This is a genomic window from Archangium sp., from assembly GCF_036277355.1.
Taxonomy (GTDB): domain Bacteria; phylum Myxococcota; class Myxococcia; order Myxococcales; family Myxococcaceae; genus Archangium.
Genome location: NZ_DASUNC010000154.1, coordinates 1 through 57516 on the forward strand (window position 1 = coordinate 1; position 57516 = coordinate 57516).

Consider the following 57516-nt stretch of genomic DNA (forward strand, 5'->3'; position numbering starts at 1 on the left):
TTGACCTGAGAAGTTGCGAGCCAGGGGCGACGCCGTTACTCCTATGAATGACGAGGTCTGCCTGCCTCAAGGTGCGGTTCCTCTATTGCCCCCGGCCAGCGCGACGGTTCTCAATCTGTTTTGGAAGTCCAACTGTAGTAAGGCGGGCCAGCGCCGCCCCCAGGCAGAAGTGGATGCCCCGGCCAAAGGCCAGGTGCGACTCGGCGTTGGGGCGGTTCAGCTCGAGGCGTTCGGGCCGGGGGAAGACGGCCTCGTCCCGGCTGCCCGAGGCGTAGAGCACCTGCAGCCGTGCCCCCCGCGGCAGCGTTACCCCGCCCAGTTCCACCTGCTCGGTGGTGATACGGAAGAGGCCCTGCACGGGGGACTCCAGCCGCAGTGTCTCCTCCACGAAGGGCTGCAGCAGGCTCCCGTCCTCACGTACGGCACGCAGCTGCTCCGGGTGCTCGAGCAACAGCACGAGCGCGGCGGTGATGAGGTTGGTGGTCGTCTCGTGGCCGGCGTTGAGCAGCTGGATGATCACGCTGACCAGCTCCGAGGGGCTGAGTGCCGAACCGTCCTCGAGCCGGGCGTGGACGAGCGCCGACAGCAGGTCTTCCCGAGGCTGCGCCTGGCGTTCCTCCACGTGCGCCAGCAGGTAGCGCGTCAGCCGCACCTGGCCGCGGGCGAGGGCCGCCTGCTGCTCCACTGGCAGGTGGGCGCCTCCGAACAGCGCCATCATCTCGTCGCCCCAGCGCTTGCAATCCTCCATGTCCTGACGCGGCAGGCCCAGGATGTCCGCGATCACCCATGCGGGCAGTGGGTAGGCCAACCGCCAGACCAGGTCCGCCTGGCCCTGCTGGATGAAGGCGTCGACGAGCTCATGGGCAATCTGGCGGATGCGCGGCTCCATGCTGGCCATGCGGCGCGGAGTGAAGGCTCGGCTGACAAGGCCGCGCAGCCGGGTGTGCGCGGGCGGATCGCTATCCACCAGACCGGCCGCGGGGGGCACCCCCTCCGCGAGGACCGCCAGCACCTCGGGAGCGAACTCCTTGGCCACCTGGATGGAGCTGACGGAGGAGAAACGCACCGGATCCTTGAGCACGGTGCTGATGTCCTCGTAGCGGGTGACGATCCACATGCCTGTGCGCGCGCTGAAGAACACCGGCTGATGGGCGCGGGCGGCGGCGTAGACAGCGTAGGGATTCTCGAGCTGCTGGGCTGAGAGCGGGTCGTAGTCGATCATTCCGCGGCAGTCTCCCCTGACTTCACCCGGCGTCGCTTCTTTTTTGGCCAGGCGCGCCGCTCGGCCAGGGCGAGCTCGCGGATGTGTCAACGAATACAACCTGGTGACAGCAGTCACCCCATGGAGACAGCAGTCACCACCTGGAAGCACGGTGGACGGCCCACGGGCCCGCCGCCTCCAGAGGGAAGAAGCGCCAGACCCGGGTCCCGGGACCGAGCCCAGGAGCCGCGGAGAACAGCAAGGAGAAGAAGACACGGCGGACGGAAGTGAGTGGCCGTGAAGGCGCCCTGTGCATGAAACAGGTTTCCACGAAAAGCACGCATTACCTCTAAAACTTGACATTGCATAATAATCCGTCCAATATGGAACAGTCGCCCCGTGTCGTTGGGTGGGCGTACAGGCCTGAAGGCAGCTTCACGAGAAGGGGTGGCCCGCATGACGAGGATGATGAAGAAGCTGAGCTGGGCGGCCCTGCTGCTCACGGTGTCATGTGGAGGGCCCGAGGCCCCGCTCGAGCCCGGAGACTGGATGTCGGCCCTCCGGGCCACGTACCGCGACTTCGACGAGCAGCACGAGCGGGTGGAGATCCACGAGGTGACGCCGGAGACCGGGCTGCTGGATTTGCGCCGGCTCGGCGAGGACGAGCTGGCCCGGGCGCTGCGCTTCCGCCCCATTCCTGGCAAGCTGGTGGAGAGGGAGGGCCAGAAGGTCATGGACTGGGAGCCCGAGCGCCCCGACTGGCCTCCGCCCGTGGACAAGCTCGCCGCGATGGCCCCCGAGAAGCGCCCGCTCGCCGCGGTCGTCCACGTCAAGGCGACGCTCGAGGGCAAGGCGGTGGACTACCAGGCGGTCCTCTACCGTTACGCGAATCAGGAGCAGTGGCTGGTGCATGACGCCGTGCTCGGACTGGACGGCGTGCGTGCGGAGCTGTCGCCCGCCTCCATCTCCATCGACAAACACATCGAGGGCATGAGCCTCTCCGCCCTCGACGCGGCCAACCAGTGCGTGGCCCCGGCGATCAACATCCCGCCCATCACGGGACAGGTCATCTACAACTGCTACTCGGTGACGGACGACCACAGCATCAAGGTCGACTACACGCTGGAGATCAACGCCAGCATGGCCTGCGGCTGGGCGAACGTGGACGCCACGACCGAGAAGTGCGTCCGGACCCAGCACTCGGCCTCGGGGAAATCGAGCTGGAAGGGCGTCCAGTGCCCGGACCTGAACGGCGAGGGGACGTGCTCGACCGGCGCGAACCCGCTCTACTGCGACTTCCAGTGGCCGCACGAGAACTGGTACTTCCACGCGAACATCGGAGCGGACGTCAGGTACGACGGCACCAAGGACGCCGATGGCCAGCCCCGTGGCCTGCACATCGGGGCCGTGATGAAAGGACTGCTCGAGTACAAGTACAGCTCCAGGCTCAACGCCGGGTGGGCGGTGTGGATCATCCGGCTGATCATTGGCGGCGCGGTGACGTACACCGCGCATGAGCTCGCCGACTCACACTGGGGCGTCGAGGTGGAGCAGAACCTCGAGCATGTGAGTGGCGACACCGGCCCCCAGACCTATGACGGCATCTTCGATTGCCCCAACATCATGAGGACGGATGCGGGCACCGACGCGGGGACAGACACGGATGCGGGTTGCGGCTGCCTCTGCGGCTCGTGCTCTGACGCGGGCACCGACGGGGACGCGGGCACGGGCACCGACGGGGACGCGGGCACGGGCACCGACTGGGACGCGAGCACGGACTGGGACGCGGGCACGGACTGGGACGCGAGCACGGACTGGGACGCGAGCACGGACTGGGACGCGAGCACGGACTGGGACGCGAGCACGGACTGGGACGCGGGCACCGACTGGGACGCGGGCACGGGCACGGACTGGGACGCGGGCACGAGCACCGACTGGGACGCGAGCACCGACTGGGACGCGGGCACGGGTACGGGCTGGGACGCGGGCTTCGGCTTCTGAGTGAGCGGATGGCCCGGCCATCCCCGGTGCCGAGCAAGGAGCATGATGCGCACCCTGGCACGAGTCCTCCTTGGCATCCTGCTGCTGGGGTGGCTCCCCGCGGAGGCCTCGCCCGAGCGCCGGGCCCTCATCCGGAACGGAACGCTCGACACCCGGCGCGACGCCATCGTCGCGCTCCTCAGTCCCCACGCCGGGGTCACCTGCAGCGGGACACTCATCGCCCCCCGGGTCGTGGTGACCGCCGCGCACTGTCTGCGCAACGAGCCGTTGCACGTCATCGTGGGGCCCGATCCCTCGGACTGGAGGGAATACCTGGTGGCCATCGAGCAGGTGGCCCACCCCGCGTGGAATCCACTCACGAGCCAGAATGACGTAGCGGTGCTGCTGCTCGGCCAGCCGGTGGCCACCGCGCGGCCCGTACCGCTGGGGCCATTGCCGCCCGGAGCTGGCGAGCAGGGGGCAAGCGTCACCGTCGTCGGCTATGGCCATACCCACTTCGGAGAGGGAGACCCCCTGCGGCGCGAGGGGAGCGCGCGCGTCGTCCACGCCGGCGACACCCGCTTCCGGACGGAGCCGGCCCCGGCCCAGGTGTGTCAGGGAGACTCCGGGGGCGCGGCCCTGAGCGGCGTGGAGGGAGGCGAGGTGCTCGTCGGCATCACCTCCACCGGGGAGCCGACGTGCTCCGACTGGGCGGTGTTCATGCGCATCGACGCGTACGCACCGGACTTCCTGGAGCCCTTCGTGCGAGGAGTCGACGGCGCCACCACGGGTGAGCGCTGCTTCCCCGGAACCGTCTGCCTCGAGGGCCCGTGCCGTCCGGCGCCGGATGAGCCGGCCCTCTCGTTCTGCTCCCGGCGGTGCGCCGCGGACGGGGATTGCCCCGGCGGGCTGGTCTGCGAGGCGCAGGGGTGGTGCGTCCACGCCGCGCCCTCGCCCGGGGCACTCGGGGCCCGGTGCGGGCACGACGCGCAGTGCGCCTCGGGCTGGTGCGCACGCCGCGAGCAGGCCCCCGAAGGCACGTGCACGCGCCACTGCTCCCCGGAAGATGCCACCTCGTGTCCCGCGGGCTTCTCGTGCCAGGAGGAGGACTTCGGCCAGGCCCGCTTCGAGCTCTGCCGGGCGGCCGGGCCGGGCGGGTGCGCGGCACACGGGACCACCTCCCCCGGCGGGCTCGCGCTGGCCCTCCTGTCGCTGGTGAGGGTGACCCGGACGCGCCGGGGACGGGGCTGCATGGATGTGACAACGAATACAACCTGGTGACAGCAGTCACCACATGGAGACAGCAGTCACCACCTGGAAGCACGGTGGACGGCCCACGGGCCCGCCGCCTCCAGAGGGAAGAAGCGCCAGACCCGGGCTGGCACGGTGACTGCACCAGGGCCTCGGCAACCCCAGGAGGCCCACCATGAAGACGTCCGCCCCACTGCAGCGCACCAACGCCCAGTACTTCTCCCGCACTCCGTCGACCCCGCCGGCCCAGGGCACCCCCCCGCCTCCGCTGCAGCGCACCAACGCCCAGTACTTCTCCCGCACTCCGCCGGCCCCGCCGGCCCAGGGCACCCCCCCGCCGCCGCCCGCCGCCCCCCCCGCGAAGCCGCCCTCCGCCCACACGCTGACGCAGCCCCTGGATGCCTTCACGCACTCCGAGGCAGGCAAGGTGTCCTTGGGCTCGACGGACCTGACCTTCGGCGGCGTGGGAGCCAACTACACGTTCCCGGCCAGGCCCACGGGCGCCCCGGGGACGACGAAGTTCGAGCAGAAGCTCGAGCGGGAGTTCGGCAAGCCCCAGGTCTTCGGCGGCGGCACGGCGCTCGAGGTGAAGGCCGGACCGCATGGGAAGGCGGAGGCCTCGGCGTACGTGCACAGCGAGCCCGGCCACCACCAGGCCCACGGCAAGGCGGAACTGGAAGCCCACCTGCTGTCCGCGGAGGGCAAGAAGCAGTGGAAGAACAAGCTCGGCGAGGGCCGTGTGGAGGGCACCCTCACCGTGGGCACCAAGGCCGAGGCCGAGGCGGGTGCCCTGTTGCACCGGAAGAACAAGCAGGCGGTGCTGCACGCCAATGGCGAGGTGCTGACGGGAGCGGCGGCGGAGCTGGAGCTGCACCAGCAGCTCGGCCGGCATGGCCACGCGGCGGGCAAGGCCGAGGGCAAGGCGGGCGTCTGGGCCGGGGCGACGGGCACGGCGGCGTTCGATCCGAAGCACGGCACGGCCCTGGTGAAGGCCGGCTACGAGGCCAAGGCGGGGGCCGAGGCCAAGGCACAGGGACAGGTGGCGATGGGCCCGGTGACGGTGACGGGCGGCGCGGGCGTGATGACGGGGGTGGGCACGGAGTTCAAGTTCGGCGCGGGCATGCAGAGCGGGCGCTTCGAGCTCGATGCGGACGTGGGGTGCGCGGTCGGCTGCGGCCCCACGCTCGGCCTGGGCGCGGTGATCGACTTCAAGCGGATGGGCAAGGGCCTCAAGAAGCTGTTCCACCACCCGGGCACGGCTCAGCCCCAGCCCTCCACGCCCTGAGAGGATGGCGGCAGGCCGGCTCAATCAGGGGAGAGGTGCTCTGGCCTGAGCGTCTCCCCCCTCGCCGTCTCGGGCGCCAACCGGGAGGGGCAGGCCACCGCCCGCGAGTGGCGGCCCGCCCTCCCGTGGGACTAACGGGTGAAGTTGAGGGTGTAGTCGCCGGTGAAGGTCGAGTACCCACCCACCGTCACGTAGTAGGTACCGGGCGCGAGCGTCTGGGTGAGCTTGGACTGGCGCGTGCCGTCGCTGTCATCGTTGCACGCCAGGGGCGCCTGGCCGCAGCTCTGGGTGATTCCCACGTACGTGTCGTAGCCGGAGCCGAAGGTGTCGAGCGTCACCGTCCTCGAGGAAGTGAGGGTGAACTTGTAGAACACGTCGCTGGCGGCCGAGCACGAGGGGAGCCCATCCTGGGAGGCGCGCTCCGTGGAGCCCGTCAGCGACAGCGTCCCCGGCTGCACCGGGAGCTCGATGGCGTTGGCGCACGGGTCGTTGCTGGGGACGGTGCCGTAGCACAGATAGTTGTCGTCCCAGCCCTCCGCCACGTCCGAGCCTTCGTACCACCTCACGCACTGCTCACCATTGCCGGGCGGTGCGCCCACGCTCGTCCAGCTCAGCCGCAGGTTGCTGCGGTTCGTCCGGCACAGGTAGTTGTTGTCCCAGCCGTCCGGATCGCTCGGCTCGCGGATGAGGGTGCAGGTCTGCTGCGTGAGGTCCAGGCCGCTCACGCCGGAGGTGAACCAGCGCAGCGGGTAGTCCACGGAGCTGTCCCCGCACAGGTAGTTGTTGCTCCACACGGCATCGCCCGGCTCGTTCACGGACAGGCACATCCGGTCCGGGACGGCTCCCGAGGCGCTGAAGGACAGGGAGGGCCGCTGCCACACGGCGGCGAAGGTCGGGGTGCCGCCGTTCGAGTACCCGGTGAGGACGGTGGCGGCGAAGCCGTCGTCGTCGTACTGGCGCATGTCGAGCCGCAGCCACGGGGCCGTCAGGTTGTGGCGGGCCACCAGGGCGGTGGGGATGGGCGCGAAGATGGCGGACAGCCGCGCCACGCCTCCGTCGACATAGCCGTCCAGGTAGACGGGGGCGCGGCCCAGCGCCATCTGGGCATTGAACATCGTCTGGTACTCGCTCTGGGTGAGGTGGTTGTCCGCGGCCCACGCGACGCCCGGCTCGTACTGGTAGACCGAGGCGTAGTAGCGCGTCCCGTTCACGGTGGCGCCCGACACGATGACCGGCCTCCACCCCGTGGCCAGGCCGCTCTGGGTCGCCGCCTGCTGGGCGTCCGTCCGCTGGTGCTCCGCGAACCAGGCCGGGCCCGGCTCGTCGGTGAAGAGCGAGGCGTAGCGCAGGACGCCGCCGCTCACGTAGCTGTCCAGCGACACCGGCCGGCGCTGGTAGGTGCCCACCTGGAGATCGAACTCGCTCTGGTACTGGCTGCCATCCAGGCCCGTCTTCGCCGACCACTTCACGCCATCCGCGGACTTGAAGAGCAGGTTGAAATAGACGGAGCCGTTGACGTCGTACGCGTCCAGGCGCACCGGCCGGCGGCCGAGCGTGGACATCTCGCCGAGGACGTTCTGGACGGAGGCCTCGGGGAGCCGGCTGATGAGCACCTGGTCCCCCAGCCGGGAGGTGTGCTGCTCCGCGTCGGCGACGGTGAAGTAGCGCACGCGGTACAGCACGCCGTTGACACTCGCCTCCACGCGCCAGCGGCCGGGGAGGTCCGGCAGCGTCCAGCTCCCCCAGGACGTGTACTTGTGGCTGTAGCGGCTGCCGGAGCCGGGGCTCCACGTCACCGGGCCGGCGAAGACGGTGCCATCCGGCCGTTTGATGACGAAGCTGAGCGTATCGGCGCCGCGGGGCGGTGCCGTCACGCCCGGGCCGTTGATGTTGGAGCCGAGCGCCGACAGCCCGATGCCCACGTAGAAGGGGCTGCCGGGCTTGAAGACGCCGACGTCGTAGCGGGGCTCGTTGATCCGCCACCAGTCGGGGTAGCTGTCCTGGGCGAGGCGGATGGCGAGCACGCCGGGCGGCCCGTAGTAGGCGGGGGCGTTGGTCCAGGGATCATCGGGCACGCCCTGGACCCAGGTGTTGGAGGTCCTGCGCATCGTGTCGACGATGCGGTTGTTGCAGTCGCGCACCTCGAAGTGCAGGTGCTGGTTCGTCGAGCAGCCCGAGCTGGCCACGGTGGCCAGCAGGGTGCCCGTCTGCACCGTGTCCCCCACCTTGACGCGCGCCGAGCCGCGCTTGATGTGGCCGTACATGAGCAGGAAGCCGTTGGCGTGCCGCACGGTGACGGCGTTCCAGCCGCCGTCGAGGCACGCGTCGTTGCGGTCGTACCGGCTGTCCACGACGCTCTCCACCACGCCGGGGGAGGCCGAGTACACCAGGGCCGAGTCGTTGTCCGTCTCGGCGAAGGACGCGGTGTCGATGTCGATGCCGCCGTGGTTGTCGTAGGTGGCGGCCAGACCGCCCGTGTTCCCCATGAAGTCCTGGATGGTGCCGGCGGTCTGGTTGTCATCCACCCAGTTGTTCACCACCCAGGACGTCCCGCCGGAGTTGCGCAGGGGCCACGTGAGGGAGAGCGCGTTGGGATCACAGGTGGCCAGCGCACGCACTCCACCCGGGCGGGAGGGGGGCTCCAGCGGTGCGTCATTGAAGAAGGGGCCCGTGGGCGTCACCTCATGGCCCGTCACCTCATGGCCCGTCACCTCCGCCGGCCACTGCGCCTCGCCCTCATCGAGCGGCTGCGCCGGCCCGCAGGCCCCCAGGGTGAGTGCCAGCACGGCCAGGGCCTGCCGCCCCTTCCTCTTCCAGGACTGCCCTCGCATCTCGTTCATCGCCTCCTCCAGTATTCCCGGTATAGCACACCTTTCCGGTTATACCGCTCCTGATCTTCACGCACAGTCCTCAGGCCCACGCCTCCGAAGTGCCGGGCCGGCACCGCGCGCTCGAAGCGCCCGAAGATGCGCTTCCGCTCCTCCTCGCGGATGCGGATGACGGGCCCAAACGACTCCGCGCTCCGGCCTCGGGAGGCCAGGAGCGCGGAGGAGAAGAGCCCCGGAACCGTCAGAGGTACGGCGTGGTGCTCACCGGGCTGCCGAGCGTGCTCTGGAGGTAGCTCTGCGCGGTGCTGCTCACCGGCCACTTCCAGGTGGTGCTGAAGAGATTGTACAGGTTGGCGTTGGCGGCCTGGCTGGCGGCGATGACGAAGTTGTCCACCGCATCCTGGGTGGTGGCGGCGTTCCCCCGGAGGGCCGCCTTCTGCCAGAGCTGGTTGATGAAGTTGGAGCCATGCACGCGGTGCAGGCGCAGCACGAAGGAAGCGAAGAAGTCCGTGCCCTTCAGGCCATAGGAATTGGACGGCGCCGTGCCGAGCTTGAGCGTGTTGCTCCAGGTGAGGGACGAGTTGGTGCGGTAGGTGTCCACCAGCCCCGTGATGGCCGAGCGCATGGTGGAGAAGGACGTCGAGCCGAACGGGGCCCCCTTCGCGCTCACTCCCGCGTAGTCCATGGCCAGGAAGCGCATCGCCACCGCGTACCCGGTCGTGATGGAGCCCGTGTCATCCGTCCCCTTGTACTCGAGCTTGTCGCCGTAGAACCAGAAGTTGCGGCCCAGCTCGTAGTACGGCGTCTGATCGTACTGATCGCCGTTGGCGGCGTTGCAGAGGGTGTTGAAGGTGGTGTCGCGGAACTCGACACCGGTGAAGCCGATATAACCGCAGGCGCTGAAGTTGGTACCGCAGGCGCTCAGGGTGCCCGAGGGCAGCCCGGCCATGACGTTCCGCCCCTGGTAGACGGTGGGAGTCCAGGTCTGGGGATCCCGGTTGGTGGCGTTCCGGTAGAAGGTGTACCCGAGGTCCACCCCGTCGACGATCTTCATCAGCGAGGGCGTGGAACAGGCACGATCCGTCGTCATCAGCGCGATCTTCGTTCCCCTCCACACGTACTGGGTGAGGCTGCTGCCGTTCATGCTGCTGTACGTCGTGCGCAGCGTGCAGTACCAGGAGTAGGGGTCGGAATAGTTGAGATAGTCCGCCGAGTACCCGCCCGTGTGCTGCTGCTGGCACGCGGCGTTGAGGTTCATGGAGTAGTCAGAGCCGTTGAGGCGGCAGGTCCAACCAAAAGCGTTGTTCTGCGTCAGCGTCGCATACGCGGAGGAGCCGTAGGTCTGCTTGCAATAGCCGTCCATGTTGAGGCCGGGCAGCGTCATCGCGGAGGCAGTGGCAGGCCCCAGCAGTCCCAGCGCAGCGGCCGCCGCCAGCGCCTGTCCCCAGGTGGTCGAGTTGGAACGAATGCTCATGGTGACTCCCATCAAGTTTCACACGGAATGTGTGTTTCGCGGCCATCTCCTATATTCCTTGATTGCACTGAAATCAACATTTTCCGCCCGGCGTGGCGATCCACCTCGGCCATGGGCTCGCGCGCCACCTCGCCCGTCCAGCGGCCGCCCGGGGAGTCCTTGCCGTGAGTGCAAGCCAGCGAAACGTGAATGCGTTACACGGGCTGGCCCAGGTCCACCTCGTCGGGCAGCTCGTTCTCGTCGCGGGGGCCAGCGGACGGGAAGTGCACGGCGAGCCGCTCGCCAATCTCCCGGATGCCCTCCACCAGCCCGGTGGTGAAGTCTCCGGCCTGGAAGTGTCTGGCGAGGAGTCGTGACACGTGCTCCCAGAAGTCCTGTCCCACCCGGGCGTGGATGCCTTCATCCCCGATGATGGCGAACCGGCGCCGCGCCGGGACGACGAAGATGAGCACCCCATTGCGCTCGCGCGTGGCCGTCATCCCCAGCCGGTGGAAGGCGCGCTCGGCCGCGCGCCTCACGTCTCCCCAGAAGAAGGGCACGAGCGAGACGCGGATCTCCCCCGAGCTTCGCCGCTCGGCGGCCCGCAGCGCCTCCTCCACCCGTGGGAGCTCCATCCGCTGGAGGATCTGCCTTCGGGTCATCGGCCCCATGTGTGCTCCGCCTCCTCTCACCAGGAACCACTCGCGCCTCCGCCGCCCGAGCGCCCACCGCCTCCGCGGAATCCGCCGCCCCCTCCGCCGCGCCGTCCACCTCCCGAGCCACTACTGCTCATGATCTGGAAGAGCAGGAAGAGCGCCATGCGCGGGTGGGTGACGAGGAACACGAGCAGGAGCAGACCCAGCACCCCGAACAGGATGAGCTGTCCCGTTCCGAGCGCGGGGAGGGAGGGGCGGACGGGGGGCGCGGCGGGCGGGGGAGAGGTCTCTCCGCCGAGCGCCCCCAGCAAGGCCCCGACGGTGGCGCTCACCGCCCCATCCGGATCCCCCGCCCGAAGCCGGGGAGTCGCCTCCTGCTGGATGAGCCGCGAGGCGATGGCATCCGGCACCACCGGCTCGAGGCCGTAGCCCACCTCGATCCGGAGCCGGCGATCCTTGGCGAACACGAAGAGCGCGGCGCCATCGTCCCGCCCCTTGCCGCCAATCCCCCACGCCTCGAAGGTCCGTGCGGCCCACTCCTCGAGCGGGACGTCCCCGGTGCTCTCGCCAATCCAGACAATCACCTGGCGGCCCGTGTCCCGCTCGTACCGCTCGAGCCGTGCATCCAGGGCGCGCCGCGTCGGCTCCGAGAGGAAGCCCACGGTGTCGGTGACCCAGCGTGCCGGTGCCGGAGGCGGCTGGAACGAGGCCGCGAGCGCCGCGAGGCCCAGGAGGATGGCGGCCAGCCCCGCCCCTCGCGCCTTCGTGTGCACGGCCTAGAACCGCACCTGGGGGGCTTTGCTCGCCCCTGGCTCCGCCTGGAAGTACGGCCGTTCGGCGAACCGGTGGCCGAAGAATCCGGCGAAGAGGACCGTGGGGAAGCTGTTGCGCCGGGTGTTGAAGGCCCGCGCCGCATCGTTGAAGCGCATCCGCTCCACCGCGATGCGGTTCTCCGTTCCCTCCAGCTGCGCTTGCAGCTCGCGGAAGTTCTCCGTCGCGCGCAGCTCGGGGTAGCGCTCCACCGTCACCAGCAGCCGCGACAGCGCGCCCGAGAGGTTCTGCTGCGCCTGTTGGAACCGCTGGAAGGCCGCGGGCTCCTCGAGCAGCTCCCTGCTCGCCGTGAGGCTCACCTGGCTGGCCTTCGCCCGCGCTTCGATCACCTGGGTCAAGGTCTGCTGTTCGAAGCTGGCGGCGCCCTTCACCGTGGCGACGAGGTTGGGCACCAGATCCAACCGGCGCTGGTACACGTTCTCCACCTGGCCCCACTGCGCGTCCACCGCCTGCTCGAGCCGCACCAGGGAGTTGTACGAGCCCACCGCCCCCAGCCCGAGAAGCACCAGCAGTGCCACGAAAGCCAGCCCCAGCCACTTGCCCACGTCTCACCCCCTGCCTGGCAGCCAGGCAGCGATGATCCTTCAGGACAAGGTAGGCACCCCCGTGACGAGCGAGCATCCCCGCCGGCTGCTGTCACCTACGCCAACACCCGGCGCCTGCCTCCACACCAGGCACGGGCCAGGACGTCGAGCCGAGCCTGCCGCTACTTCGGCGCGGCGCCGTCCCGGGGCGAGCAGTTCAGCGAGCGTGGGGTAGCTCCGGCGGGGCATTTCGTAGGACTTCACCCATCTTGCCACCCACCACCCACAAAAAGCCGTTTTCCATGAAAATCGTGCTAGGCTGGTGAGTGAACCCGCCTCAAAAGGAATCACTCACATGGTGACCGCCCGGATCATCCTGATGGCTTCGACGTTCTTGCTGGTGTCCTGGAAATCCCCTGGCCCGGAGCAAGAGACGGCGCAATTGCTGGGGCCCTTGATCATCGCCGATAGCTGGTCGCACTGCTACTCTCAACGAGGCAGTGTCGTGAGCGTCAAGCTGAACTCGACCACCGCACTGTATTACACCAGCTTGTCCATGCTCGTTGACGGGAACCTCACGGGAGTGCAGTCGCCCTCGCCCACGACCTCCGCCATCCGCAAGTACACGCTCAGCGTGTCGCTCGCGCCCGGACCCCACACCTTCTATCTGCTGTCCGGGCCCAGCAGCTCACAAACCTATTCCCTCCAGGTCCTTTCGGGTGTGTATTGCCAGAGTGACACCCCCCCTGAGGAGCTGTAGCCCGCGGGGAGGAATCAGGCACGTGGGGGCGCACGGCCGCGGTGAGCAGGAGCGGGGCCACCAGGCTTCCGGGGAGAGCTGAGCCCTCGCCCGCCGAGCAACGAGGCCAGTGCCAGCCAGGTCCAGGCGGCTGGCAGGGAGGGCGTGGCGGCACAGCCCCAGCCGGAGTGGCTCCTTTTTCCCCCCTCTACGCTGCGCGGTCACAGCAGGTGGAGCCCACCCACCGAGGCGGTGAAGGCCTCCGAAAAACAAGGCGCTCGCCGGCTCCTTGGAGTGCAACCGGCGAGCGCCTCTCACCGCCCTGTGGACGCACGGGGCGTGAAGTGATTTCTACAACAACTATTGCTCGGATTGCACGTCGAGAGCTCCGCCCACGGTGCTCACCTCCACGTCGTGCTCGCCGTTGCCGTACTTCTGGCGGGTGGAGCCCAGGCTCACATCGCGCCCGTTGAAGCTGCCGCCCACCGAGGAGAACTCCACGTTGGCGCCCGCGCCCCTGGGCAGCTTCAGCTTCACGTTGCCGGACACGGTGCTCACCTCGGTGTCCCCGAGCGCCTCGGGCACCAGCTCCACGTTGCCGCTCACCGCGGCCACCTCGAGCTTGCCGCGCGAGCCCTTCACCGACACGTCACCGGCCACCACCGACACCTCCTGCTCGCCCGTCACGCCGGACACCTTCACCGGCGCGTTCACCGAGCTCGCCTCCAGCGAGGAGTCGCGCGGTACCTTCACCACGAAGTGCGCCTCCGGCGGGTTGTTGCAGTTGGAGAGCTTCTTCGAGCAGGAGCCGCAGCACATCCGTACCGTCACCTCGTCCCCGTCCTGCTTCACCTCGATGGGGTACTGGGCGCGCTCGGCGTCACCGCCCTTCTGCGTCACCTCGACCGAGACGGTCTTCCCGTTCACCGCGTCCACCTGGATGGAGCCGTTGACGTTGGAGACGCTCACCTTCGGCGTGCCATCGGTCTCGAACCGCCAGGACTGAGGGGCGGGCGTGGCGGCAAGGAGCAGCAGCAGGGCGAGATTCACGGCGGAGGCCTCGTAGGTGAAGGTTGTCCCCCTCTCCTACGAGGCGCCGGAAAAACGATTTCACCCGCCCCGCGCGACCCGCCGGTATAACACGTCGTGCCGGCGCACCAGCCGCTCCAGGGACAGCTCGCGCTCCACGAAGGCGCGCGCCTCGGCGCCCATGCGGCGGCCCAGCTCCCGGTCCGCCAGCAGCGTGCCGAAGGCCTCGCTCATGGCCTGGGGCCTCAGGGGCGGCACCACCAGGCCCCGCTCCCCGTCCGCCACCAGCTCCGGGTTGCCGCCCACCCGCGTCACCACCATGGGCAGCCCCGCCGCCATGCCCTCCATCACCGCGTTGGACATGCCCTCCGCCGTGGAGCACAGCACCCCGAAGTCCGCCCGGGCATGGATGGCCGGCACGTCCGCCCGGTGTCCCAGGAAGTGCACCGTGTCCGTCAGCCCCAGCGAGCCCGCCAGCCGCTCCAGCTCCGGCCGCCGCGGGCCATCCCCCACCAGGAAGGCGTGCAACACCTGTCCCTTGAGGCGCACCATCGCCAGCGCCCGCAGCAGATCCTCCTGCCGCTTCACCGGGTGGTTCATGTTCGCCACGTGCACCACCGCCGGCGCGCCCCGCGTGTCCGGCAGCGGGGCCTTCAATCCCTCGCGCATCCGCGCATCGAAGCGCGCCAGGTCCAGGCCGTTGGGGATGACGGACACCCGGTCCGGCGGCAGCCCCTCCTCCTCCACCAGCATGCGGCGGATGGCCTCGGCGTTGCCCACCACGTGGTCCGCCATGCGCGTGAGGCTGCGCAGCAGCGCCCGCCTCGCCGTCCCGTGCCAGTGCGCCAGGTCCAACCGCCCGACGATCACCTTCGTCCCCGCCAGCTTCGCCGCGGGCACCACCAGCATGGTCGAGTAGAAGTCGTGCGCGTGCACCAGCTCCACCCGCTGGCCGTGGAACCACCGCGCCAGCCGCAGCACCTGCAGCGCCGAGTTGGGCCGCGCCAGCGAGCCATTCAGGGGGAACACCTCCGGCGCGAAGCCGAGCTTCAGCACCGACTCCATCAACGGCCCCTGGTCCTGCAGCACCGCCAGCTGCACGCGGTAGCTGGGCGGCAGGCCCCTCAGCAACTCCACCACCTGGACTTCCGTCCCTCCGATGTGGAACGACTTGGTGAACTGCACCAGGCGCAGGGGTTCCTCCGCCATCCGTGCTTCCTCACGCCGCATGGTTGGAGCCCTCCCAGCTCGCGACCAGCCGACCCTTGACCTCTGGAACCTTCGACGGCTCCTCCGCCTCCGCCGCCCGGGCGATGCGCTGCGCGCAGGCCGCCAGGCCGAACAGCACGTACAGGTGCGCGGAGAGGATGTACCCGGCGAACAACTGACAGATGAGATAGCCCGCCATGGAGGCCGCCAGCCCTCGGGCCAGCCACCCCACCCGCGAGTTGCGCGAGGCCTCGAAGGCCCCTCCCGTCGCGCCTCCGGCGAACAGCAGGAAGAGCCCCAGGCCCAACCAGCCCAGCTCTCCAATCACGTCCAGGAAGACGTTGTGCGCCACGTAGGCGCGCGTGGCCTGGGGAGGCGCGTACAGGTGCCAGGCGTAGCGGAAGGCGCCCACGCCCACGCCCAGCAGCGGCTTGTCCAGGCTGATGCGCGACGTCACCTGCCACGCGTACACGCGGCCCATGGCCGAGGCGTCCTCCTGGAAGGTGGCCACCGTCTGGTTGCGCTCCCAGTAGCTCTTGGGCGCGAACACCACCAGGCCCAGCGCGAGCGCCACGCCCAGCAGCACCGAGCGCAGCTTCTTCTGCTCACGCATCGCCCACAGGGCCATGGCCACCGACAGGCCGATGAAGCCACCGCGCGAGTAGGTGAAGACGATGGCCACCACCGCCAGGGCGATGGCCAGCGCGCACGCCCCGCGCCACAGCCAGCCGCTCTCCTTGCGCGCCAGGAAGGCCACCGCCAGCGGCACCACCAGCGCCAGGTTCATCGCCGAGCGGTTGGGGTCCGCGTACACCTCCACCCAGTGCGCGCGGTAGCCCTCCACCAGCGTCTCGGGCGTGCCGGTGAAGTACGTGTGGAGGACGCCCTGGGACGTCACCATCGAGGCCACCACCACCGCCCCGCACACCACCGCCAGCCGCTTGGGCGTGGTCACCACGTTCACCAGCGTCAGGTAGATGGCCGTCAGCTTCAGCAGCTCGATGGCCGTGAAGCGGCTCACCTCCGGATTCACCGACCACGTCACCGAGGCCAGCGCCAGCCCCGCGAAGCACAGCAGCGCCACCCCGCGCATCCCATCGAAGGAGAGCGGCTCCGCGCGCCCCACCCGCCTCAACGCCATGAACCCCGCCGCCAACCCCGATGTCAGCAGCGCCAGCCGCAACGGCGCCAACGCGGGTATCCACGCCTGCGGCACCATGTACAGCAGCGCCGCGAAGGCGGTCAGCGCATAGAAGGACACCACGTCCCGGCGTTCCGCCTTGTCGCCCAACCCCATCCCGTCCTCCTCCCGCCCAGCCCGGAAGTACCTTCCGTTCGTCACCACGGAAACACAGAGGCCATAGGTACAACTCTATGGACGTCCTATCCGCTAGCAGGCGATATGCCAGCGGCCCGTGAGGACAAAGGCCCGTGGATCCAGGCCCTTAGCGATCAGGGGGGCTGGTACCCACGGGAGGTGGGACTGAAAGGATTACGGCTCTCCGCCTTCGATGGGCAGGAGAACGGAGGCGATGGGGTTCAACTTGCCCTCCTGGAGGAACGACGGAGCAAGCTCCTCCAGCAGCCGGGCGAGCGTCGCGGCCACGAGCCGGCGCAGCTCGGGCCGGGAGGACTCGGGCACCGCCGGCTCCAGCACCGCCACCACCCGCTCGGCCACGTCCGCGCGCAGCCGCGGGGCCTCCGGGGTGCCCTCGAAGAGCAGCGCGCCCAGCGCGTCCCGCCGCGCCGACGGCACCGGCCTCGGCCCCACCTTTCCCTCCAACAGGGCCAGGGCCACGGCGGCGGCGAAGAAGCGCTCCACGCCCAGCACGCGCGCCTCCACGCCGAAGAGGGCCAGCACCTCGCGCGCCTTCTTCTCCGTGCCCCCGAGCAGCGCGCCCAGCAGCGCCACCTGGGCCTCGGCGCGCGCCAGCACCTCCTCGCTGGCCGCCAGCTCGCGCCTCGAGCGGAAGGGCACCGGCTCCGCCCCGGGCACCTTCAACGTGCGGCGCGGGCGCTTGCGGCGCAGGGCCTCGACGGCGGCGGCCTCCTCCGCGAAGAGCAGCGGCATGCCGTCCACCTGCGCCAGCGGCTGCTTCATCAGCCGGTCCGCGCGGAACTTGAGCGCCAGCGTCAGGGAGAAGCCCACCTGGAAGACGCGCCGCGTCTCCGTGTCGCGCACCACCTGCGCGGCCTTGGTGGGGTCTCCTCCCGTCAGGTGCTCCAGGCCCAGCAGCAGGTAGTCGCGCACCATCTCGCCCACGCGGCGGATGGCGTCCAGGTCCCCGGGATCCTCCACCTCCGCCACCAGCGTGGCGTTGGCCAGGTAGCGCAGCTCGCCCTCCAGGTTCTCCCGCTCCACGTCCTCCAGGGCCCGGAAGGCGGCATCCAGGTAGTCCGGCTGCGCCCGCGTGGCCACGAGCGCCGCGACGGCCGCCGGAGCCGGCGTGGGCCCCGTGTCCACCCGGCCGAAGAGCCGCGCCGCCTCCTCCAACGAGGGGAAGCCCAGGTCCTGCAGCCGGCCCGTGCGGAAGCGGTAGGCGGACTCCTCCAGCTCGCCCGGCACCTCCCAGCGCGTGGCCTCGAGGAAGCGCACCGCCTCGAAGGGGTTGTCCGCGATGATGTCGTTGAGGATGGAGCGCATGGCCGCCAGCTCCGGCCCCTCCACGCCCTTGAACTCCACCAGGTAGCGGCCCTCGGGCGTCTCCAGCGTCACGCCCTCCACGTGCACGTCCGGGTTCTCCTCCAGGTCGTGGATGAGGGTGAACTCGCGCACCAGCAGCTCGAAGATCTCGGTGTCCACCTTGCGCAGCTTGCGCAGGAAGTCCTCGGCCTCGTCCCCGCGCGCGGCGCGCAGCCAGGTGAGCACCTGGTGCAGGTCCACCTGATCCTTCTTCCATCCGCCCAGGTCCACGAAGGTGAGGAACTGCTCGGGTGAGGCCAGCTGGACGAGCTCGGTCGAGTCCGCCAGCCCCACCTCCATGAGGGTGAAGTACAGGTCCTCCGCGGGCAGCGAGCGCACCAGCGCCCGCGCGTCCCGCGACTCGATGAGGGCATCCAGCCGCTGCTTCGCGGGGAGCGAGGCGAGCTGCCGCCGCAGGGTGCTCAGCGCCTGCTGGATGTCACTGCCGTTGCCCTTGCTTCCGTTTCCGTTGGACACGGGGCTCACTCACTCCGTCAAGGTGTTCAGCAACGCGTCCCACACCTCGTCGAAGCCCAGCTTCTCCGTGGCGGAGAAGGGCATCACCGCCTCCCGGGGCAGGGACAGCTCCTCGGAGATCGCCTGCAGGCGCGGCTTGCGGCGCGCCTTGGGCATCCGGTCGATCTTCGTGGCCACCACGAGGATCTGCCGGTTGGACTCCTGGAGGTAGTCGAGCGTCTGGAAGTCGTCCGGGGTGGGCCCCACCTCGGCGTCGATGATGCTCACCACGATCTTCAAGTCCCGGCGCTTCTCCAGGTACGAGGTGATCATCTTCTGCCACTCGGCGCGCTCGGTCTTGCTCACCTTGGCGAAGCCGTAGCCGGGCAGGTCCGCGAAGCGCACGGTGTGGCGCCTGGTGCCGCGCTCCACGTCCACGTCGAAGAAGTTGAGGGCGCGGGTGCGGCCGGGGGTGTTGGAGACGCGCACCAGCTTCTTGCGGCCGGCCAGCGCGTTGATCATGGACGACTTGCCCACGTTGGAGCGGCCCACGAAGGCCACCTCGGGGGCGGGGCTGGTGGGGTAGCCCTTGGGCTCCACCGCGGTGGTGACGAAACGGGCTTCGAGAATCTTGATCACGCTATTTCTTCTTCGTGGGCTCGGGCGAGGGGCTCTCGGCCCGGGCCGACTTGCCGGTGCGCGCGGCCGACCAGTGGTCGATGGCCTTGAGCGACTCGACGAAATTGAACGGCTTGAGGGACGGGGAGGACGCGTCGTGGCAGTTGCGGCAGGCCTTCTCCGAGGGGTCCACCAGGCCCACCAGCCGGGCCAGCTCGGCGTCCTTCATCACGTAGCCAGGCGAGTAGTACTGACCCCCGCCATGGCACGTCTCGCAGGTGACGTGGCTGACGCCCTGCGAGGCCTGGTCCGGCGCGTGGCAGGACAGGCACCGCGCGTCCTTCTGCTGGGCCTCGGAGAGCGAGTCCCCCGCCCGGGCGTGCTTGGACTGCATCCAGGCGTCATAGGCGGCCGGGTGGCAGCCCTTGCAGCTCTCCGGGCCGAGGAAATCGGCGGCCAGGGCGGCGCCGGAGAGGGAGAGAGCGAGGGCGAGGGCGAAGGACAGGATCCAGGAGCCGCGAGCGCGCATCGGTGGGGTCACTAGCAGACGACCCCCCAGGGGGCAAGGCGGAGGTGCGAAACCTGGCGCTCTTGTGACCTCCCGGACGAAGTGGGGGGAGCTTGAGGCGGCGCGGGGGGATCCGTTACACCTGTGGAGATGAGAACGATCGCCATCGTCGCCGTGCTCCTCGCCGCCGCGCCCGTGTTGGCCAAACCGTGGCAGGGAGTGGAACCCGGACAGACCAAGCGGGAGCAGGTCATCCAGAAGTTCGGGGAGCCCTCGCGCACCGTCACCGCCGAAGGCAAGGAGATCATCGCCTACTTCGACCAGAAGGCCATCAAGGGCACCAAGCAGGTGCAGTTCAAGGTGGACCCGGGCACGCAGCTCGTCGAGCGCATCGACGTCTTCCCCGGCCCCGTCATCGACAAGGAGTCGGTGGAGAGCACCTACGGCAACGCCTGCCCGCCCGGCAAGGCGCCAGCCGGCCCCTGCTACCAGAAGAAGCTCACCGACGACTTCCGCACCTACATGCTCTACGCGAAGCTGGGGCTGGCCGTGTTCCTCAACGAGGACGGCAAGACGGTGCACTCGTTCATCTTCACGCCCCAGCCGGCCGGAAAGTAGGCGCCGCACGTGAAGCTCTATGGACTGACCGGGGGCATCGCCTCCGGCAAGAGCACCGTGAGCCGGATGTTGCGCGAGCTGGGCGCCCAGGTGCTGGACGCGGACGTCATCGCCCGCGAGGTGGTGGAGCCGGGCACCCCCGGGTTGAAGGCCGTGGCCGAGCGTTTCCCGGGCGTGCTGGACGCGGAGGGCCGCCTGGACCGGGCGAAGCTGGGCGAGCGCGTCTTCGGGGACGCCAGGGAGCGGGCCGCCCTCAACACCATCCTCCACCCGCTCATCGGCCAGCAGTTCCTCCTGCGCACCCATGCGCTCGCCGCCCAGGGGGTGGAGCTCATCGTCTACGACGCGCCCCTGCTCATCGAGAACCGGCTGCACGAGGCGATGAACGGGGTGGTGCTGGTGTGGGTGCCCCGCGAGGTGCAGAAGGCCCGGCTGATGGGCCGGGACGGCCTGGACGAGGCGGCGGCGGAGGCCCGGCTGGCCGCTCAGCTCCCACTCGATGAGAAACGCCCGCATGCGACCTGGCTGGTGGACAACTCGGGAGATCTGGGGACAACCCGGGCCCGGGTGGAAGAGGTGTGGCGCGCCATGCTCGCGCGCGGCTGAGGGACGGGTATGCTCCGCCGCCCATGAGCGAGAAGCGCAAGGAGCCCCGAGGCAAGGCCGGGACGTACTTCGTCACCGGCTACCCCGGCTTCATCGGCAAACGGCTGATTGAGCACATCGTCCGCGAGGAGCCCAAGGCCCACGTCTACGCCCTGGTGCAGCCCAAGCACCTGAAGGAGGCGCAGAAGCTCGCCTCCCAGCTGCGGGGCACCGGGGCCACGTTGGAGCTGCTGACCGGCGACATCGTGGACATGCACCTGGGCCTGTCCGGCGAGGAATACCAGCGGCTGTGCGAGCGGGTGACGCACATCTACCACCTGGCCGCCGTCTTCTACATGGGCGTGCCCAAGGAGACGGCCTGGCGCATCAACGTGGACGGCACGCGCAACGTGCTGGAGCTGGCGCGCGACTGCGAGCACCTGCAGCGCTTCAACCACTTCTCCTCCTGCCACGTCTCCGGTGATCGCGTGGGCGTCATCGCCGAGGACGAGCTGGACTGCGGCCAGGGCTTCCGCAACGTCTACGAGGAGACCAAGTTCCAGGCGGAGAAGCTCGTCCAGCGCGCCGCCACCACCCTGCCCACCACCATCTTCCGGCCGTGCAGCGTGGTGGGGGACTCGCGCACGGGGGAGATCGACCGCTTCGAGGGCCCCTACTACCTGGGCATCCTCCTGGTGACGAGCCCGCTGGTGGTGCCGCTGCCGCTGCCCGGCAACGGCGTGGCCCCGCTCAACGTGGTGCCGGTGGACTACGTGGTGAACGCGGTGTGGGCGCTGTCGCACGACGAGCGCGCCGTGGGCCGCACCTTCCACCTGGTGGACCCCAACCCGATGAGCGCCCGCCGCGTCTACGAGCTCATCGCCGAGAAGGCCAACAAGAAGCTGCCCCGCTTCAACCTCTCGGCCCGCGCCGCGGACGTGATGATGCGCCTGCCCGTGCTGGAGAAGCTGGCCCGCCCCCAGCGCGCCGCCCTCAGCTACGTCAACCACCTGGCCATCTACAACTGCCACAACACCCTGGAGCTGCTGGACGGCACCGGCATCCGCTGCCCTCCCCTCTCCTCGTATCTGGATCAGCTCGTGGCCTATGTGCGCGAGCAGTACCGCCAGCGCCGCGAGCAGGCCTCCGAGGTGGAGGATCCGCTCGACCGCGCCCCCACTCCTCCCCCCGATGAAGAAACGGGCGCCCAGGCCCGTCGGAGCCGTTAGCCATGCACTCCCCCCTCTCCCGCTTCCTCTTCCTTCCCCTGGCCGCCGTGCTCGGCACCGGCTGCCTGGTGACCAGTGGCCCTGACCAGACGCCGGACGATCCGTGCGATCCCAACCCCTGCACCCAGGGCGACAAGACCCTGTGCGTCAACGAGGCAGGCAACGCGCGCTGTCTGTGCAAGCAGGGCACCATCCTGCGGCCCAGCGGCGTGTGCGAGGCCATCACCACCCTCAACTGCCCCGAGCACGCCGGCGACACCTCCGAGCCGGATGACTGCCTGACCCGCGCCGTCCTGCTCGCCTCCGACGCCACCGTGCAGCGCCTGCAGACCATCGAGCCGGTGGGCGACTACGACTTCTTCCGCGTCGACGGCAAGCTGCGCACCGTCTACAGCGTCACCGTGGAGCCCGGCTCCGGCTCGCTCATGCCGCGTCTCGACGTCTTCGATCAGGGCGGCCAGTGGATCACCTCGAAGGACGGCCGGCCCAAGGCCCAGGTGGGGTTCAAGGCCCGCGCCACCGCGCCCTACTACGTGCGCATGAGCCACTCGCCGTTCGACCCGTCCCCCGGCACCGGCCAGTACGCCCTCACCCTCACCCCCGTGGGCGAGGACGTGCACGGCGACAGCTCGACGGAGGCCACCACCATCGTCCCGGACGTGGCCGGCACCTCCTCGCCGACCGACCGCAACGGGCGCCTCGAGTACGATCAGGACGAGGACTGGTTCGCCATCTCCGTCACGAAGGACGTCCTGTACCGGATCGAGTTCGACACCAGCCGCGTGGTGCCCGCCATGGCCGGCTTCACCAAGGAGGACGTGAAGACGCCCTTCTACACGTGGAAGAGCTCGTTCGTGGAGATCCGCGCGGCCAGCACCACCACGCTCTACCTCGTCATGTACTCGGACGGGGGCGTGACGGGGAACTACGGCTTCCGCGTGTTCCGCTTCAACTAGCTAGCGGATGGCGATGATGTCCCGGTCCAGCAGGTGGGCCAGGACGCGCAGCGTGTCCAGCCGGGACATGCCGGAGACGGAGAAGAGGGCCTCGAAGCTGAGGCTCCCGTCGATGCGCGACAGCAGGAAGCCCGCGCGGGGATCCAGGCTGAGCTTCATCAGCTCCGCCATGCGCAGCTTGAGCGTGGGCACCCGCTTCAGGTCTCCCAGCTTCGCCTCCAGCGAGGCCTGCAGCTGACGCACGCAGCGCTCGCGCGCCGACGCCAGCCGCGCATCACCCGGCGCCAGCTGCTCCGCCTTGCGCAGCAGCTCCATGGCGCTCGTCACGTCGCCGAGCGCGAGCAGATCCTCCACCCCCTGCAGCAGCGTGGGCAGCTCCTGGCGGGGGGCCGCCTGCGCCACGGGCGCGGGAGTCGCGGCCTTCGCGGCCACGGGCGCGGGCGCAACGGGCCGGGCGGCAGCAGGTGCGGGCGCGACGGGCCGGGCAGCAACAGGCGCGGGAGCGGGCGCGGCGGGCCGGGCGGCTACGGGCGCGGGCGCAACGGGCCGGGCGGCAGCAGGCGCGGGAGCAACGGGCCGAGCGGCAGCAGGAGCGGGCGCGACAGCCTTCGCGGCCACGGGCGCGACGGGCCGGGCGGCCACGGGCGCGGCCAGCTTGAGAGGCTCGGGCTCGGAGAGGAAGGCCAGCACGTCGGCGGTGATGTGGCGGCCCCCGGCCTCGGGAGCCACTTCCTCCTCGTCCAGCACCACCACGCTCACCTCCAGCGCGGGCCGGGACTGCGAGACCAGGGGAGGCACGGACGTCAGGGACATGGGCCTCACGGACGGTGGCGGCGCCGCCGTAACCAGTCCCACGGCCCGCGCGCCCTCCCCCTTCGTGAGCCACTCCCGCGCCCGGCGGTTGTCCGGATCATGCTGCAGGGCGCGCACGAACAGGCTCCGCGCGCCCGCGGCGTCCCCACCCAGATGCAGCCAGAGCCCCGCTTCGATGAGCTGGTTGGCCCGGAGGACATCGTGGCCCGGATCGATACCAGGAGAGGCTTGAGGCGCGATCATCGGGAACCTCCAGAACGGAGCTCCTTCGGGGGAACTCAGGAAACCGGAACAACCTCCGGAAATCCTAGGCATCCACCCGCATCGCGTCAAACACTATCGGCGGATTTTTGCAGGGAAAATGTAGCTCCTCATCCGACAACCCCCTCGAAAAACGACGGGGAGCACACCCATGGCGAACCAGGGTGCACTCCCCGAGAAGGAGCGGCGAGCGCTCCTGGGGAAGGCTCACGTCGTACCAATGCTTGCCAGAGCCGCGAGCGCCTTGACCTTGGCCTTGGCAACATCGCCCGTGATCTTCCGCTCGTCGATGTCCTCTCGCATCCCGAAACGCTTCTTCAGGATGTCCTGAAGGCTGATGATGATACTGGCCAGGACCTCCTCCTCCTTTTCCTGCATGAGTCCGCGCTTGAGGCTCTGGAGGGCTCGCTCCTTCGCCTCCGGGATGCGGTTGACGAGTTGGAAGTGGGCCGTGGCGGCGTCGGCCCGCACCTCGGACTCGGAATCCCTCAAGAGCAAATCCTCCAGCAGCCGCACATCCTCGGCGGTCCCCACCCAGCCCAACACATAAGCGGCGGTGTGATGCAGAGACGCGGAGTCGCTGGCGATCAGGCGGAGCGCGAGCGGCCGAGCACCTTTGCTCCGCATACGTCCCAGGATGTGGACAATCGTCCCTCTCATCTCCGGGTCTTCTTCCTTTTCGAAAGCCTGGAGGAGAAAGTCCTCCCCCTGTGGCCCCCGCTTGGCGAATCCATTGCGCAGCCAGCAGAACAGGCTCCAATTTTCCTGCTGGCGCAGCAGATCGTAATGGTATCGGAGGATCTCGGTATCGTTCGAACTGAGAAGCTGCTGCACGAGCGAATGCTGCTCCTCATCCTCGGCGGTGGGCAGGCTGGCGGATTTGAATGCTCGCTCCAACTGCTTGATATCCATGGTGGCTCCTTCGACTCGAGCAGGTTGGCTCTCTACTTGCCCTTGCTCCGGGGAGGAGGGCCAAAATCGTGGTACTGGTCACCACACTTCTTGTGCCGCGCCCGGTGTACAGGCTTGGGTTGAGTCTTCATGTTCCAGGCTTTGTCTAATTTGCAGCGTTCGGAGTAGGGCTTGGTGTAGAGAGGCTTCTCGTGCGAAACCTCGTAGTTCTCGGGGACCGACTTCCCGCCTGTGTCTTTGATGAACTGTCGCGCAACGGGATCCAGTTCGCTCGAGGGATCACTTGCATCTCTCAGTAGCGCTTTCCGGCGCTCCGCCATGTCACGTTCGTAGAAGGTGTCGTGCTTCTTTCGCCCACAGTACTTGCACTTGTCCTTGGAAGGGCATTTCTGCTTGCACTTCTTGCGGTCTCCAAAGCGGCGTGCATTCTTCGCGGCAGCCGGGGGGCTCTTGGGCGCGGGCGGTTTGACTGGAGGAGGCTTCGGCAGCGGCTTGAGCTTACGAGCCGCGTCGGCAGCATCCTTGAGCTGCTTGAGCTGCTTGAGCTTCTTGTAGGCTTTGTACGCCTTGTAGGATCTGTACAACCATGCAGCTCCTCCGATGACGGCTGGTATTGCCAGTGGCGCGGGCATGGGTGAACCTGTTCAGTGTTCCGGCATCTCGTTGAGCAGATCAACGAGTTCCTCCAGGAGGACCTCAGGAGACATGCCAGGAAGATGCAAGAATTTGGAGATGTTTGGATCATCCGCGAACGCGGGGGTCGTCTCCAGCGCCAGGCAGACATACTGAGCAACACCTCGATCGCTCTCGATGCCATGCCGCTCCGCGTGCGCCTGTGACTCACGGATGAACGTGCGAAGTTCCGCATCCTCCATATGAGCCGTATGATCTGGCAGCTCCCTCCGGACAAAGGCCATCAACGCACGGTGGAAGTCGCGCTCCGCCAGGGCGTCCAGGATCTGCATCTGGTTTCGATCAATGACAAACACGATTCATCTCCAAACGCCCGGGCATCCGCCAGCAGGCAACACCCACCAAGTGGGTTCCGACCCCTGCTGACGAAGCGGCAAGCCGTTGGGCCCCAAAGGCCCCGCTCGTGCCAGCGGGGGCCTGGGAAATACCCACTCCACGAGTCACGGACCGGGAGACATGCCACCAGCCCGCACATCTCCCTGGCTCCTGCTCACACGGTTCTGGCGAGTGATTGAGCGGCTGTTTTTCAGGACTTGAGGGCGCGCTCGAGGATGCGCACGCCGTGGTCCAGGTCGTCGTTGGCGACGGTGTAGGCCGGGGCGAAGCGGATGGTCTTCTCGCCGGCGGCGTTGACGAGCATGCCCAGCTCGCGGCACTTCGTGATGAAGGGCGCGGCGTCCTGGAAGAGCTCCACGCCCACCAGCAGGCCCATGCCGCGCGCCTCCTTGATGACGGTGGGCAGGCGGCCCTGGAGCTCGCGCAGGCGCGAGAGGAAGTACTCGCCCTTCTGGGCCACGTCGCGGAGCATCTGCGGCTCGGTCACCTTGCGCACGACGACGTTGGCGGCCACGGCGGCGATCAGGTTGCCACCGAAGGTGGAGCCGTGGGTGCCCGGCACCAGGCTCTTGCCGGCCTCCTCGGTGCACAGCATGGCGCCAATGGGCAGGCCGTTGCCGAGCGACTTGGCCAGGCTGATGCCGTCCGGGAGGATGCCCTCGTGCTGGTAGGCGAAGACCTTGCCGGTGCGGCCCATGCCGGTCTGGATCTCATCCACGAGCAGCAGCAGGCCCTTCTCGTCGCACAGGGCGCGCAGGGCCTTGAGGAAGCCCGGAGGCGCCTGGCGCACGCCGCCCTCGCCCTGGATGGGCTCCACGAGGATGGCGGCGGTGTGCGGGCCCACGGCCTTGCGCACGGCCTCCAGGTCCCCGTAGGGCACGTGGGTGAAGCCGGCGGGCAGCGGCTCGAAGCCCTTCTGGTACTTCGGCTGGCCGGTGGCCGTGACGGTGGCCAGCGTGCGGCCGTGGAAGGAGTTCTCGAAGGTGATGACCTCGTAGCGGTCCGCGTTGCCCCGATCCTTCTGGACCTTGCGGGCCAGCTTGATGAGGGCCTCGTTGGCCTCCGCGCCCGAGTTGCAGAAGAAGGCGCGCTGCAGGCCCGAGGCGGTGGTGAGCCGGGCGGCCAGCTCGATCTGCGGCTCCGAGTAGAAGACGTTGGAGACGTGCCAGAGCTTCTCGAGCTGGGCCTTCACGGCGACCACCACCTCCGGGTGGCAGTGGCCGAGCCCGCACGTGGCGATGCCGCCGAGCAGGTCCAGGTACTCACGCCCATCCGCGTCCCAGACGCGCGAGCCCAACCCGCGCTCCAGAACGATGGGCTGCTGCTTGTAGTTCTGCAGCAGGTGGGCCTTCGCCTTGTCCATCCACTCCTCGTTCTTCCCGGGAGCGGCGGTCTGCGGGGCGGCGGAGTCGATCTTGGCGGTTCGGGTTGGCGTGGTGAGCGGCACGTGGGCTCCTGGGTGTGACTAGAGGATGTAGCGCGACAAGTCCTCGTCCTGGACCACGGAGGCGAGGCGCTCGCGCACGTAGGCGGCGTCTATCTGCAGATCCTTCGGTCCCTGCTCGCTTGCATGGAAGGATACATCGTCGAGCAGCCGCTCCAGAACCGTATGCAGCCGCCGTGCCCCGATGTTCTCGGTGCGCTCATTGACGGCCTGCGCAATGCGGGCGAGCTCCAGGATGGCGTCATCGGAAAAATCCAGACGCACACCTTCGGTGGCCAGCAGGGCGGTGTACTGGCGGATGAGGGAGTTGCGCGGCTCGCGGAGGATGCGGACGAGGTCCTCGCCGCTGAGCGGATCCAGCTCGACGCGGATGGGGAAGCGGCCCTGGAGCTCGGGGATGAGATCGCTGGGCTTGGAGACGTGGAAGGCGCCCGCGGCGATGAAGAGCATGTGGTCCGTCTTCACCTGGCCGTACTTGGTGTTGACGGTGGAGCCCTCGACGATGGGGAGGATGTCGCGCTGGACGCCCTCGCGGGACACGTCCGGGCCGGAGCCCTTCCCCGCCCCCTCGCGGCTGGCGATCTTGTCGATCTCGTCGATGAAGATGATGCCGCTGGTCTCGGCGCGCACCAGCGCCTCGCGGTTGACGCGATCCGTGTCCACCAGCCGGGCGGCCTCCTCCTGCTCCATGAGCCGGAGGGCCTCGGGGGCACGCACCTTGCGGCGGCGCGAGCGGCTCATGCCGGGCATGTTCTTGAAGAGATCCTGCAGGTTGACGCCGATCTCCTCCATGCCCTGGCCGGAGAAGTTGCGCAGGAAGGTGGGCGAGCCGGTGTCGGAGAGCTCCACCTCGACCTCCTGGTCATCGAGCGTGCCGGCGCGCAGCTGGGCGCGGAGCTTCTCGCGCTCCACATCCCCGAGCCGGGGCGCGGCGGGCGTGGGCGGAGGCGCCATGAAGCCGATGCCGCCGGACGGACGCGAGGGCGCGTTGCCGGAGAGCAGCTGGGCCAGGCGGTCCTCGGCGATCTCGACGGCGCGCGCGCGCACCTTCTCCACCTCCTCGTCGCGCACGAGCGCGATGGCGGCCTCGACGAGGTCGCGCACCATGGACTCGACGTCGCGGCCCACGTAGCCGACCTCGGTGAACTTGGAGGCCTCCACCTTGACGAAGGGGGCCTGGGCGAGCTTCGCCAGCCGGCGGGCGATCTCCGTCTTCCCCACGCCGGTGGGGCCGATCATGATGATGTTCTTGGGGTGGATCTCATCGCGCAGCTCCTCGGGGACCTGCTGGCGGCGCCAGCGGTTGCGCAGCGCGATGGCCACCGCGCGCTTGGCGGCGTTCTGTCCGACGATGTAGCGGTCCAGCTCGCCGACCACCTCGCGAGGGGTGAAGGCGGGGATCTTGCGTGCGTTGCTCACGGTGATGCCCCCTCAGAGCTCTTCGATGGTGATGTTGGAGTTGGTGTAGACGCAGATGTCCGCGGCGATCTGCATGGCGTGGGTGGCCACCTCGCGCGCGGGCAGTTGCGTGTGCGTCATGAGCGCGCGGGCGGCGGCGAGCGCGTAGGAGCCCCCACTGCCCACGGCGGCGATGCCGTGGTCGGGCTCGATGACGTCGCCCGCGCCGGAGAGGATGAAGGTCTTCTCGCGGTCGGCCACGATGAGCAGGGCCTCCAGGCGGCGGAGGAAGCGATCGGTGCGCCAGTCCTTCCCGAGCTCGACACAGGCCCGGGCGAGGTTCTTCTGGTGCTCCTTGAGGCGGGCCTCGAAGCGCTCGAAGAGGGTGAAGGCATCGGCGGTGCTGCCCGCGAAGCCGGCGAGGACGGAGCCATCGCCGATCCGGCGGACCTTCTTCGCCGTGTTCTTCATGATGGTCTTGTCGAGACTGACCTGACCGTCACCCGCGATGACGACCTTCGACTCTCGGCGCACGCAGAGGATGGTGGTGCCATGGAACATGCCTGGGGGTTTAACAAGGGGACGCGGGCGTTTCCACGATTCCCCGAGCGGTTGTTCGCCCCTTCACCCTGCCCGGCAGTAGCGCCGACGTGCAGGTGAATCAGGCGGGCTGAACCCGGGAGACGTGGCACCCTCACCCCGTCCCTCTCCCGGGGGGAGAGGGGAAATCTGGCGCGCGAGGATATCTGGCGCGCGGGGATATCAGGCTCTGGGGTGCGCGGCGTCGTAGACCTGCTGGAGCTGCTCCCAGCTCACGTGCGTATACCGCTGCGTGGTGGACAGGCTCGCGTGGCCCAGCAGCTCCTGGATGCTGCGGATGTCCGCCCCGCCCCCGAGCAGGTGCGTCGCGAACGAGTGGCGCAGCGCGTGCGGGCTCACCTTGCGCTGCAGCGCGCACTGCACCACGTACGTGTCCAGGTGCCTCCCGATGCTCCGCGGCGTCAGCCGGCCTCCCCGGTAGTTGAGGAACACCGCCTCCGCGTCCTGCCCCTCGCGCTCCACCGCGAGCAGCTCGTCCCGGCGCGCCAGGTACGCCTCCAGCGCCCGGATGGCCTGCGCGTTCACCGGGCACAGCCGCTCCTTGCTGCCCTTGCCCATCACCCGGATGATCCGCCCGCTCCGGTCCACGTCCAGCAGGTTCAGCCCGCACAGCTCGCTGATGCGCAGGCCTCCGCCATAGAGAATCTCGAGAATCGCCCGGTCCCGCAGCCCCAGCACCGTCTTCTGCGACGGCATGTCGAGGATCGCGAACAGCTCGTCCACCGGCAGCACCTTGGGCAGGCTCTTGGGCAGCTTCGGGCTCTTCACCAGCTTCGCCGGGCTGCCCGGCAGCAGCTTCTGCCGTACCAGGTACTTGTAGAAGCTCTTGATGCTCGCCAGGCGCCTCGCGCGGCTCGTCGCCGCATGGTCCACCGTCAGCGTGCCCATGTAGCCACGGATGGCCGCGTGCGAGGCCGCCAGCAGTGACAGCTTCATCCGCTCGACCAGGTAGCGCTCGAAGTCCACCAGGTCGATCATGTAGTTGCGCACGGTGTGCGGACTCGCGCCCTTCTCGTCCTCGAGGTGGACACGGAACTTCTCCAGCAGCGGCGACAGCTCGGTGGTGCTCATGGGCGGCCTCAGCGTAGACCCAACCGGGCCGCCCGCAAGCTTCTCACGGCTGGGCCGGCGCCACGTACACCCCGGCGTTCGCGCCCTTCAGCACGTACACCGCCAGCGAGTCGTTCTGCCCCGCGAAGTACGCCGGCAGCTGCGCCCCCTGGTCCAGCGTCTTCCGCACCTGCGTCTTCACGTCGTACACGGCCACGTCGAACGTGTCCGAGTCCATCCGCGCCGACGTGGCGAGAATCCGGTTGCCGTCGTCGGACAGCTTGTAGCTGTAGATGCCCTGCAGCCACGTCTGGGGCTGCGCCTGCGCGTCCTTCGGCAGCGGCAGTGCCTTGAAGTCGCAGGCACGGCCCTCGCGGATGCAGCCGGCGCGGAACACCAGCGCCCCCGGAGCGAAGCCGTAGCCGAACACACCCGGGTGGGCCTTCTCCGCCTTCTCCGCGCCCACCTGGTACAGCATCAGGTCCACCGAGTAGATGGGCTTGAGGAAGCGCGAGAGGAAGGCCACGTACTTGCCGTCCTTGCCCCACGTGAAGTTGGGCACGCGGCTGCCCACCAGCTTCGGCTCACCGTCCGGCAGCGCCACCACGCCCATCAGCCCCGCCCCCGCCGGCAGGTCGTACTTCGCCAGGAAGCCCAGCGCCTGCGAGTCCGGCGAGAAGGCCAGCTCCTTCACGCGCTCGCCCACCTTCCGCCCCGGCTCGCCCGAGGCCGGGCCCACGTACAGGTCCCCCGGTACCTCCGGCTTGCCCCCGTCGTTGCGCGCCAGCCACTTCGAGTCCGGTGAGAAGGCGAACGCCGTCGTCCCCGTGGCCACCTTCCGGCCCGTCAGCTCCGGCACGTCCGCCACGTACAGGTCATACATCCCCGCGAGCGCGGGGTTGCGCACCTGGTACGCCACGTGCTTGGAGTCCGGCGACAGCACGTAGTCGCCCACCTGGTCCGCCAGCTTGCGCGGCTCGGCCGGCTTGCCCGCGGGCTCCTCCACCGGCACCGCCAGCAGCCCACCGGCCGCCGCCAGCCGCCGCTTGAAGAACAGCGTCTTGCCGTCCGGGGAGAACTCCGCCGTGGACACCTCGCCGCCCACCTGGCGGAAGGGCCCCTTGGGCAGGGGCCCCAGCTTCAGCACTCCGCCGTCCACGAAGGCCAGCTTCGTCCCGTCCGGGCTCGGCAGGAAGTACCCCACCGAGTCCCCCAGCTTCTGGGGCTCGGCGCTCGGGTCGCTCAGGGCCAGCACGTGCAGCGCGCCGGACTGGTTCGCCAGGTTGTACCCGGTGAGGTACAGCACGTGCTTCGAGTCGGGAGTGAACAGCATCCCCCCGGGCACGTTGGTCACCCCGTCCCCCAGCTGGCGCGGCGAGCCGCCCGTCACCGGCACCACGTTCAGCGTGCCCAGCCGCATCTGCGGAGGAATCCCCTCCACCGCCGGCTTGCGCGTCTTCGTCAGGAACATGGCGAACTGCCCATCCTCCGTGACACGCAGGTCCTCCGCCGGGCCCTCGGCCAGCATCACGCCCAGTCCCCCCACGGCCGCGCCAGAGCGGGCCTTCCCCTGCCCTCCTCCGCCGCCCTTGTCCTCGCCCCGCTTGCACCCCACCAGCGCGAGCGCCAGCAGCGCTCCCGCCATCACGCTTCGTCGGTTCATGCGGTCCCCTGGTGCTCCTGTGCCGGCGGCACGCTCGGCAGCCACGTGGCCATGTCCGCCCGTGCCCGCTCCGCGTAACGCGCCCGCTTGTCCGCCTTCTTCACCCGCCCCGGCAGCGGCGGGAACAGCCCGAAGATGACGTTCGAGGGCTGGTAGTCATAGTCCGGCGGGTGCGCCTCGCCCGTCACGTGACGGTAGAGCGAGCCCATCGCCGTCGTGGCCGGCGGCGGGACGAACTCGCGCCCCGTCAGCCGAGCGTACACCGCCAGCGCCGTCAGGTACCCGCACGCCGCCGACTCCACGTACCCCTCCACGCCCGTGATCTGCCCCGCGAAGAACAGCCGCGGCTCCGCCTTCAACGACAGGTCCCTCCCCAGCAGCCGCGGCGAGTCGATGAAGGTGTTGCGGTGGATCTGCCCCATCCGCAGGAACTCGGCGTTGGCCAGCCCCGGCACGCACGTGGTGAAGATGCGCTTCTGCTCGCCCCACGTCAGGCGCGTCTGGAAGCCCACCATGTTCCACGACGTGCCCGCCTTGTCCTCCATGCGCAGCTGCACCACCGCGTACGGCTCCTCGCCCGTGCGCGGATCCGTCAGCCCCACCGGCTTCATCGGCCCGTAGGCCAGCGTGTCGTCGCCTCGATCGGCCATCACTTCGATCGGCAGACAGCCTTCGAAGTATCTGGGTTCCTCGAAACTGTGCGGCTGCAGCTTCTGGCCCGCCTTCACCTCGGCGATGAACCGGTAGTACTCCTCCTTGTTCATCGGCAGGTTGATGTAGTCGTCCCCGCCGCCCTTGCCGTAGCGGCTGGCGCGGAAGGCGATGTTCATGTCGATGGAGTCCCCCGCCACGATGGGGGCGATGGAGTCGTAGAAGTAGAGCTTCTCCCCCACGTACCGCTCGAGGTCCTTCGTCAGCGCATCCGAGGTGAGCGGCCCGGTGGCCACCACGACGATCCCCTCGGGCAACGTGTCCACCTCGCCCGGCACCACCTCCACGCCGGGAGCCTCGCTCACCGAGCGCGTCACCGCCGCCGAGAACGCCTCGCGCTCCACCGCCAGCGCGTCGCCCGCCGGCACCCGGTGCGTGTCCGCGCACCCCAGAATCACCGACGACAGCGTCCGCAGCTCCGCGTGCAGCAGGCCGATGGCGCTCTCCGGGTTGTCCGAGCGCAACGAGTTGGAGCACACCAGCTCCGCGAACTGGTCCGACTTGTGCGCCGGTGAACGCCGCTGCGGCTTCATCTCCCGCAGCGTCACCGGCACCCCGCGCCGCGCCAACTGCCAGGCGCACTCGCTGCCCGCCAGTCCGCCGCCAATCACCGTCACCCGCTGAAGCTTCACGTCTCGGCTCCCTCTCTCCACGGGCCGACACCCGCCCGTCCGCCAACTGTTAGCAGGAGCCCCACCCCCTGTCCCACCCTTCCGTTCCTGCATGTCCACCCCCCACATGCCGGGCTCCTGCCCGCCTGCCCGCTCCTCGGCCATCCGACAAGTAGGACATTCAGAAACAGTTTCCCTACCTGCCCATGGCTCCTAGGTTTTCCCCGTTCATCGCGCGGGGAATCAGGCCGGGCGACGCAGTGCACCATTGACGGAGCGGCAGGCCATGAACCGAACCAACGACCTCTTGAAGATCCGCGAGCTACTCCAACGGCGCCGCCGGGACATCCTGATGGCCACCCAGGGAGCGCAGCGCGAGCTCTCGTCGCTGAAGGACCAGGAGCGCGATCCCGAGTACGAGGAGAACGCCCAGGCGGAGCTGGCGGACTACACCCTCTCCAGCCTGATGGAGGCGCAGCGGCGCGAGGTGATGCTCATCGATGCCGCGCTGCGTCGCATGGACACCGGTGTGTTCGGCACCTGCGTGGACTGCGGCTACGACATCCCCATCGAGCGGCTGGAGGCGCTGCCCTTCGCCATCCGCTGCGAGGAAGACGCCACCCGGCACGAGCTGGAGGTGCGCGGCGGCCCCCAGGCCACGCCGACCATCTAGCGCTCCACAAGAGCACGGGAGGTGCACGCGAGTGCACGGGCCGCGGGGGCCTCCGGGAGACCGGGGGCTCTACTGCGGCTTGCCCTCGTCCTGGAGCACGACGAAGCGGTAGTTCTCCAGCTCGTTCTGCCCGGCGGTGTAGAGCACCGTGAGCAGCATGTCGTAGGGGATGGCCTTGTCCGCGATGATGGACAGCTCCCGGCTGAAGGGAGCCGCCGGGTTGCGCTCGGCGATGTACTTCAGCTTCTCCACTTCCTTCTTGAGCTGGGCATCCAACGCCGTCACCACCCGGCCCTGGAGCGCCTCGGGAGGAATCTGCCCCTTCACCAGCCGCAGCACTTCCTTCTCCCCCACGAGGATGTTCTTGGGGGTGACGGTGACCACGACGGTGTCCTTGGGCGTGGCGCGCGTGGAGGACACCGGCGGGCGCACGTCCTCGCTGGCCGTCATCGCCGCCGAGGACGAGGCGAAGGACTTCAGGAGGAACACCAGGAGGATGGTCATCATGTCCATCATCGCGGTGATGTTCAGCTCCTTGATCTCCCCGGCGGCCTCGCGCTCCTTGCGCTTCTTGCGCGCCAGGGCCTTGCGGTAGCGCAGCCGCTGCAGCCGCTCGTCGTCCGCGGGCACCTGCTGGGTCGTCTCGCCCGTGGCCGCCATCTAGAGGGCTCCCAGGGTGACGTCCGGGAAGAGCTCGCGGTGCGGCCTCTCGCGCGTCTCGCGGATGGCGTCCATGGTCTGGATGAGCGTGTCGTACGGAATCTCCGGATCCGCGGCGACGATGACCTTGGTCTCGGTGGGGAAGGCGCTCTTGATCTTCACCATCTGCGCGTTGAGGGACGCGTAGTCGTACGAGCCATCCGCCCCGAGCGGCACGGTGGGAGCGCCGTCCTGGCCGAGGATGGCGTTCTCACTGTTGATGAAGTGCCCCTTCTTGCTGATGAGCACGCTGAGCACCAGGCGAGGCTGGTCCGGGTTCTCCTGCGGGGCCACCGAGGTGCTGGGGCCGCCGTAGCTCGGCGCACTCACGTTGACGATGCCGAACGCCGCCAGCCCGTTGATGGACAGCAGCATGAACAGGATGAGGTTCATGAGGATGTCGAGGTACGGGACGATGTTGAGCTCGCCCATCTCCTCTTCCTCGCGCGGCTTGAGCTTCCGCCTGGAGTAGTAGAACGCCATGGGCGCCTCAGGCGGCTCGGGCCTCGTCGATCTGCGTCTCGCCGGCGGCCTTGCGCGCCAGCAGGTTCTCCAGCTTGAGCGCGTTGAGCTCCATCGTCTCCACCATGCTCTTGGCGTACGAGGTGAGGAACAGGTGGAAGATGATGCACAGCACCGCGATGGAGAGCGCGAAGGCCGTGTTGTTCATCGCCTTGGAGATACCGTCGGACAGCAGGGCCTGCTTCTGCTCGGCGGGCACGTTGCCGAGCGCCTGGAAGGTGCCGATCAGACCGAAGATGGTGCCGACGAGTCCCACCAGCGTGGCGATGTTGGCCAGGGACCACAGCCAGGGGATGCGAGCGCCCACGTGGGGGCTGTTCTCCACCAGCGCCTCCTCCACGGCCTTGGCGACCTCGATCTCGCCGCGGTTGGCGCGGGTGAGGCCGGCGCGGATGATCTTGGCCAGGGGCGAGTGGGGAGCGGCGGCGCACAGCTTCACGGCGCGGTCCACGTTGCCGGTCATCACCAGCTTCGTCACCTGCTCCATGAAGGGCGGCGCGTTGAGGTTGTAGCGGAACATCAGCGTCACAATCCGCTCCAGGGCCACCGCGAGCGCGGCGGCCAGCCAGAACAGATTGACGAACATGAAGGGGCCACCGTCCTTGAAGAACTTGATGGTGGAGTCCACGACGCCGAGCCTGGCCGGCGCCGCCTTCACGGCCTCCGCCGCCGCCGGGGCCTGGGTGAGGACCACGTCCAGCAGCTCGCTCAACATGGGAATCATCGGGAAGGGGGTCCTTTCCACCAAACTTCTAGAGGACCCCCCTCCGGGGTGTCAAGCCAGGGGCAGGCCATGCCCCTGAAATCCTTGAACTTTCAGCCTCTTCAAGCGGCCGAGGAGGCATCCGGACCCGCCGGGGCGGGCGTGGCCGCGGTGGCCGCGGCGGCTGCGGCGGCGGCCTCCGGCTCGACGATCTGCCGGCGGTAGTCGCACTCCTTGTTGGGGCAGGCGATGAAGGGGCCGTCCCGCTTGGAGTACTTCTGCACCAGGTAGGGCGCCTGGCAGCTGGGGCACGCCTCCGGCAGCGGCCTGTCCCACGCGGCGAACTTGCAGTCCGGGTAGCGGTTGCAGCCGAAGAAGACCTTGCCGAAGCGGCTGCGGCGCTCGGTGAGGTAGCCCTGCTTGCAGTCCGGGCAGTTCACCCCGATGGAGATGGGCTTGGACGTCTTGCACTCGGGGTAGCCCGAGCACGCGAGGAACTTCCCGAAGCGTCCGCGCTTCACCACCATGTTCTTGCCGCAGTTCTCGCACATCTCGTCCGTCGTCTCTTCCTCGACGATGACGATCTTCCCCTCGGCGTCGCGCTTGAAGTCCTTGGTGTTCTTGCACTCGGGGTAGTTCGAGCACGCGAGGAAGTGGCCCATCTTCCCCCACTTGATCACCATGACGTTGCCGCACTTCTCGCACGCCACGTCGGTCTTGATCTCCTCGCGCTTGACGTCGCGCATCTCCGCTTCGGCCTTCTCGAGCGTCTCCTTGAAGGGCGCGTAGAAGTCCTGCAGCACGGCCTTCCAGTTGGCCCCGCCCTCGGAGATCTGATCCAGCTTCTCCTCCATGCTGGCGGTGAAGGCGACGTCCAGCTCGTGGGGGAAGTGCTTGACGAGCAGCTCGTTGCAGATGACGCCCAGGTCCGTGGGACGGAAGCGCCCCTCGAGCTTCTCCACGTACTTCTTGTCCTGGATGGTGGAGAGGATGGCGGCGTACGTGGACGGCCGGCCGATGCCCTGCTCCTCGAGCTCCTTGACGAGGGTGGCCTCGGAGAAGCGCGGGGGCGGCTGGGTGAAGTGCTGCTCGTTGAGCAGCTTCTGCAGGTTGAGGGTGAGGCCCTCGTCGAGCACGGGCAGCTCGCCCACGGCGTCGTCGTCGGACTCCTCGCCAGCGGCGCGCGCCTTCTCCTGGGCGGCCTCCTCCTCGGGGGTGAGGCTGGCGCCGTAGACGGCCAGGTAGCCCGGGAACTTCAGCGTGGAGCCCGAGGCCCGGAAGGTGGCCCGGCCCGCGGTGATGTCCGCGCTCGTCTGATCGTACACGGCCGGCATCATCTGGCACGCCACGAAGCGGTTCCAGATGAGCTCGTAGAGGCGGAACATGTCCGCGGCCATGTCGTCGTTCATCGCGTCGAACTGCGCCTTCACCTTCGAGGGCGGGTACTCGAGCGACGTGGGACGGATGGCCTCGTGCGCGTCCTGGGCACCCTTCTTGGTGCGGTACACCACCGGCGCCTCGGGCAGGTAGTCCTTGCCCCAGGTGGCACCGATGAAGTCGCGCACGCCCGCCACCGCCTGATCCGACAGACGGGTGGAGTCCGTACGCATGTACGTGATGAGCGCCGTCTGGCCCTCCTCGCCGAGCATCACGCCCTCATAGAGCCGCTGGGCGAGCGCCATGGTCTTCTTGGCGGTGAAGTGCAGCCGGTTGGCCGCCTCCTGCTGCAGCTTGGAGGTGATGAACGGAGCGGGCGCGTTGCGGCGCCGCTCGCGCTTGTCCACCTTGGACACCACGAAGGAGGCGCCCTGGACGTCCGCCACCAGGCCGTCGGTGGTGGCCTTGTCCTTCAGCTCCACCTTCTTGCCGTCCACCCTGGACAGCTTGGCCTTGAAGGTCGGCGGTCCCGAGGGCCCCTGGAGGAGCGCGTCCAGCGTCCAGTACTCCTGCGGGACGAAGGCCTTGATGGCGTCCTCGCGCTCGCAGATGAGGCGCACGGCCACGGACTGCACGCGGCCGGCGGACAGACCCCGGCGCACCTTCTTCCAGAGCAGCGGGGAGATCTGATAGCCCACCAGGCGGTCGAGAATCCGGCGCGTCTGCTGGGAGTCGTAGTTCTCCTGGCTGAGCTGGCGCGGATGCGCGATGGCCTCCTGGATGGCCGGCTTGGTGATCTCGTTGAACATCACCCGGTAGGCGTTGTCGTGGCCGAGTTGCTGGTGGATGTGCCAGGCAATGGCCTCGCCCTCGCGGTCGGGGTCCGTGGCGAGGAAGACCTTGTCCACACCCTGGGCGGCCTTCTTCAGCTCGTTGAGGACCTTCTCCTTGCCCTTGATCACCTCGTACTGGGGCTCGAAGTCGTGCTCGATGTCCACGCCCATCTTGCTCTTGGGCAGGTCGAGGATGTGGCCCACGGAGGCCTTCACCGTGTAGCCGGAGCCCAGGTACTTCTTGATCGTCTTCGCCTTGGCGGGCGACTCGACCACCACGAGGTAGTGCGGTCCCTTGCCCCGCTTGGGGGACTCCGTGGCCTCGCCGTCCTCGGCGTCGACCTCGACGGTGGGCAACTCCTCGTCAGCGCCCTTGCGCCGCGCGGAGGCCTTCTTGGCGGCGGTCTTCTTGGCCGCCGTCTTCTTCTTGGCGGCCGTCTTCTTGCGCGCCGCCGGCTTCTTCTTGGCGGCCGTCTTCTTGGCGGCCGTCGTCTCCTCGACCTCCATCTCGCCCGCCGTTGCCGTCTTCTTCGTGCGCGTCGCCATGATTCTCCTCAAACCTTCTCGTACAACCTTCCAGGGTGCTGGATGACGAGCCCCGACAGCTCGAGCTCCACCAGCGCGCTGGTGAGCGCTCCGGGGGAGAGCCGGCTACCGGCCAGCACCTCATCAAATGACCTGGGAACCCTGTCCAACACCTGGTAGGCCCCCCTCGCTTCCGCCGAGAGCTCTTCCTGCCACGACGAGCCCTCCGTTGGCGGGACCACCCGCAGGGGATGGAACCCCACGGCCCGCCAGACTTCCTGAACGGAGAGGCATGCCCGGGCATGACCGTCCCGGATGAGCGCGTTGCAGCCAGCCGCCCCCTCGTTCATCACATCGCCGGGCAGGGCCAGCACCGGCCGCCCCTGCGCACGGCCCGCCTCCGCCGTGTAGAGGCTGCCCGAAGTGGGCCCCGCCCGAAGGACCAATACCGCGTCCGATGCCCCGGAGATGAGCCGGTTGCGCCGGGGAAACGTCGTCGTGCTCGCCCGGACACCGGGCGGCAGCTCGCTGAAGAACACCCCACCCCGGGCCAGGAAGTGCGGCAGCAGCTTCGCCTGGGCGGGATCCAACTCGTCCAGCGCCGAGCCCAGGAAGGCCCACGTCTCGCCCCCCGCGTCCATGGCGCCCCAGTGGCAGGCCCGGTCCACCCCGGCGGCGGCCCCCGAGACGATGCCCACCCCACCCTCCGCCACCTGCCGGGCGAAGGTGCGCGCGAAGGGAAGGAATCCCTGATCCGGGTGCCGGCTGCCCACCATGGCCACCCGGCGGCGCGGAGGGCCCACCTCGCCCCGGTAGAAGAGCAGCGGGGGCGCGTCCTCGGTTCCGGCCAGGCGCGCGGGGTAGGCCGCGTCCCCCTGGAAGGCCACGCCCATGCCCACGGCCGCGCAGCGCTCCAGCACGCGGTCCGCCAGCGGGCCCAGCTCGGGCACCTCCAGCAACCGGCGACGCACGGGCACGGGCAGGGGTGCGCCTCCCACCCACTCCCTCACCGGGCAGGCGGCCAGACGGGCGAGCTCACCCCGGGCATAGGCGCGCAGACGCTCCAGTGCCCTCGGGCCGAGCCCGGGGACTGCCCAGAGTGCCAGGAGCGCACGCCGCTCCGCCATGTGCCTGTCCGTCGTGATGTCCACCATACCCGACCCCCTCCTGGAGCCCACCTATATAGAAGATGGGTCCGACGGGAAGGGGGCGGGACACATAAACACCGGGCTGGCGATGGTCAAGCGGCACGTCCCCCGCGGTAGGGGTCGGCCGAGCCGATCCAAGGGGTTCCGTGCCCCGTCCAGGGGGGCACGCGGTGCCACCCCGGGGTGCCTCAGCGCTGGGCGGAGGGCTGCCCGTTGTTGATGCGCATCACCGCGCGATCCCCGGGCGCCACTTCCTGGATGGAGTACGTGAGCACGCAGTTGGAGGTGCGCTCCTTCACCTCGGTGACGAGGCACAGGGCGACGTTCTCCATGGGCAGCTCCGGCCCCTTCTTCTTCTTCTGGTTGGGCAGATCCAGCTCCAGCACGCGCTTCTTGGTGGTGTCCCCCTCCCGGAGGATGGTGAAGGTGTTGCCCACCTGCACGCCATCCGCGCTGCCCTTGTCGATCACCAGGAAGTGGTGCTCGGCGGTGAGTGTCAGGTACGGCACGAGCGCGGTGACGATGTAGCCCTGGACCTCCTTCTCGTTGCGCCGCTGGGCCACCGACTCCACCAGCCGCTCACCATAGGGGCCCACCAGGTCGCCGCGCATCACGGCGTCCCACGTGTCCATGACCTGCGCCTTGACGAAGTTGTCGCCCAGCGCCACCACCTTCAGGGTGCCGACGAACTCGGTGAGGTAGCCGATGGGCTTGCCCGTCACCGGGTGCTTCACGGACTCGGCGGTGTGGAAGATGACGTACCGGTCCCCGATCTTCGCGTCCGCCTTGCGCTTGAAGCGCACGTAGGCCACGTCCGGGAAGGACAGCATCTCCGCCCCGGTGGCGGCGCCCTCGATGCGGCCCGCCTCGTCCAGCTCGCGCGAGGTGACGAAGCCCTGCGTCATCACCGTGCGCGACGCCTTGGGCTCGAAGCCGATCTTCCCCGTCACCGAGACCAGATCCGCGCCATTGGCCGGGCCCATCTCGGTGGACTCGGCGATCTCCCCGGTCTCGGCCACCATCTCCATGGGCGCCGGGCCCACGCCCGCCTCCACGCGCGAGGGAACCTCCTCGCCCGCGGGGAAGAAGCGCACGTTGTTGCCGGGGTAGATCCAGTGCGGGTTGGCGATCTCCGGGTTGTAGGACCAGACCTTGGGCCAGTACCAGGGGCTGCCCAGGTACTTCTGGGACAGGTCCCAGAGCGTGTCGCCCTTCTCCACGGTGTGGACCTCGCCGGGAGCCGACTCGCGGCCCCCCTGGCCCGGGGGAATGGCGATCTGACCGGGCCGGGGCTGGGCGGGCTGCTCGTCGGCCACGTCGGCCCCCTCGGTCTCTTCGCCGGCCTCGGGCTCCTGCGGGTCCTCCGCGTCCTGCGCCCACACGGCGGGCGGCGCGAGAACGGCGGCGAGAAGGAGCGAGGAGAAGATCCGCGAGCGCATCGGAGGACTTCCTTTCGGACAGCTAGTGCGAGAGGGAGGCGAGCCGCTGCTCCGCCTGCGTGGCGGCGGCCGTTCCCGGGAACTGGGTGAGGATGCGGGTGTAGAGCGCCCGCGCGTCGTCTTTCTGGTTGAGCCGCAGCCGGCACTCGGCCAGCCGCAGCATGCCGTCCAGCACGGCATCACCGGCCGGATAGCTGGCGATGAGCCGCTCGAAGGACTGCGCCGCGGCGGCGTGATCCTTGAGCCCCATCTGCCCGAGCCCGCTGAAGTAGAGCGCGTTGTCCGCGCGCGGGTGGCGGGGATTCTGCTCGGCGAAGGCCCGCAGGCGCGTCACCCCGCCCTCCACGTTGCCGGTGCGCAGCGCCGCCACCGCCTGCTCGAACTCGGCGTCCAGCACGGCCGTGGCCGCCTCATCCTCCTTGGGATCGGACACCGCGGCCATGGCGGGGGCGGCGTCCTCCTCGGGCGAGGGGCTGATGAACATCTCCATGTCGTCGGGCGCGGGCTCGACGACGGCCACCCGGGTGGGCAGCGGAGGCGCGGGCTCATTGCGAGGCTTGAGCTTCACCACCGCGAGCTCCGGCGTGCTGTAGCCGGACGAGGCCGGGGCGGCGGGAGACGCGGGGGCGGAGGCCTCTTTTGCCGCGGCCGCTGCCGGAGCGGCGGCGCGAGACTGGCTCACGCTGGCGTGCAGCTCCACACGCTCCAGCCGCTTCTCCAGGCGCGCCTGGGTCTCGCGCATGGCGCGTACCTCGGCCTTCAGCTCCGCCAGCTCCGACTGGGCGGGACTGGTGGTGGCGCAGGCGGTCAGCGCACACAAGGGCGCGATGGCGAAGAGTCGGCGAATGATGCGGTGCTCCAGCACGAGGCTTCGGGGGATCCGTCCGGGAGGATAGGAAGCGGTGTCGGAGACCGTCAAGAAATCGGCCTGGAGGACACCCCTCAGAACCGGTGTACCACGAAATCGAGGTGACGGCCGGTGCGCCCCGCGTCACGCCGGTGCGAGAAGAATCGCTCCGCATCACACGCGGTGCAGTGAGGGAGCACATCGACGTGCGCCGCCTTCAGCCCCGCTCCCAGCAACGTGTCCCGCACGGCCCGTGCGAGATCCAACCGCACGTCCGCTCCCTCGCGCACCACCACCTCCGGACCGAAGCCCTCGGTGAAGCGCTGGCCCAGGTCCTCTGAGACGACGTAGCAGCAGCGCTGGATGGACGGGCCCACCGCCGCGAGCAGCCGCTCGGGCCGCGAGCCCCGGGCCACCAGCGTCTCCACCGCCCGCGCCACGATGCGCGCCTCCGTCCCCCGCCACCCCGAGTGCACCGCCGCCACCCGCCGTCCCTCCGGGTCCACCAGCAGGATCGGCACACAGTCCGCCGTCCCCACCGCCACCCAGTGCTCCGGCCGCTCCGTCCACAGCGCGTCCGCCTCGCCCTCCGTTGGCCGCAGCGCGCCCGTCCCCTCCCCCGCTCCCACCTCCACCACCCGGTCTCCATGCACCTGACTCACCCTGTGCAGGGCCTCGAGCGCCGCGCCCGCCATCACCGCCAGGCGCCGATGGTTCTCCTCCACCCGCTCTCGGAGGTCACCCACCGAGAAGCCCAGGTTGAGCGAGGCATGAGGTCCCTCGGACACGCCTCCCGCTCGGGTGGTGAATCCATGGGGCACGGGCAGCAGCGAGGATGTCACCAATGACGGAGGGTGCGCGGACATGGGCGGCTTTCTTGGAGGGCTCGTGAGGCAATCACACCATCGAATGATTTCCGACGGTGACCGTTTGACAGTGTGCGTTACCCGATCTGACAATCCGAGAAACTTACAGGGGCATTATGGCTTTGGGTCTCGACACCGTTGGCAGGAAGCTCCTCTGGAGCGTCGGCCTGCCCGGTCTGCTCGCGGCCTTGCTGGGTCTGGGCTACTTCTGGCGTGAGGCGCAGATCGCCGCCCGGGACGCCACGCACGACGAGGCGATGGTGCTCGCGGAGTTCGTGGCCACCACCTTCCGGTTGCCCACGCCCGAGGGCCTCCCCCCCCACTTCCCCGTCTCCGAGCTGATGCAGTCGGACACCCGGCTGCTGCGCTCCACGGCGGAGCTGAACATCCTGTCCCCGGATGGCCACATCCGCTGGTCCGTGAGCCCGCGGGAGGTGGGCACGCGGCACCCGGACGCCGAGCGCCTCGCGGCTCCCGGGCCCCAGTGGGCGCGCTCGGATGCCCACGAGACGGAGGTGCTCCGCTCGCTCGGGGAGAAGGCGTGCGAGGGCTGCCATGCCGGAGCCCAGGACACGCGGGTGGGCATGGTGCACCTGCGCGTGGCCGAGCCCGTGGTGCACCGCGAGCTCACCCATGCCCTCGGCGCCGCGCTGGTGGCGGTGCTGGTGCTGGGCGCCATGCTCATCGTCGCCACCGGCACCTCCCTGCACTTCTTCCTCACCCGTCCCCTGCGCCGGCTGACGGCCGCCATGCGGCGCGCCGAGGAGGGCGACTTCCTGGTGCGCGCCGAGGTGCGCGGCTCGTCGGATGAGATCTCCCGGCTCGGCGCCGCCTTCAACGCCATGCTGGCGCGCATCACCTCCATGAAGGCCGAGGAGATCGACACCCACCGCGATCTCCAGGTGACGAAGTGGAAGCTCTCCCTCAAGGAGGAGCTGGAGGAGCGCATCGCCGAGCTGGCCCTGCTCTTCGACGTGGCGCGCTCGGTCAACTCCACCATCGAGCTGTCCGAGCTGCTCTCGCGCATCACCCAGCTGGTGCCCGAGCGGCTCCACATCCCCGACTTCTCCATCATGCTCGTCAACGCGGAGGGGCTGCTGGAGGTCAAGAGCACCTTCCCGGAGCACCCGGAGCTGGAGGGCATGACGGTGCAACCCGGCGACGGGGCCAGCGGGCGCGCCGCGGAGCTGCAGCGCGTGGTGTACGTGCCGGACGTCACGGATCCCTCGAGCGCCTTCGCCCGGAACGGGCTGATGCCTGGGCACGACACGGGAGCGGTGCTGTGCATCCCCATGGTGCACATGGACTCGGTGCTCGGCGTGCTCAACTTCCGGCGCCCCGAGGTGGCCAGCTTCGCCCCCGAGGAGCTGGAGCTGCTCACCGCGGTGGCCGATCAGGCCGCCACGGCGGTGAAGAACGCCATGCTCCACGCCGAGGCGGTGAAGCTCACCATGACGGACCCCCTCACCGGGGTGCCCAACCGCCGTCACCTCTTCGCGCGCCTGGAGCTGGAGGTGGCTCGTGCCCAGCGCTTCGGCACGCCCGTGTCCATCCTCATGGTGGACATCGACCACTTCAAGAAGCTCAACGACGCCGCGGGCCACCGCGCCGGTGACGAGACGCTGCGCAAGGTCTGCGATGTGCTCCGCGCCCGCCTGCGCAAGGTGGACACCCTCGCGCGCTACGGCGGCGAGGAGTTCATGCTCGTCCTCTCCAACGTCTCCAAGAACGACGCCTTCGACGTGGCCGAGAAGCTGCGCCGCTCCATCATGGAGGCCCCCCAGCTCGCCGCCCCCACCCAGCCCGGCGGCCACATCACCGTCTCCATCGGCGTGGCCACCATGCCCACCGACTCCACCACCCAGGACTCCCTGGTGGATTGCGCCGACGCCGCCCTCTACGCCAGCAAGCGCGCCGGACGCAACAGCGTCACCTCCTACGCGCCCGGCATGGAACTGCACCCCGGCCGCGAGCGCGGACTGGCCCGCCCCAACGATCCCTCCGCCCCCACCACCATCGCCAAGGCGTGAGTTCTGGGCCCGCAGTAGAAAGGCCCGCGTCACCACGGCGGTGACACGGGCCTGAGCCTGGGATCCTCGATACCCTCACCCCGTCCCTCTCCCGAGGGGAGAGGGGTGGATGCTGGGGTGGGTTCTCGAGGGGGCTACGGGACCTGCAGGGCTCGCAGGAAACGGCCGCTGCCCGGCACCTCCACGCGCAACAGCAACGTGCTGCCCGCGGGCGCCTTGCGGATGATCTTCGCCAGCTCCTCCGCGCTCCGCACCGGCTTGCGATCCACCTCCACCACCACCATCCCCGGCGCCAGATCCGCGCGCTCCGCCGGCGAGCCCGGCAGCACGTCCGTCACCAGCGCCCCCTGCTCCGAGCGCAACCCCGTCCGCTCGACGATCCGCGGGTCCACGTTGCTCAACGACACGCCCACCCGCGCCTTCGACGACTGCTCCGTCTCGTCGCCGCCACGCCGCGGACGCGCGCTCACGCCCTCCCGGTCCGGGCGCGTCCCGAGCTGCACCTTCAGCGCCTGCTTCTTCCCGTCCCGGAAGACGTCCAGCGTGGAGGTCGTGCCCGGCTTCTTCAGCGCCACCGTGCGCGTCAGCTGGCCTCCCGAGCCCACCTTCTGCCCGTCGATGGCCACGATGACGTCGTCCGCCCTCATGCCCGCCTTGCCCGCCGGAGAGCCCTCGTTCACCTGCGACACGATGGCGCCCTCGTTGACCGGCAACTGCATCGCCTTGGCCAGGTCCTGCGTCAGATCCTGGATGCCGATGCCCAGCCACGCACGCGTCACCGCGCCGTCCTTCTCCAACTGCGGCATGAGCGCCTTCACCAGGTTGCTCGGCACCGCGAAGCCGATGCCCGTGCCTCCACCCACGATGGCCGTGTTGATGCCCACCACCTCGCCCTTCAGGTTGAAGAGCGGGCCACCCGAGTTGCCCGGGTTGATGGCCGCGTCCGTCTGCAGGAAGTCGTCGTACGGGCCCGAGTGGATGTCGCGCGCTCGCGCCGACAGGATGCCGCTGCTCACGCTCGAGGCCAGGCCGAACGGGTTGCCGATGGCCACCACCCAGTCACCCACGCGCAGCGCGTCCGAGTCTCCCAGCTTCACCGTGAGCAGGTTCTCCACCTTGCCCTTGAGCCGGATGAGCGCCACGTCCGTGAGCGGATCCGTCCCGACGACCTCCGCGTCGAAGCTGCGCCCATCGTCCAGGCGCACGCGGATGGCCACCGCGCCCTCGACGACGTGGTTGTTGGTCAACACCAGGCCCTTGGGATCGATGATGAAGCCCGAGCCCGAGCCCTGCCGGATCTGCTCGCGCCGCTGGCCCCGGCCTCCCTCTCCGCCTCCGAAGAAGCGGTCCATGAAGGGATTCTCCCCCTGGCCGAAGCCGGAGGCCTTGGACTGCACGTCCACGTTGACGACCGCCCCCTTCACGGACTCGACCAGCGGGGCGAGCGAGGGCAGGGCCTGCGCTTCCCGGGTGGCCGGCTGGGCTGGAGGAGGAACGGAAGGAGCCGCCGTCTGAGCCTGCGTCAGCACCGGCAGCGCTACGATGAGGGCGCCCGTGAGAGCACGCCGCGATGCATTCAGTCGCTTGATCATGGTCTCTCCCGAAATAAGACGGAAAGACGTCAAGGCAAGGAGGATGGGCCCTGCCCGCGCGACTGGGAAACACTGAAGCCCCCCTTCTCTTCCCGAGAATGAGAGCCAGCCATGTAGGCGCTACACCCTCAACCGCCCGGCGAGCGCCCCGGCCTCCTCACCCCGGGCGGTACACCCGGTAGTCGATCTCCGGGAAGAGGTTGTTCTTGCCCTCGATGTGGGCCAGCCAACCCTCGTCGATGTTCCCGTAGCGGATCTGCTCGTGCAGGCGCTGGAAGCGGAGGATGTGCTCCTTCGTGCGGCGCACGGCGTAGTCCACCATGGTCCCGGTCTTCATGATGAAGGCCCAGTCCGAGGCCTGTGCCAACAGGAGCTCGCGCGCGGCCTGATTGAGCGCCCGGCGCACGAGCGTCGGGGCGTCGGGGTATTCCTTCGCCAGGGCCACCATCTGCCGCGAGCAATGGTGGAGGTGCCGGTAGATCCAATCGTTGGAGCCATCCAGCCACATGTTGGCGTAGCCGCCCGCGCCCCAGGAAGACAGGGGCGGCGTGGCCACCTGGTTCTCCGGGTGCTCGGCCAGATCGTCCGAGGGCGCCACCAGCTGGAACGTCTTCTGCTCCTGGGCCACCTTGCGGATGAGCGCCTCGAGGAACCACGGGCCCTCGAACCACCAGTGGCCGTAGAGCTCGGCGTCGTAGGGGGCCACCACCACCGGCTTGCGGCCTCCCATCTTCCCGGCGAGCCACTCGAACTGCTTCTCGCGGTTGAAGAGGAAGTTGCCCGCGTGGGTGGCGGCCCGCTCGCGCGCGGCGTCCGGATCATAGGGCTGCTTGTCCTGCGTCTTGCCGGTGATCCGGTAGTACTTGAAGCCCGTGTTCTTGCGATCCCCCGTGGGCTGGATGAAGGGCCGGATGTAGTCCAGGTCCAGGTCCCAGCCGATGTCCCGGTAGAACTCGCGGTAGACGGGGTCGCCCGGGTAGCCGTGCTGCGAGCTCCACACCTGCTGGCTGCTCTCGGGATCCCGCGCGTACGCGGCCACGCCCGCTTCCGTGTAGATGGGCGCGAAGGGGCCATGCAGCGGCCGCGGCGTGGCGTCCGTCAGGCCGTGCGTGTCCACGAAGAAGTACCGGATGCGCTCGGCCGCCAGATACTTCTCCACCCCGGGGAAGTAACCGCACTCGGCCAGCCAGATGCCCGGCGCGTCCCGGCCGAAGGTCTGCCGGTAGTGGTTGGCCGCCACGGTGATCTGCGCGCGCACCGCCTCGGGCGTCTGCTGCATCAGCGGCAGGAAACCGTGCGTGGCGTTGCAGGTGATGATCTCCACGTGCCCCGCGTCCTGCAGCCGGCGGAAGGCGCTCACCAGGTCGCGCTTGTAGCGCTTGCGGAAGGCGCCGCGCAGCGTCTCGAAGTGGTCCCGGTAGAAGTGGGCCAGCCGGTTGAAGACGGGATCGTTCTGGGTGCGGTGCACCTCGCGCGCGCCCAGCTCACAGAGCTGATCCAGCTTGCGCGCGTAACGGCCCATGAGCAGCTCGTCGCGCAGCATGGTGACGAGCGTGGGCGTGAGCGTCATCGTCACCCGGAAGGGCACGCCCTCGTCCGCCAGCCGATCGAAGACGAGCAGCAGCGGGAGGTACGTCTCCGAGATGGCCTCGTAGAGCCAGTCCTCCTCGAGGAAGTCCTCGTATTCGGGGTGGCGGACGAACGGCAGGTGGGCGTGCAGGACGAGAGCGAGCGAGCCGATGCTCATGTCATCTCCCTAGCGGCCCAGACCCGAGGAGGAAGGGCGCATCCACGCCCAGACCCATTGCTCGGAGGACCCACCCGGCCCCTGTGAACGCATCCACTCGTCGGAGGAGCCGCCCGGGCCCTGCGACCGCATCCACCACGACTCGGCGGGCCCGGCCTGGGTCCGCGAGGCCACGGACTGCTCGGAGGAGCCGCCCGGACCCTGCGACCGCATCCACTGCTGCTGCTCCGAGGAGCCCGCGGGACCCCAGGAGCCCATCCACGGCTGCTCCGAGGAGCCCTCGGCACGGTGGGCGTGCAGGTAGTCCTGGCCGGGAGCCCCCTCGTCCGGAGCACCGGGGCTGGTGCGCTCGCGCCGCACCTCGGGGATGTCCTCGAAACCACCGCTGCCCGGCAGGGCCACGCGGCGCCAGATGATGTACTCGCGCTCCTCGAAGGGCGGCGTCCGGGTGGGCGCGGTGGCGGCCACCGACTCCATGTTGGCGCCCCGGACGGCGACCGGCGGCATGCGCAGGTAGCGCACCGAGGTGTCCTCGGACGGGCCTCCCGGCGGCAGGAACACCCGGTTCGAGGAGTGGCCGATGCGGCGCGAGCGGCCGTTGCCGCCCACGAAATGGGCCTCCACGCGGTACGGATGACCGGGCGGCAACCCGTGGATGTAGTAGCTGCGCGACTCGAGCGCGACGTCGATCACCCGCACCAGCACGTCGGAGTCGTCATAGACGCGCAGCACGGCGCGCGGCGACTGCAGCCCGTCCAGGGCTCGCCGCCGGGCCTCGGCGCTGAAGTCCCAGAGCACGAAGAGCGTCTGCGGATCTCTCGCCAGCAGCAGCGCCGTGTCGTCCTCGTAGTCCATCGGCAGGTCGCCGAGCTGCTCGTCGTAGTCCGGCGAGCCGAGCGCCTCGCGGGGCCGACGCTTCTGCGACTCGGTGAGGTGGTGGCGCCAGGCCTCCTGTTCCCCCGCCATGCGGGCCACGAAGAAGCCCTCCACCAGCGGCTCCGCGGCATGCTGCGCCACGGGAACGGCCTCGGGAGGCGCGGACGGCTCCGGAGGCGCCTCCAGGGTGACCTCCTCGTCGACCTCGGCCGTGAGCCGGCCCGGCGGCCTGGGCTTGGGCGGGAAGTTCACCACCTCCGCGGGGCGCGGCGGGTGGTGCACCGGGGTCTTCTCGTCATCGTCTCCGGGCAGGGGGTGCTCCGGAGCGGTGGGCTGCTTGGGATGCTCGTCCTCGGGCTTCTCGGTGCGCGAGGCCGCCGAGACGGCCACCGGGGCCTTGCGGGACCCGGCCGTCTTCGAGCCCGCCGTCCCGTCCACCGGGCGCGTCTTCTGGTTGACGGTCCCCGTCCCCTGCTCCTCGAGACCCGCCAGCTTCGCCAGCCGGGGCACCCGCTGCACGAGCGCGGCCAACAAGTCCTTCTTGGTCTTGAGCTTGCTATGCCCGCGTCCGAGATGCTTGCGCGCGAGCTCCCGCAGATACTCCACCGTGACGCTCTTGAGGTCGGCCATAGGCACCTCTCGGCTTAGGTCGCCAGGGGCCGGGGGTCAACGAGCGATTTCACTTCTGTTCGTGGTCATACCTCGGGAATCGCCGGGGGCGGTGACAAGCCGGGAGCCGACTTTGTATTCTCCCGTCCGCCTTGAGCGACCTGCCCAGACTCCTGCTGTGCAGCTTCGATGTCCTCCCCGGCCCTTCTGGCTCGTCGCGGCGGCTGACGGAGTATTTGAAGGCATTGCCCGATCGCTTCTCCGTGGTGGTGCTCTCGGTCAAGACGCCGGACCACTCGCACATCGAGAAGTACCAGGGCGCCCGCCTGCTGCGCGTGCCCGTGGGCGCGGGAGATCTCGCCTCGCGCATCCAGTCCTTCGAGCGCGCCGTGCGCCGCCAGCTGGAGAGCGAGGAGTACGCGCTCGTCCACTTCACCGACCCCTTCGGCGGCTACGCCCTGTGCGAGCTCAAGGGCGACTACGGCTACCGGCTCGTCTACGAGGCCCAGGGCTTCCCCTCGCAGGAGCTGCGCTACACGCACCCGCAGCTGGAGGGTGACCGGAAGTTCCTCTCCAAGGTCCGCCGCCAGGAGCTCTTCTGCCTGATGAACGCGGACCGGGTCATCACCGGCTCGCCCACCACGCGCTCCTTCATCCACTCGCTGGGCGTGGGCCAGGAGTCCGTGCAGGTGGTGCGCGCCCCGGTGGACCTGGGGCCCTACGTGCCCGAGGCGCTCGGCTCGCCGGACGGCGCCCCCATGCGGCTGATGTACCTGGGCAGCCAGGTCGCCTGGCAGGGACTGGCCGGACTGCTGCGGGGGCTCGCACTCGCCGTGAGGGAAGTGGATGTGCGGCTCACACTCGTGGGCGCACGCCACCCGGACTGGCAGCCCCACCTGGAGGACCTCGTCTCCGAGCTCGGCCTCAAGCAGCACGTCGAGTTCCAGCCGCCCGTGGCCCATGACGACGTGGCCAAGGTGCTCGCGCTCGCGGACGTGGGCGTGCTGCCGCTGGACGACGTGGACCGCAACCGCGTGCAGGGCGGCGCCCTCGCCAAGGTCTCCGAGTACCTCGCCGCGGGCCGTCCGGTGCTCGCCACGGATCTCCCCGTCAGCCGGGAGCTCATCCCCTCCTCGGCCGGTGTCTTCTATCCGCCCGGTGACGCCCAGGCGCTCGCGGACCACCTCATCGCGCTGGCGCGCGACGTGCCCCGGCGCGTCTCGCTCGGCAAGCAGGCCCGGGCGTACGCCGAGCAGTGGCTCGACGCGGGCCTCATCCGCGGTCAGCTGCTGGACATCTACGACGGCCTGCTCGGCAAGTCCCCGGTGCCGATGGCGCCCGCCGACGAGTCGAAGATCAGCCCGACGATGACGGGCACGCCCACCAACCGCGTCCTCGCGCTCGCGGGGACGGTGAGCGCGAGCCGGCCGGAAGCCGCGTCTCCGCCCCCCGGCGAGGGGGCCTCCGAGAGCGAGCCCATCCCGGACACGGACCCGGGCGAGGGCGGCCTCGCGCGCGAGGAGCTGCCGCTCGTCACCGGCCACATCCTCTACGAAGAGGGCCTCGACACGCGCCTCATCAAGACGGAGCCAGAGGCCGCTCGGCCCGATGGTCCTCCCGTCATCATGGGGCTGCCCCTGCGCGAGCCCTCCTTCAAGGACCGGGACAACGCGCTGACCGAGCAGGACGTTCGGCCCGGCGGACCTCCCGTCATCATGGGGCTGCCCTTGCGCGAACCCCCCGCTCCGCCCGCGTCTCCCCCGCCCATTCCGCCCCGCCCGAGCCTCGTCACCCGGACGGTCTCCACCGACAACCGCCCGGCCCAGGCTCCGGCCCCAGCCCCGGCACCCGCTGCGGCTCCCGAGCCCGCCCAGGCCCGGCCTCCCGCGCTGCCGCCCCGCCGCGAGGAGCGTCCCGCGCCCCGCCCCGCGGAGCCTCCCGTCCTGCGCCAGGCGCCCGGCCTGCCGGAGAAGTCACGCCCCTCCATCTCCATCCCTCCGCTGCCGCCCAGGGCCCAGCCCCCCAGTGGCTCTCGTCCCGCCGCTCCCCCGGTGCTCGCCCCGCAGCAGCTCCCGCCCCCCCCCGCCGTCCAGGCGCGCATCCCCGCCAGGACCGAGGAGCCCGAGGAGGTACCCGAAGCCGAGGCCGAGGAGATTCAAGAGGTAGACAGCGCTCCGACACCTACCGACGCCCAGCCGTTGGAGGAGCCGGAGGAGATCAGCAGCGCGGAGATCCACGAGGCGGAGACGCCGGAGACGCCGCCCCGGGAGCCGCCCGAGTCGCGGTTGAACCCGTGGTTCGCCCAGCTGGCGCACGGCTACTGCCCGCCCGAGGGGACGCAGTTCGCCCGGCACACCCCGCCCACGACCATGCCCGGCCGGGACGAGGACCCCGCCCCACCTCCCGCGCCGAAGGCGCAGGGAGTGTCACGTGGCAAACCCTCATAATCCGAGAGCCGTGTCCTCCAGGGGAGGCAACCGACCGAGCCCGACACGGAAACTTTCCAAGCCCTTTCGCGCGTGGCTAGGATGTGCCGGTTTTCATTGCACTTTTCGTGGGTAAAAGGGCTGCATGGAGCGCCGCGTCCTCATCGTCGAAAGCCAGAACGACTTCGCCCTCAGCATGGCCACCGTGCTCAAGAGCGCGGGCTATCAAACGGCCATGGCGGCAACCGCCGCCGACGCACAGCGTGAGATGGAGAAGCGCCGGCCGGACCTCGTCGTGGTCCGGGCCGAGCTGCCGGATCAGTCCGGCTTCACCCTGTGCGGGCAGATCAAGAAGGGCAAGTGGGGGCAGAACCTCCGCGTGCTGCTGCTGTCCTCGGACACCGGCGTGGAGGGGCTGAACCAGCACCGCCAGACGCCGGGGGCCGCGGACGGCTACCTCATCATCCCCTTCGAGATGGGAGAGCTCGCCTCCATGAGCGTGGGCATCGTGCCTCCCGAGGAGGAGCAGGCCCCCGCGGGCCACTCGGGTGACGGTCCTCCGCCCATGCCGCCGCCGCTCAAGGGCGCACCCTCCCCCGCGGGAGGTCCGCCCCGGCTGCCCAAGCGTGAGCGCCGCAGCGCCATCACCGAGGAGGATCGCGGCTTCCTCGAGCGCTCCTTCCAGTCCATCGCGGACCGCAAGGCCGAGCTGCTCGCCGAGTCCCGCCAGCTCAAGCGTCCGCCCCCGCGGCGCGACCTGATGGGCACGCCCGAGGGCAAGGTCCAGCTGCTGCGCGACGAGCTCAAGGTGCGCGAGGCGCAGATCGCCCGCATCTCGGAGATCTGGAACGTCCGCGAGCGCGAGCTGCTCTCCGTGGAGGACCGCCTCCACGAGAAGGACGTGGAGTTGCAGGGCCTGAAGATGCAGGTGGATGACCTGCTGCGGCGCTTCAACGAGGCGCAGCAGGGCATGCTCCAGAAGGAGCGCGAGCACGGCGCCACCGTCGACGACCTGCTCCTGCAGAAGTTCTCCGCCGAGAAGGATCTCATCGAGGTGGTGGCCTCCAAGGAGAAGGACATCAACGTCCTTCGCCGCGAGGTGTCCAGCCGCGATGACGAGCTGTCGCGCCGCGCCGGCGAGCTGGAGACCGCCCGCGAGGAGTACGACAAGCTCGAGAAGCACCTGGGCATCGTCACCCTCGAGTTCGAGGTCAAGGAGCAGAAGCTCACCGAGACGGTGCAGGCCCACGAGGCCGAGCTGGCCCGCCGCCAGCAGCGCATCGACTCCGTGGAGGGCGAGCTGGCCCGCACCGTCAGCGAGCGCGACCAGCGCCAGGCCGAGCTGAGCGGGGAGATCCAGGCGCTGCAGGAGCGGCTGGCCCAGACGGAGCAGGAGCGCGACACCACCGTGCGCACCCTGGAGTCGCGTGCCCTCGCGGCCGAGGACCACGGCGCCCGGGCGGACGCGGAGATCCAGCGGCTCGCCGAGGAGCGCAACGCGCTCGAGGCGCGGCTCAACGAGCAGATCGCCGCCCTGGAGTCGGACCTGTCGCGCATGACGGGCGAGCGCGACCAGCTCCAGCAGGACAAGGACGCGCTGGAGAGCGATCTCACGCAGCGGCTGGAGGAGCGCGACGCGAAGGTCGCCACGCTCGAGCGCGAGCTGCAGGAGACCATCGCCCGCAACGAGCACCACGAGGCGGAGCTCAACGCCAACATCCAGCAGCAGATGGAGCGCATCGGCGAGCTGGAGGGCGAGGTCGAGGCCGTCAAGGCCCACCTGGCCGACCGCGAGGCCGAGCTCACCGCCGAGCTGGAGGCCCTCACCCAGGCCCGCAACGAGCTGGAGGCGTCCAAGAACGCCCTGGAGGCCGAGCTCAACGGGCAGATCCAGGCGCTCCAGGAGACCGTCGCCGACCGCGACACGCAGCTCTCCACCACGCAGGGCGAGCTGGACGCCACCTCGCAGACGCTCGCGCAGACGCAGGCCACGCTCTCCCAGACCGAGGAGACGCTGGCCACCACGCGCGGCGAGCTGGAGGCCACCGCCCAGTCGCTCGCCGAGACGCAGAACACGCTCGCCGAGACGCAGGCCACCCTCTCCGACACGCAGGGCCGTCTCTCCGCCACCGAGGAGACCCTCGCCAGCACCCGCGGCGAGCTGGACGCCACCGCCCAGACGCTCGCCGAGACGCAGGCCACCCTGTCCGATACGCAGGGCCGTCTCTCCGCGACGGAAGAGACCCTGTCCACCACGCAGGGCGAGCTGGAGGCCACCTCCCAGACGCTCACCGAGACGCAGGCCACCCTGGCCGACACGCAGGGCCGCCTCTCCGCCACCGAGGAGGCCCTGTCCTCCACCCGCGGTGAGCTGGACGCCACCGCGCAGTCGCTCGCCGACACGCAGGCCACGCTGGCTGACACCCAGGGCCGCCTCTCCGCCACCGAGGAGACGCTGGCCACCACGCGCGGCGAGCTGGAGGCCACCGCCCAGTCGCTCGCCGACACCCAGGCCACGCTGACCGACACGCAGGGCCAGCTGGAGCAGACCCGCGACGAGCTCGCCCGCACCGTGCAGGAGCGCACGGACCGCGAGACGGAGCTGCAGGCCGCCAACTCGGAGATCACCCGCGTCAGCGGCGTCCTCCAGGAGACCGAGGCCCTCAAGCAGGCCATGGAGGAGGAGCTGTCCGAGCAGCTCGGCCAGGTGCGCAACGAGCTGGCCGAGACGCAGGGCGCCCTCGCCGCCACCCGCGAGGCGCTCGCGGGCGAGCAGGCCGCCCACGCCCAGAGCCAGCAGCAGGCCGCCGCCACCCAGGCGGAGCTGGAGGCCACGCTCGCCCAGACGCGAGACCAGAACCAGGAGCTGGAGGAGCAACTCTTCCTCACCAAGCAGGAGCTGGGCAGCCGCGTCGCCGAGGTCACCCAGCTCGGCTCGCAGCTCGCCGAGTCCGAGGACGAGCGCCACCGCGTCGAGGAGCGCCTCAACGCGCTCACCGCCGAGTCCCAGCGCCGCATCGACTTCCTGGAGAAGGACGTCGCCGCCAAGGGCCAGGAGCTGTCGGACACGCTCCAGAAGCTCACCGGCGTGACGCAGGAGAAGGAGCGTCAGCGCGAGGCCCTCAGCCGCGAGGTGGCCGCCAAGACCGAGCAGCTCAAGCAGCTCGACGCCCGCCGCCAGCAGGACGCGGAGCAGGCGAAGCGCAACACCGACGAGCTCACCCGGCAGGCCACCGCCCTCAACACCGAGCTGGAGAACACGCGCAAGCAGCTCGCCGCGCGTGAGGAGCAGCTCAAGGTCGCGGGCAACAACCAGACGAAGCTGCTGTCGGATCGCGACGGGCTGGCCCACCAGCTCGCCGAGGCCCAGGCGCAGCTCCAGGCGCTCCAGCAGGCCCAGGCCCAGGAGCGCACCGAGGCCAAGCGCGCCTCGGACGAGCTGGCCGCGAAGCTGTCCCGCGCCGAGGCCCGCGCCACCCAGCTCACCCAGGAGGTGCAGACCCGCGCCGCCGAGGCCGATGCCAAGGTCAAGGAGGCCCAGACGCAGCTCACCGCCCGGGCGAAGAAGATCCAGGAGCTGGAGCTCGCCGTGGAGAACGCGGCCGGCGCCAAGGCCCGCGTGGAGAAGGACCTCAACGCGAAGGTGGCCGCCGCCGACGCCAAGGTCGCCGACGCCGCCACGAAGCTCGCCGCCGCCGCCAAGGAGCGCAAGGAGCTGGAGGCCCGTCAGGCCAAGGAGCTCGAGGAGCTGGCCAACCGGCAGAAGGCCGAGTTGGAGCGCCGCGACGCCCTGAAGGCCCAGGAGATCGCCCGCCTGCAGCAGTCGGTGCAGGAGAAGAGCAAGGCCCTCAAGGTCGCCGAGCTGGAGCTGGCCCGCTTCAAGACGAAGTCGCCGGGCACTCCGGCCGCGAAGTCCACCGCCGCGGCCAGGCCCGTGGCGGACGAGGACGACAGCGTGCTCACCACGCAGATGAACACCATCGTCCCCGCCGCTCCGGTCAAGGCCGCTCGTCCCGCCGCCAAGAACACCGTGGCCAGGAAGCCCGCCGCCGCGGCGCCTCCCCCCGTCGAGGAGGACGAGCAGGGACCTACTGACCGCACCGTGGTCATGCAGATCCCCACGGGCCCGGGCGCCTCGGACGAGGCCGACTGGACCTCGCTCGTGGACGAGCTGGACAAGTAGTGTGGTTCACCGGCCGCGCGTGGCTCCCCTGCCGCGCGCGGCCGAAGTTCGATCGCAGGAGGACCCTTCCGGGGCCGAGCTCGAGCAACTGGTCCGATTGTCGGACCAGTTGGGGACGAACGCGGCCGGGAGGTGTCTCGGAAGTGCCTACGCCGGGTGACTCAGAGCGCGGCGCGCGCCTGGCGCACGAGCTCCTTGAGCTCGACGGTGGCGACCACCTCGCGGAAGGACACGCGGGTGCCCTGGGGGGCCTGCAGACGGGCCTGCTGCCAGCGAGCCCGCATGGTCCGGGTGGCGACGTAGGCCAGCAGCAGCACGAAGGCTCCCGGAATCAGGGCCACCGCCACCACGAGCACCATGCGCAACAACCAGGACATGACCGCCGCCTCCCCGCTACGAATGCGCGGCTCTATTGCACGTCGCGTGCCCATTGTGGGGAATTCATTTCCCAAGTCGTTCCGGCCACTTGCACAGCGAGCAACCGGCACGGGGGCGTGGAGAAGGCCGGAGGTCTGGCATTTTTGCCGCAGTGGCCTGAAAACCCTTCGGTTAAGTTGAGGGGCGTGAACACCCCCTCCCCTTCGACCCAAGCACACCTCCTGAGCAGCGTGGAGGACGCGGAGACGCGCCTCGAGCAGGTGGGATATCTGGCCTCTGCGGAGATCGCGACCGCGAGCTTCCTGGCGGATCGGCTGCAGAAGCCCATCCTGGTGGAGGGTCCGGCGGGAGTGGGCAAGACGGAGCTGGCCCGGGCGCTGGGACAGGCGCTGGGGCGCGAGTTCATCCGCCTGCAGTGCTACGAGGGCCTGGACGAGGCGAAGGCGCTCTACGAGTGGGAGTACGCCAAGCAGCTGCTCTACACCCAGCTCCTGAAGGACAAGATCGGGGAGATGGTGCAGGGCACGGGGACGCTGAGCGAGGCGGCGGACCGGCTGGCGTCGAGCGACGCGGTGTTCTTCTCCGAGCGCTTCCTGCTGCCGAGACCGGTGCTGAAGGCCCTGCTGTCGGACACGCCGGCGCTGCTGCTGGTGGATGAGATCGACAAGGCGGATCCGGAGTTCGAGGCCTTCCTGCTGGAGGTGCTGTCGGACAACGCGGTGACGATTCCGGAGCTGGGGACGTTCAAGGCGAAGCACGTGCCGCGGGTGGTGCTGACGTCGAACAACGCGCGGGAGCTGTCGGACGCGCTGAAGAGACGGTGCCTGCACCTTCACATCGACTTCCCGGATCGGGAGCGGGAGCTGAGGATCATCCGCAAGCGGCTGCCAGAGGTGTCGAGGACACTGGCGG

Annotated in this window: 48 protein-coding genes (1 of these 48 only partly in view); 13 read left to right on the top strand and 35 right to left on the bottom strand. The window is 69.5% G+C overall.

The window, feature by feature from the left end:
- Positions 1-82 precede the first annotated feature (82 nt).
- The gene (locus VFZ09_RS38225; RefSeq protein ID WP_329732714.1) at positions 83-1222 is read right to left on the bottom strand and encodes a cytochrome P450; all 1140 of its coding nucleotides are present in this window, start codon (positions 1220-1222) and stop codon (positions 83-85) included.
- A gap of 435 nt (positions 1223-1657) precedes the next feature.
- Between VFZ09_RS38225 and VFZ09_RS38230 the strand changes: the two genes are divergently transcribed.
- Both VFZ09_RS38230 and VFZ09_RS38235 read left to right on the top strand, forming a co-directional pair.
- Positions 1658-3202 carry a hypothetical protein gene (locus VFZ09_RS38230; protein WP_329732715.1) on the top strand — a complete coding sequence of 515 codons (1545 nt, stop codon included), beginning with the start codon at positions 1658-1660 and terminating at the stop codon, positions 3200-3202.
- Between the two features lie 42 nt (positions 3203-3244).
- A complete protein-coding gene (locus VFZ09_RS38235) occupies positions 3245-4462 on the top strand; it encodes a S1 family peptidase (protein ID WP_329732716.1) in 1218 nt (405 codons plus the stop codon).
- 6 nt (positions 4463-4468) lie between these two features.
- On the opposite strand, the gene VFZ09_RS51785 is transcribed toward VFZ09_RS38235, so the two are convergent.
- The gene (locus VFZ09_RS51785; protein ID WP_414640788.1) at positions 4469-4840 is read right to left on the bottom strand and encodes a hypothetical protein; all 372 of its coding nucleotides are present in this window, start codon (positions 4838-4840) and stop codon (positions 4469-4471) included.
- A gap of 220 nt (positions 4841-5060) precedes the next feature.
- Between VFZ09_RS51785 and VFZ09_RS51790 the strand changes: the two genes are divergently transcribed.
- A complete protein-coding gene (locus tag VFZ09_RS51790; RefSeq protein ID WP_414640789.1) occupies positions 5061-5717 on the top strand; it encodes a hypothetical protein in 657 nt (218 codons plus the stop codon).
- 131 nt (positions 5718-5848) lie between these two features.
- On the opposite strand, the gene VFZ09_RS38245 is transcribed toward VFZ09_RS51790, so the two are convergent.
- The 5 genes from VFZ09_RS38245 to VFZ09_RS38265 form a co-directional block, all read right to left on the bottom strand.
- Positions 5849-8557, bottom strand: a complete 2709-nt coding sequence (locus tag VFZ09_RS38245; RefSeq protein ID WP_329732718.1) for a peptidoglycan DD-metalloendopeptidase family protein — start codon at positions 8555-8557, stop codon at positions 5849-5851.
- Between the two features lie 229 nt (positions 8558-8786).
- Positions 8787-10019, bottom strand: a complete 1233-nt coding sequence (locus tag VFZ09_RS38250) for a calcium-binding protein (RefSeq protein WP_329732719.1) — start codon at positions 10017-10019, stop codon at positions 8787-8789.
- A gap of 194 nt (positions 10020-10213) precedes the next feature.
- Positions 10214-10669, bottom strand: coding sequence for a TPM domain-containing protein (locus tag VFZ09_RS38255; RefSeq protein ID WP_329732720.1), 456 nt, complete (start codon positions 10667-10669; stop codon positions 10214-10216).
- 17 nt (positions 10670-10686) lie between these two features.
- Positions 10687-11427: a TPM domain-containing protein gene (locus VFZ09_RS38260; RefSeq protein ID WP_329732721.1), complete on the bottom strand. Its 741-nt coding sequence runs from the start codon at positions 11425-11427 to the stop codon at positions 10687-10689.
- 3 nt (positions 11428-11430) lie between these two features.
- Positions 11431-12030, bottom strand: a complete 600-nt coding sequence (locus tag VFZ09_RS38265) for a LemA family protein (protein WP_329732722.1) — start codon at positions 12028-12030, stop codon at positions 11431-11433.
- Positions 12031-12364: 334 nt separating this feature from the next.
- On the opposite strand from VFZ09_RS38265, the gene VFZ09_RS38270 reads away from it, so the two are divergent.
- Positions 12365-12769 carry a hypothetical protein gene (locus tag VFZ09_RS38270; RefSeq protein WP_329732723.1) on the top strand — a complete coding sequence of 135 codons (405 nt, stop codon included), beginning with the start codon at positions 12365-12367 and terminating at the stop codon, positions 12767-12769.
- A 339-nt stretch (positions 12770-13108) separates the two neighbouring features.
- Here the strand turns inward: VFZ09_RS38270 and VFZ09_RS38275 are convergent, their stop codons facing one another.
- The 6 genes from VFZ09_RS38275 to VFZ09_RS38300 all read right to left on the bottom strand — a co-directional run bounded on the left by VFZ09_RS38275 (position 13109) and on the right by VFZ09_RS38300 (position 19272).
- The gene (locus tag VFZ09_RS38275; RefSeq protein WP_329732724.1) at positions 13109-13798 is read right to left on the bottom strand and encodes a DUF4097 family beta strand repeat-containing protein; all 690 of its coding nucleotides are present in this window, start codon (positions 13796-13798) and stop codon (positions 13109-13111) included.
- A 60-nt stretch (positions 13799-13858) separates the two neighbouring features.
- The gene (locus VFZ09_RS38280) at positions 13859-15007 is read right to left on the bottom strand and encodes a glycosyltransferase (RefSeq protein WP_329732725.1); all 1149 of its coding nucleotides are present in this window, start codon (positions 15005-15007) and stop codon (positions 13859-13861) included.
- Complete coding sequence (locus VFZ09_RS38285) at positions 14997-16283, bottom strand: O-antigen ligase family protein (RefSeq protein WP_329732726.1); 1287 nt, start codon at positions 16281-16283, stop codon at positions 14997-14999. Before VFZ09_RS38285 ends, VFZ09_RS38280 begins: the two co-directional genes overlap by 11 nt.
- Positions 16284-16478: 195 nt before the next feature.
- Complete coding sequence (locus VFZ09_RS38290) at positions 16479-18146, bottom strand: DUF6178 family protein (protein ID WP_329732727.1); 1668 nt, start codon at positions 18144-18146, stop codon at positions 16479-16481.
- A 9-nt stretch (positions 18147-18155) separates the two neighbouring features.
- Positions 18156-18764 carry a ribosome biogenesis GTP-binding protein YihA/YsxC gene (gene yihA, locus VFZ09_RS38295; protein WP_329732728.1) on the bottom strand — a complete coding sequence of 203 codons (609 nt, stop codon included), beginning with the start codon at positions 18762-18764 and terminating at the stop codon, positions 18156-18158.
- A gap of 1 nt (position 18765) precedes the next feature.
- Positions 18766-19272, bottom strand: coding sequence for a cytochrome c3 family protein (locus tag VFZ09_RS38300; protein WP_329732729.1), 507 nt, complete (start codon positions 19270-19272; stop codon positions 18766-18768).
- A 129-nt stretch (positions 19273-19401) separates the two neighbouring features.
- On the opposite strand from VFZ09_RS38300, the gene VFZ09_RS38305 reads away from it, so the two are divergent.
- From VFZ09_RS38305 to VFZ09_RS38320, 4 genes are read left to right on the top strand one after another with little or no spacing between them, the layout of a single operon-like run.
- Positions 19402-19869: a hypothetical protein gene (locus VFZ09_RS38305; protein WP_329732730.1), complete on the top strand. Its 468-nt coding sequence runs from the start codon at positions 19402-19404 to the stop codon at positions 19867-19869.
- Positions 19870-19878: 9 nt separating this feature from the next.
- A complete protein-coding gene (coaE, locus tag VFZ09_RS38310; RefSeq protein ID WP_329732731.1) occupies positions 19879-20475 on the top strand; it encodes a dephospho-CoA kinase in 597 nt (198 codons plus the stop codon).
- 23 nt (positions 20476-20498) lie between these two features.
- Positions 20499-21683 carry an SDR family oxidoreductase gene (locus tag VFZ09_RS38315; RefSeq protein WP_329732778.1) on the top strand — a complete coding sequence of 395 codons (1185 nt, stop codon included), beginning with the start codon at positions 20499-20501 and terminating at the stop codon, positions 21681-21683.
- A 2-nt stretch (positions 21684-21685) separates the two neighbouring features.
- Complete coding sequence (locus VFZ09_RS38320) at positions 21686-22639, top strand: hypothetical protein (RefSeq protein ID WP_329732732.1); 954 nt, start codon at positions 21686-21688, stop codon at positions 22637-22639.
- On the opposite strand, the gene VFZ09_RS38325 is transcribed toward VFZ09_RS38320, so the two are convergent.
- From VFZ09_RS38325 to trmFO, 10 genes are all read right to left on the bottom strand, one after another.
- Positions 22640-23695, bottom strand: a complete 1056-nt coding sequence (locus VFZ09_RS38325; RefSeq protein ID WP_329732733.1) for a hypothetical protein — start codon at positions 23693-23695, stop codon at positions 22640-22642.
- Positions 23696-23920: 225 nt separating this feature from the next.
- A complete protein-coding gene (locus tag VFZ09_RS38330; RefSeq protein WP_329732734.1) occupies positions 23921-24625 on the bottom strand; it encodes a HEAT repeat domain-containing protein in 705 nt (234 codons plus the stop codon).
- Positions 24626-24657: 32 nt separating this feature from the next.
- Entirely contained in the window at positions 24658-25257 is a 600-nt protein-coding gene (locus tag VFZ09_RS38335; RefSeq protein ID WP_329732735.1) for a hypothetical protein, read from the bottom strand.
- Between the two features lie 12 nt (positions 25258-25269).
- Positions 25270-25614: a hypothetical protein gene (locus VFZ09_RS38340; protein WP_329732736.1), complete on the bottom strand. Its 345-nt coding sequence runs from the start codon at positions 25612-25614 to the stop codon at positions 25270-25272.
- A gap of 230 nt (positions 25615-25844) precedes the next feature.
- On the bottom strand, positions 25845-27017 hold the full coding sequence (locus VFZ09_RS38345; RefSeq protein ID WP_329732779.1) for an aspartate aminotransferase family protein: 1173 nt from the start codon (positions 27015-27017) through the stop codon (positions 25845-25847).
- Between the two features lie 102 nt (positions 27018-27119).
- Positions 27120-28517: an ATP-dependent protease ATPase subunit HslU gene (hslU, locus tag VFZ09_RS38350; RefSeq protein WP_329732737.1), complete on the bottom strand. Its 1398-nt coding sequence runs from the start codon at positions 28515-28517 to the stop codon at positions 27120-27122.
- A 12-nt stretch (positions 28518-28529) separates the two neighbouring features.
- A complete protein-coding gene (hslV, locus tag VFZ09_RS38355; protein ID WP_329732738.1) occupies positions 28530-29057 on the bottom strand; it encodes an ATP-dependent protease subunit HslV in 528 nt (175 codons plus the stop codon).
- Between the two features lie 201 nt (positions 29058-29258).
- A complete protein-coding gene (locus VFZ09_RS38360) occupies positions 29259-30167 on the bottom strand; it encodes a tyrosine recombinase XerC (RefSeq protein ID WP_329732739.1) in 909 nt (302 codons plus the stop codon).
- A gap of 43 nt (positions 30168-30210) precedes the next feature.
- Positions 30211-31809, bottom strand: a complete 1599-nt coding sequence (locus tag VFZ09_RS38365; RefSeq protein ID WP_329732740.1) for a gliding motility protein — start codon at positions 31807-31809, stop codon at positions 30211-30213.
- Entirely contained in the window at positions 31806-33152 is a 1347-nt protein-coding gene (gene trmFO, locus VFZ09_RS38370; RefSeq protein WP_329732741.1) for a methylenetetrahydrofolate--tRNA-(uracil(54)-C(5))-methyltransferase (FADH(2)-oxidizing) TrmFO, read from the bottom strand. The genes VFZ09_RS38365 and trmFO overlap by 4 nt, the downstream gene beginning before the upstream one ends.
- A 265-nt stretch (positions 33153-33417) precedes the next feature.
- On the opposite strand from trmFO, the gene VFZ09_RS38375 reads away from it, so the two are divergent.
- Positions 33418-33804 carry a TraR/DksA family transcriptional regulator gene (locus tag VFZ09_RS38375; RefSeq protein ID WP_329732742.1) on the top strand — a complete coding sequence of 129 codons (387 nt, stop codon included), beginning with the start codon at positions 33418-33420 and terminating at the stop codon, positions 33802-33804.
- Between the two features lie 69 nt (positions 33805-33873).
- On the opposite strand, the gene VFZ09_RS38380 is transcribed toward VFZ09_RS38375, so the two are convergent.
- From VFZ09_RS38380 to pgeF, 8 genes are all read right to left on the bottom strand, one after another.
- The gene (locus VFZ09_RS38380; protein WP_329732743.1) at positions 33874-34464 is read right to left on the bottom strand and encodes an ExbD/TolR family protein; all 591 of its coding nucleotides are present in this window, start codon (positions 34462-34464) and stop codon (positions 33874-33876) included.
- Entirely contained in the window at positions 34465-34986 is a 522-nt protein-coding gene (locus VFZ09_RS38385) for a biopolymer transporter ExbD (protein WP_329732744.1), read from the bottom strand.
- 7 nt (positions 34987-34993) lie between these two features.
- Positions 34994-35749 carry a MotA/TolQ/ExbB proton channel family protein gene (locus VFZ09_RS38390; RefSeq protein WP_329732745.1) on the bottom strand — a complete coding sequence of 252 codons (756 nt, stop codon included), beginning with the start codon at positions 35747-35749 and terminating at the stop codon, positions 34994-34996.
- 101 nt (positions 35750-35850) lie between these two features.
- Complete coding sequence (topA, locus tag VFZ09_RS38405; protein WP_349257911.1) at positions 35851-38484, bottom strand: type I DNA topoisomerase; 2634 nt, start codon at positions 38482-38484, stop codon at positions 35851-35853.
- A gap of 8 nt (positions 38485-38492) precedes the next feature.
- A complete protein-coding gene (locus tag VFZ09_RS38410; RefSeq protein WP_329732746.1) occupies positions 38493-39617 on the bottom strand; it encodes a DNA-processing protein DprA in 1125 nt (374 codons plus the stop codon).
- 182 nt (positions 39618-39799) lie between these two features.
- Positions 39800-41050, bottom strand: coding sequence for a LysM peptidoglycan-binding domain-containing protein (locus VFZ09_RS38415; protein ID WP_329732747.1), 1251 nt, complete (start codon positions 41048-41050; stop codon positions 39800-39802).
- A gap of 22 nt (positions 41051-41072) precedes the next feature.
- Positions 41073-41969, bottom strand: coding sequence for a tetratricopeptide repeat protein (locus VFZ09_RS38420; protein ID WP_329732748.1), 897 nt, complete (start codon positions 41967-41969; stop codon positions 41073-41075).
- Between the two features lie 23 nt (positions 41970-41992).
- Positions 41993-42763, bottom strand: a complete 771-nt coding sequence (gene pgeF, locus VFZ09_RS38425) for a peptidoglycan editing factor PgeF (protein ID WP_329732749.1) — start codon at positions 42761-42763, stop codon at positions 41993-41995.
- 116 nt (positions 42764-42879) lie between these two features.
- Here pgeF and VFZ09_RS38430 point away from each other — a divergent pair, with 116 nt between their 5' ends.
- Positions 42880-44793 (top strand): diguanylate cyclase, encoded by a 1914-nt coding sequence (locus VFZ09_RS38430; RefSeq protein WP_329732750.1) that lies wholly within the window; start codon positions 42880-42882, stop codon positions 44791-44793.
- 134 nt (positions 44794-44927) lie between these two features.
- Here VFZ09_RS38430 and VFZ09_RS38435 read toward each other — a convergent pair whose 3' ends face one another.
- The 3 genes from VFZ09_RS38435 to VFZ09_RS38445 all read right to left on the bottom strand — a co-directional run bounded on the left by VFZ09_RS38435 (position 44928) and on the right by VFZ09_RS38445 (position 49638).
- Complete coding sequence (locus VFZ09_RS38435) at positions 44928-46385, bottom strand: trypsin-like peptidase domain-containing protein (protein ID WP_329732751.1); 1458 nt, start codon at positions 46383-46385, stop codon at positions 44928-44930.
- 157 nt (positions 46386-46542) lie between these two features.
- Positions 46543-48132, bottom strand: a complete 1590-nt coding sequence (locus VFZ09_RS38440) for a glycoside hydrolase family 57 protein (protein ID WP_329732752.1) — start codon at positions 48130-48132, stop codon at positions 46543-46545.
- A 9-nt stretch (positions 48133-48141) separates the two neighbouring features.
- Positions 48142-49638, bottom strand: a complete 1497-nt coding sequence (locus tag VFZ09_RS38445) for a DUF4912 domain-containing protein (RefSeq protein ID WP_329732753.1) — start codon at positions 49636-49638, stop codon at positions 48142-48144.
- Positions 49639-49769: 131 nt separating this feature from the next.
- Here VFZ09_RS38445 and VFZ09_RS38450 point away from each other — a divergent pair, with 131 nt between their 5' ends.
- Both VFZ09_RS38450 and VFZ09_RS38455 read left to right on the top strand, forming a co-directional pair.
- Positions 49770-52064 (top strand): glycosyltransferase family 4 protein, encoded by a 2295-nt coding sequence (locus VFZ09_RS38450; protein ID WP_329732754.1) that lies wholly within the window; start codon positions 49770-49772, stop codon positions 52062-52064.
- A 124-nt stretch (positions 52065-52188) separates the two neighbouring features.
- Positions 52189-56226, top strand: a complete 4038-nt coding sequence (locus tag VFZ09_RS38455) for a response regulator (protein ID WP_329732755.1) — start codon at positions 52189-52191, stop codon at positions 56224-56226.
- 161 nt (positions 56227-56387) lie between these two features.
- Here the strand turns inward: VFZ09_RS38455 and VFZ09_RS38460 are convergent, their stop codons facing one another.
- Complete coding sequence (locus VFZ09_RS38460; RefSeq protein ID WP_329732756.1) at positions 56388-56603, bottom strand: hypothetical protein; 216 nt, start codon at positions 56601-56603, stop codon at positions 56388-56390.
- Positions 56604-56789: 186 nt separating this feature from the next.
- Here VFZ09_RS38460 and VFZ09_RS38465 point away from each other — a divergent pair, with 186 nt between their 5' ends.
- Positions 56790-57516, top strand: partial view of a MoxR family ATPase gene (locus tag VFZ09_RS38465; protein ID WP_329732757.1) — the 5' portion only. Its footprint extends 215 nt past the window's final position; 727 of the gene's 942 nt are visible here — the first part of the coding sequence; the start codon lies at positions 56790-56792; the stop codon falls past the right edge of the window.

Bases quoted from the DNA above. Each gene is read 5' to 3' on its own strand.
- VFZ09_RS38225 (WP_329732714.1), bottom strand. From the start codon at position 1,222: ATGATCGACTACGACCCGCTCTCAGCCCAGCAGCTCGAGAATCCCTAC.
- VFZ09_RS38230 (WP_329732715.1), top strand. From the start codon at position 1,658: ATGACGAGGATGATGAAGAAGCTGAGCTGGGCGGCCCTGCTGCTCACG.
- VFZ09_RS38235 (WP_329732716.1), top strand. From the start codon at position 3,245: ATGATGCGCACCCTGGCACGAGTCCTCCTTGGCATCCTGCTGCTGGGG.
- VFZ09_RS38245 (WP_329732718.1), bottom strand. From the start codon at position 8,557: ATGAACGAGATGCGAGGGCAGTCCTGGAAGAGGAAGGGGCGGCAGGCC.
- VFZ09_RS38250 (WP_329732719.1), bottom strand. From the start codon at position 10,019: ATGAGCATTCGTTCCAACTCGACCACCTGGGGACAGGCGCTGGCGGCG.
- VFZ09_RS38255 (WP_329732720.1), bottom strand. From the start codon at position 10,669: ATGGGGCCGATGACCCGAAGGCAGATCCTCCAGCGGATGGAGCTCCCA.
- VFZ09_RS38270 (WP_329732723.1), top strand. From the start codon at position 12,365: ATGGTGACCGCCCGGATCATCCTGATGGCTTCGACGTTCTTGCTGGTG.
- VFZ09_RS38280 (WP_329732725.1), bottom strand. From the start codon at position 15,007: ATGCGGCGTGAGGAAGCACGGATGGCGGAGGAACCCCTGCGCCTGGTG.
- VFZ09_RS38285 (WP_329732726.1), bottom strand. From the start codon at position 16,283: ATGGGGTTGGGCGACAAGGCGGAACGCCGGGACGTGGTGTCCTTCTAT.
- VFZ09_RS38300 (WP_329732729.1), bottom strand. From the start codon at position 19,272: ATGCGCGCTCGCGGCTCCTGGATCCTGTCCTTCGCCCTCGCCCTCGCT.
- VFZ09_RS38305 (WP_329732730.1), top strand. From the start codon at position 19,402: ATGAGAACGATCGCCATCGTCGCCGTGCTCCTCGCCGCCGCGCCCGTG.
- VFZ09_RS38315 (WP_329732778.1), top strand. From the start codon at position 20,499: ATGAGCGAGAAGCGCAAGGAGCCCCGAGGCAAGGCCGGGACGTACTTC.
- VFZ09_RS38320 (WP_329732732.1), top strand. From the start codon at position 21,686: ATGCACTCCCCCCTCTCCCGCTTCCTCTTCCTTCCCCTGGCCGCCGTG.
- VFZ09_RS38325 (WP_329732733.1), bottom strand. From the start codon at position 23,695: ATGATCGCGCCTCAAGCCTCTCCTGGTATCGATCCGGGCCACGATGTC.
- VFZ09_RS38330 (WP_329732734.1), bottom strand. From the start codon at position 24,625: ATGGATATCAAGCAGTTGGAGCGAGCATTCAAATCCGCCAGCCTGCCC.
- VFZ09_RS38335 (WP_329732735.1), bottom strand. From the start codon at position 25,257: ATGCCCGCGCCACTGGCAATACCAGCCGTCATCGGAGGAGCTGCATGG.
- VFZ09_RS38345 (WP_329732779.1), bottom strand. From the start codon at position 27,017: ATGGACAAGGCGAAGGCCCACCTGCTGCAGAACTACAAGCAGCAGCCC.
- hslV (WP_329732738.1), bottom strand. From the start codon at position 29,057: ATGTTCCATGGCACCACCATCCTCTGCGTGCGCCGAGAGTCGAAGGTC.
- VFZ09_RS38360 (WP_329732739.1), bottom strand. From the start codon at position 30,167: ATGAGCACCACCGAGCTGTCGCCGCTGCTGGAGAAGTTCCGTGTCCAC.
- VFZ09_RS38365 (WP_329732740.1), bottom strand. From the start codon at position 31,809: ATGAACCGACGAAGCGTGATGGCGGGAGCGCTGCTGGCGCTCGCGCTG.
- VFZ09_RS38375 (WP_329732742.1), top strand. From the start codon at position 33,418: ATGAACCGAACCAACGACCTCTTGAAGATCCGCGAGCTACTCCAACGG.
- VFZ09_RS38380 (WP_329732743.1), bottom strand. From the start codon at position 34,464: ATGGCGGCCACGGGCGAGACGACCCAGCAGGTGCCCGCGGACGACGAG.
- VFZ09_RS38385 (WP_329732744.1), bottom strand. From the start codon at position 34,986: ATGGCGTTCTACTACTCCAGGCGGAAGCTCAAGCCGCGCGAGGAAGAG.
- VFZ09_RS38390 (WP_329732745.1), bottom strand. From the start codon at position 35,749: ATGATTCCCATGTTGAGCGAGCTGCTGGACGTGGTCCTCACCCAGGCC.
- topA (WP_349257911.1), bottom strand. From the start codon at position 38,484: ATGGCGACGCGCACGAAGAAGACGGCAACGGCGGGCGAGATGGAGGTC.
- VFZ09_RS38410 (WP_329732746.1), bottom strand. From the start codon at position 39,617: ATGGTGGACATCACGACGGACAGGCACATGGCGGAGCGGCGTGCGCTC.
- VFZ09_RS38415 (WP_329732747.1), bottom strand. From the start codon at position 41,050: ATGCGCTCGCGGATCTTCTCCTCGCTCCTTCTCGCCGCCGTTCTCGCG.
- pgeF (WP_329732749.1), bottom strand. From the start codon at position 42,763: ATGTCCGCGCACCCTCCGTCATTGGTGACATCCTCGCTGCTGCCCGTG.
- VFZ09_RS38430 (WP_329732750.1), top strand. From the start codon at position 42,880: ATGGCTTTGGGTCTCGACACCGTTGGCAGGAAGCTCCTCTGGAGCGTC.
- VFZ09_RS38435 (WP_329732751.1), bottom strand. From the start codon at position 46,385: ATGATCAAGCGACTGAATGCATCGCGGCGTGCTCTCACGGGCGCCCTC.
- VFZ09_RS38440 (WP_329732752.1), bottom strand. From the start codon at position 48,132: ATGAGCATCGGCTCGCTCGCTCTCGTCCTGCACGCCCACCTGCCGTTC.
- VFZ09_RS38445 (WP_329732753.1), bottom strand. From the start codon at position 49,638: ATGGCCGACCTCAAGAGCGTCACGGTGGAGTATCTGCGGGAGCTCGCG.
- VFZ09_RS38455 (WP_329732755.1), top strand. From the start codon at position 52,189: ATGGAGCGCCGCGTCCTCATCGTCGAAAGCCAGAACGACTTCGCCCTC.
- VFZ09_RS38460 (WP_329732756.1), bottom strand. From the start codon at position 56,603: ATGTCCTGGTTGTTGCGCATGGTGCTCGTGGTGGCGGTGGCCCTGATT.